Source organism: Murinocardiopsis flavida (genome assembly GCF_003014485.1).
Lineage (GTDB): Bacteria > Actinomycetota > Actinomycetes > Streptosporangiales > Streptosporangiaceae > Murinocardiopsis > Murinocardiopsis flavida.
In genome coordinates, this window is record NZ_PYGA01000006.1 from 228642 (window position 1) to 286312 (window position 57671).

The 57671-nt window shown below is 73.3% G+C and carries 51 protein-coding genes (2 of these 51 cut by a window edge); 23 read left to right on the plus strand and 28 right to left on the minus strand.

All coding sequences use genetic code 11. The annotated features are described in order from the left end of the window. The 10 genes from CLV63_RS11130 to CLV63_RS11175 all read right to left on the minus strand — a co-directional run. Positions 1 to 441: the start of a lysine N(6)-hydroxylase/L-ornithine N(5)-oxygenase family protein gene (locus CLV63_RS11130; RefSeq protein ID WP_106582875.1), read on the minus strand. It extends 867 nt beyond the left edge of the window; the window shows 441 of its 1308 coding nt (coding positions 1–441); the start codon lies at positions 439 to 441; its stop codon lies beyond the left edge, outside the window. 45 nt (positions 442 to 486) lie between these two features. Further along, entirely contained in the window at positions 487 to 1152 is a 666-nt protein-coding gene (locus CLV63_RS11135; protein WP_106582876.1) for an isochorismatase family protein, read from the minus strand. A gap of 35 nt (positions 1153 to 1187) precedes the next feature. Then, the gene (locus CLV63_RS11140) at positions 1188 to 2822 is read right to left on the minus strand and encodes a (2,3-dihydroxybenzoyl)adenylate synthase (protein ID WP_106582960.1); all 1635 of its coding nucleotides are present in this window, start codon (positions 2820 to 2822) and stop codon (positions 1188 to 1190) included. 38 nt (positions 2823 to 2860) lie between these two features. After that, positions 2861 to 4036, minus strand: a complete 1176-nt coding sequence (locus CLV63_RS11145; protein ID WP_211301258.1) for an isochorismate synthase — start codon at positions 4034 to 4036, stop codon at positions 2861 to 2863. 80 nt (positions 4037 to 4116) lie between these two features. Then, positions 4117 to 4893, minus strand: coding sequence for a 2,3-dihydro-2,3-dihydroxybenzoate dehydrogenase (locus CLV63_RS11150; RefSeq protein WP_245928727.1), 777 nt, complete (start codon positions 4891 to 4893; stop codon positions 4117 to 4119). Between the two features lie 696 nt (positions 4894 to 5589). Next, positions 5590 to 6891 carry an AI-2E family transporter gene (locus CLV63_RS11155; RefSeq protein ID WP_394339757.1) on the minus strand — a complete coding sequence of 434 codons (1302 nt, stop codon included), beginning with the start codon at positions 6889 to 6891 and terminating at the stop codon, positions 5590 to 5592. A 171-nt stretch (positions 6892 to 7062) separates the two neighbouring features. Further along, positions 7063 to 7821 carry a TIGR03943 family putative permease subunit gene (locus CLV63_RS11160; RefSeq protein WP_106582879.1) on the minus strand — a complete coding sequence of 253 codons (759 nt, stop codon included), beginning with the start codon at positions 7819 to 7821 and terminating at the stop codon, positions 7063 to 7065. Beyond that, positions 7818 to 8924: a permease gene (locus CLV63_RS11165; RefSeq protein WP_106582880.1), complete on the minus strand. Its 1107-nt coding sequence runs from the start codon at positions 8922 to 8924 to the stop codon at positions 7818 to 7820. Before CLV63_RS11165 ends, CLV63_RS11160 begins: the two co-directional genes overlap by 4 nt. An 87-nt stretch (positions 8925 to 9011) precedes the next feature. Further along, complete coding sequence (locus tag CLV63_RS11170; protein ID WP_106582881.1) at positions 9012 to 9536, minus strand: GNAT family N-acetyltransferase; 525 nt, start codon at positions 9534 to 9536, stop codon at positions 9012 to 9014. 76 nt (positions 9537 to 9612) lie between these two features. Continuing rightward, positions 9613 to 10632, minus strand: a complete 1020-nt coding sequence (locus CLV63_RS11175) for an NADP-dependent oxidoreductase (protein ID WP_106582882.1) — start codon at positions 10630 to 10632, stop codon at positions 9613 to 9615. A 208-nt stretch (positions 10633 to 10840) separates the two neighbouring features. Between CLV63_RS11175 and CLV63_RS34040 the strand changes: the two genes are divergently transcribed. Then, a complete protein-coding gene (locus tag CLV63_RS34040) occupies positions 10841 to 11191 on the plus strand; it encodes a hypothetical protein (protein ID WP_211301259.1) in 351 nt (116 codons plus the stop codon). A gap of 130 nt (positions 11192 to 11321) precedes the next feature. Here the strand turns inward: CLV63_RS34040 and CLV63_RS11185 are convergent, their stop codons facing one another. The 6 genes from CLV63_RS11185 to CLV63_RS11210 form a co-directional block, all read right to left on the minus strand. Next, complete coding sequence (locus tag CLV63_RS11185; protein ID WP_106582883.1) at positions 11322 to 12881, minus strand: DEAD/DEAH box helicase; 1560 nt, start codon at positions 12879 to 12881, stop codon at positions 11322 to 11324. 278 nt (positions 12882 to 13159) lie between these two features. Next, positions 13160 to 14035 carry an enoyl-CoA hydratase/isomerase family protein gene (locus tag CLV63_RS11190; RefSeq protein ID WP_106582884.1) on the minus strand — a complete coding sequence of 292 codons (876 nt, stop codon included), beginning with the start codon at positions 14033 to 14035 and terminating at the stop codon, positions 13160 to 13162. A 160-nt stretch (positions 14036 to 14195) separates the two neighbouring features. Beyond that, positions 14196 to 14405 (minus strand): helix-turn-helix domain-containing protein, encoded by a 210-nt coding sequence (locus CLV63_RS11195; protein ID WP_106582885.1) that lies wholly within the window; start codon positions 14403 to 14405, stop codon positions 14196 to 14198. 230 nt (positions 14406 to 14635) lie between these two features. Then, positions 14636 to 16234, minus strand: coding sequence for an ABC-F family ATP-binding cassette domain-containing protein (locus tag CLV63_RS11200; RefSeq protein WP_106582886.1), 1599 nt, complete (start codon positions 16232 to 16234; stop codon positions 14636 to 14638). A 230-nt stretch (positions 16235 to 16464) separates the two neighbouring features. Beyond that, on the minus strand, positions 16465 to 17754 hold the full coding sequence (locus CLV63_RS11205) for an AI-2E family transporter (protein ID WP_245928728.1): 1290 nt from the start codon (positions 17752 to 17754) through the stop codon (positions 16465 to 16467). A 199-nt stretch (positions 17755 to 17953) separates the two neighbouring features. Next, a complete protein-coding gene (locus tag CLV63_RS11210) occupies positions 17954 to 18361 on the minus strand; it encodes a YccF domain-containing protein (RefSeq protein WP_106582888.1) in 408 nt (135 codons plus the stop codon). A gap of 237 nt (positions 18362 to 18598) precedes the next feature. On the opposite strand from CLV63_RS11210, the gene CLV63_RS11215 reads away from it, so the two are divergent. Together CLV63_RS11215 and CLV63_RS11220 are read left to right on the plus strand one after the other, a co-directional pair. Beyond that, a complete protein-coding gene (locus CLV63_RS11215) occupies positions 18599 to 19249 on the plus strand; it encodes an MBL fold metallo-hydrolase (protein WP_106582962.1) in 651 nt (216 codons plus the stop codon). A gap of 518 nt (positions 19250 to 19767) precedes the next feature. Beyond that, complete coding sequence (locus tag CLV63_RS11220) at positions 19768 to 20067, plus strand: WhiB family transcriptional regulator (RefSeq protein ID WP_281260723.1); 300 nt, start codon at positions 19768 to 19770, stop codon at positions 20065 to 20067. 518 nt (positions 20068 to 20585) lie between these two features. Here CLV63_RS11220 and CLV63_RS11225 read toward each other — a convergent pair. Both CLV63_RS11225 and CLV63_RS11230 read right to left on the minus strand, forming a co-directional pair. After that, positions 20586 to 21902, minus strand: coding sequence for a phosphoribosyltransferase family protein (locus tag CLV63_RS11225; protein ID WP_106582889.1), 1317 nt, complete (start codon positions 21900 to 21902; stop codon positions 20586 to 20588). 111 nt (positions 21903 to 22013) lie between these two features. Continuing rightward, positions 22014 to 22580 (minus strand): GNAT family N-acetyltransferase, encoded by a 567-nt coding sequence (locus tag CLV63_RS11230; RefSeq protein ID WP_106582890.1) that lies wholly within the window; start codon positions 22578 to 22580, stop codon positions 22014 to 22016. A gap of 173 nt (positions 22581 to 22753) precedes the next feature. On the opposite strand from CLV63_RS11230, the gene CLV63_RS11235 reads away from it, so the two are divergent. Continuing rightward, complete coding sequence (locus CLV63_RS11235) at positions 22754 to 23968, plus strand: MFS transporter (RefSeq protein WP_106582891.1); 1215 nt, start codon at positions 22754 to 22756, stop codon at positions 23966 to 23968. 11 nt (positions 23969 to 23979) lie between these two features. Here CLV63_RS11235 and CLV63_RS11240 read toward each other — a convergent pair whose 3' ends face one another. Continuing rightward, positions 23980 to 24720: an HNH endonuclease family protein gene (locus tag CLV63_RS11240; protein ID WP_245928729.1), complete on the minus strand. Its 741-nt coding sequence runs from the start codon at positions 24718 to 24720 to the stop codon at positions 23980 to 23982. A gap of 197 nt (positions 24721 to 24917) precedes the next feature. Next, positions 24918 to 26405 (minus strand): YihY/virulence factor BrkB family protein, encoded by a 1488-nt coding sequence (locus CLV63_RS34045; protein WP_245928730.1) that lies wholly within the window; start codon positions 26403 to 26405, stop codon positions 24918 to 24920. A 460-nt stretch (positions 26406 to 26865) separates the two neighbouring features. Here CLV63_RS34045 and CLV63_RS11250 point away from each other — a divergent pair, with 460 nt between their 5' ends. Genes CLV63_RS11250 through CLV63_RS11265 form a run of 4 tightly spaced genes read left to right on the plus strand, consistent with a single transcriptional unit; the run spans position 26866 to position 30260 of the window. Further along, positions 26866 to 28551, plus strand: coding sequence for a nitrite/sulfite reductase (locus CLV63_RS11250; protein WP_106582893.1), 1686 nt, complete (start codon positions 26866 to 26868; stop codon positions 28549 to 28551). Positions 28552 to 28597: 46 nt separating this feature from the next. Further along, positions 28598 to 28816, plus strand: coding sequence for a hypothetical protein (locus tag CLV63_RS11255; protein ID WP_106582894.1), 219 nt, complete (start codon positions 28598 to 28600; stop codon positions 28814 to 28816). Continuing rightward, positions 28813 to 29505: a phosphoadenylyl-sulfate reductase gene (locus tag CLV63_RS11260; RefSeq protein ID WP_106582895.1), complete on the plus strand. Its 693-nt coding sequence runs from the start codon at positions 28813 to 28815 to the stop codon at positions 29503 to 29505. The genes CLV63_RS11255 and CLV63_RS11260 overlap by 4 nt, the downstream gene beginning before the upstream one ends. Further along, on the plus strand, positions 29487 to 30260 hold the full coding sequence (locus tag CLV63_RS11265) for a sirohydrochlorin chelatase (protein ID WP_211301260.1): 774 nt from the start codon (positions 29487 to 29489) through the stop codon (positions 30258 to 30260). The genes CLV63_RS11260 and CLV63_RS11265 overlap by 19 nt, the downstream gene beginning before the upstream one ends. Before the next feature lie 182 nt (positions 30261 to 30442). Here the strand turns inward: CLV63_RS11265 and CLV63_RS11270 are convergent, their stop codons facing one another. Next, the gene (locus CLV63_RS11270) at positions 30443 to 30784 is read right to left on the minus strand and encodes a DUF488 domain-containing protein (protein ID WP_106582897.1); all 342 of its coding nucleotides are present in this window, start codon (positions 30782 to 30784) and stop codon (positions 30443 to 30445) included. Positions 30785 to 30972: 188 nt separating this feature from the next. Here CLV63_RS11270 and CLV63_RS11275 point away from each other — a divergent pair, with 188 nt between their 5' ends. From CLV63_RS11275 to pssA, 8 genes are all read left to right on the plus strand, one after another. Beyond that, positions 30973 to 32601 (plus strand): acyl-CoA dehydrogenase family protein, encoded by a 1629-nt coding sequence (locus tag CLV63_RS11275; protein WP_106582898.1) that lies wholly within the window; start codon positions 30973 to 30975, stop codon positions 32599 to 32601. 205 nt (positions 32602 to 32806) lie between these two features. Further along, the gene (gene glgX / locus CLV63_RS11280) at positions 32807 to 34945 is read left to right on the plus strand and encodes a glycogen debranching protein GlgX (RefSeq protein ID WP_106582899.1); all 2139 of its coding nucleotides are present in this window, start codon (positions 32807 to 32809) and stop codon (positions 34943 to 34945) included. Positions 34946 to 35113: 168 nt separating this feature from the next. Further along, on the plus strand, positions 35114 to 36013 hold the full coding sequence (locus CLV63_RS11285) for an MHYT domain-containing protein (protein ID WP_106582900.1): 900 nt from the start codon (positions 35114 to 35116) through the stop codon (positions 36011 to 36013). A 10-nt stretch (positions 36014 to 36023) separates the two neighbouring features. Further along, positions 36024 to 36776 carry a pyrimidine reductase family protein gene (locus CLV63_RS11290; RefSeq protein ID WP_106582901.1) on the plus strand — a complete coding sequence of 251 codons (753 nt, stop codon included), beginning with the start codon at positions 36024 to 36026 and terminating at the stop codon, positions 36774 to 36776. 191 nt (positions 36777 to 36967) lie between these two features. Then, a complete protein-coding gene (locus CLV63_RS11295) occupies positions 36968 to 37732 on the plus strand; it encodes a GntR family transcriptional regulator (RefSeq protein WP_106582902.1) in 765 nt (254 codons plus the stop codon). Positions 37733 to 37857: 125 nt separating this feature from the next. Then, on the plus strand, positions 37858 to 38283 hold the full coding sequence (gene msrB, locus CLV63_RS11300) for a peptide-methionine (R)-S-oxide reductase MsrB (RefSeq protein WP_106582965.1): 426 nt from the start codon (positions 37858 to 37860) through the stop codon (positions 38281 to 38283). Positions 38284 to 38466: 183 nt separating this feature from the next. After that, entirely contained in the window at positions 38467 to 39120 is a 654-nt protein-coding gene (locus tag CLV63_RS11305; protein WP_106582903.1) for a phosphatidylserine decarboxylase, read from the plus strand. Then, positions 39107 to 39946 carry a CDP-diacylglycerol--serine O-phosphatidyltransferase gene (pssA, locus tag CLV63_RS11310; RefSeq protein ID WP_394339758.1) on the plus strand — a complete coding sequence of 280 codons (840 nt, stop codon included), beginning with the start codon at positions 39107 to 39109 and terminating at the stop codon, positions 39944 to 39946. Before CLV63_RS11305 ends, pssA begins: the two co-directional genes overlap by 14 nt. 91 nt (positions 39947 to 40037) lie before the next feature. On the opposite strand, the gene CLV63_RS11315 is transcribed toward pssA, so the two are convergent. The 3 genes from CLV63_RS11315 to hemG all read right to left on the minus strand — a co-directional run bounded on the left by CLV63_RS11315 (position 40038) and on the right by hemG (position 43343). Next, complete coding sequence (locus tag CLV63_RS11315) at positions 40038 to 40739, minus strand: DedA family protein (protein ID WP_106582904.1); 702 nt, start codon at positions 40737 to 40739, stop codon at positions 40038 to 40040. A 249-nt stretch (positions 40740 to 40988) separates the two neighbouring features. Further along, positions 40989 to 41627: a hydrogen peroxide-dependent heme synthase gene (gene hemQ, locus CLV63_RS11320; protein WP_106582967.1), complete on the minus strand. Its 639-nt coding sequence runs from the start codon at positions 41625 to 41627 to the stop codon at positions 40989 to 40991. Positions 41628 to 41900: 273 nt separating this feature from the next. Continuing rightward, positions 41901 to 43343, minus strand: a complete 1443-nt coding sequence (hemG, locus tag CLV63_RS11325; protein ID WP_106582905.1) for a protoporphyrinogen oxidase — start codon at positions 43341 to 43343, stop codon at positions 41901 to 41903. Between the two features lie 179 nt (positions 43344 to 43522). On the opposite strand from hemG, the gene CLV63_RS11330 reads away from it, so the two are divergent. After that, the gene (locus CLV63_RS11330) at positions 43523 to 44638 is read left to right on the plus strand and encodes a DUF4349 domain-containing protein (protein ID WP_106582906.1); all 1116 of its coding nucleotides are present in this window, start codon (positions 43523 to 43525) and stop codon (positions 44636 to 44638) included. Between the two features lie 108 nt (positions 44639 to 44746). Here CLV63_RS11330 and hemE read toward each other — a convergent pair whose 3' ends face one another. Further along, positions 44747 to 45772 carry a uroporphyrinogen decarboxylase gene (gene hemE, locus CLV63_RS11335; RefSeq protein ID WP_106582968.1) on the minus strand — a complete coding sequence of 342 codons (1026 nt, stop codon included), beginning with the start codon at positions 45770 to 45772 and terminating at the stop codon, positions 44747 to 44749. Positions 45773 to 46009: 237 nt separating this feature from the next. Here hemE and CLV63_RS11340 point away from each other — a divergent pair, with 237 nt between their 5' ends. The 3 genes from CLV63_RS11340 to CLV63_RS11350 all read left to right on the plus strand — a co-directional run bounded on the left by CLV63_RS11340 (position 46010) and on the right by CLV63_RS11350 (position 49152). Next, entirely contained in the window at positions 46010 to 46606 is a 597-nt protein-coding gene (locus tag CLV63_RS11340; protein ID WP_106582907.1) for a DUF3000 domain-containing protein, read from the plus strand. Positions 46607 to 46757: 151 nt separating this feature from the next. After that, positions 46758 to 48038 (plus strand): ribonuclease D, encoded by a 1281-nt coding sequence (locus CLV63_RS11345; RefSeq protein WP_106582908.1) that lies wholly within the window; start codon positions 46758 to 46760, stop codon positions 48036 to 48038. A gap of 235 nt (positions 48039 to 48273) precedes the next feature. Beyond that, a complete protein-coding gene (locus tag CLV63_RS11350; RefSeq protein WP_394339759.1) occupies positions 48274 to 49152 on the plus strand; it encodes a tetratricopeptide repeat protein in 879 nt (292 codons plus the stop codon). A 35-nt stretch (positions 49153 to 49187) separates the two neighbouring features. On the opposite strand, the gene CLV63_RS11355 is transcribed toward CLV63_RS11350, so the two are convergent. Continuing rightward, a complete protein-coding gene (locus CLV63_RS11355; protein ID WP_106582910.1) occupies positions 49188 to 51089 on the minus strand; it encodes an ABC transporter ATP-binding protein in 1902 nt (633 codons plus the stop codon). A 549-nt stretch (positions 51090 to 51638) separates the two neighbouring features. On the opposite strand from CLV63_RS11355, the gene CLV63_RS11360 reads away from it, so the two are divergent. Together CLV63_RS11360 and CLV63_RS11365 are read left to right on the plus strand one after the other, a co-directional pair. Beyond that, positions 51639 to 52838, plus strand: coding sequence for a thiolase family protein (locus CLV63_RS11360; RefSeq protein ID WP_106582911.1), 1200 nt, complete (start codon positions 51639 to 51641; stop codon positions 52836 to 52838). Continuing rightward, positions 52835 to 54928, plus strand: a complete 2094-nt coding sequence (locus CLV63_RS11365; protein WP_106582912.1) for a 3-hydroxyacyl-CoA dehydrogenase NAD-binding domain-containing protein — start codon at positions 52835 to 52837, stop codon at positions 54926 to 54928. The genes CLV63_RS11360 and CLV63_RS11365 overlap by 4 nt, the downstream gene beginning before the upstream one ends. 100 nt (positions 54929 to 55028) lie before the next feature. Here CLV63_RS11365 and CLV63_RS11370 read toward each other — a convergent pair whose 3' ends face one another. Beyond that, positions 55029 to 56492, minus strand: coding sequence for a dihydrolipoyl dehydrogenase family protein (locus tag CLV63_RS11370; protein ID WP_106582913.1), 1464 nt, complete (start codon positions 56490 to 56492; stop codon positions 55029 to 55031). A 176-nt stretch (positions 56493 to 56668) separates the two neighbouring features. Between CLV63_RS11370 and CLV63_RS11375 the strand changes: the two genes are divergently transcribed. Next, entirely contained in the window at positions 56669 to 57286 is a 618-nt protein-coding gene (locus tag CLV63_RS11375) for an STM3941 family protein (RefSeq protein WP_106582914.1), read from the plus strand. A gap of 15 nt (positions 57287 to 57301) precedes the next feature. Here CLV63_RS11375 and CLV63_RS11380 read toward each other — a convergent pair whose 3' ends face one another. Further along, a protein-coding gene (locus CLV63_RS11380; RefSeq protein ID WP_106582915.1) for an MMPL family transporter crosses the window boundary here: on the minus strand, positions 57302 to 57671 show its 3' portion. Its footprint extends 1820 nt past the window's final position; 370 of the gene's 2190 nt are visible here — the last part of the coding sequence; the start codon falls outside the window, past its right edge — the gene reads right to left on this strand; its stop codon occupies positions 57302 to 57304.

The following is a 57671-nucleotide window of genomic DNA, read 5'->3' on the forward strand; positions in this document are numbered from 1 at the left end:
GAGCTGGGCGACCCGCCCGGACGGGTCGCGCACCGGCTCCACGGCGAACGCCTCGGAACCGTAGTGCACCCGGTCCGCCATTCGCCCCGCGCACCAGGCCAGGTAGTCGTGGAACTCGGCGCGCAGCGGGAACAGCGTCTTGTGGTTGATGAAGTCGTGCAGCCGCCCGGCCCCGTGCAGGAAGCTCAGGAAGCTGAAGTCGCTGGCCGGGTTGCGGGTCGTCACCAGGTCCTTGAGGAAGGACACCTGCATGGTGGCGTCGTCGAGGAGCATGCCGCGGTGCCAGCCGAACTCCTCCTGGCGCTCGTGGAACACCCCGCTCAGGGCGCCGGCCCCGGCGCCGTCGGCGTGTTCGCGCAGCGCGATGGCGAGTGCGACGTTGGACGGGCCGAAGCCGACGCCGACGAGGTCGTGGACTGGCGGTTCGGGGGTGGCGGTCACAGGTGGTTCCCTTCGTCGTCGGGTGGTGGGGCGTCGGTGCTGCGCTCAGCCGCTCCCCGACGCGGCCGGAACCGCGCCGGCGATCGCGGTGAGCACGGCCGCGCTGGTCATGGCGACCGCGCAGCGGCGCGCCGCGTACCTGACGGCGAACATGTGGTCCTCCGCGGAGAAGTCGGCCATGGCGTCGGCCACGACGAAGGGCTCGATGTCGCGCATGAACGCGTCGGCGGCGGTGAGCAGGCAGCCGATGTGCGCGTAGACCCCGGTGACGATGATCTGGTCGCGGCCGGAGCGGCGCATCCGCTCGGCCAGGTCGGTCTGCACGAACGCGCTGTATCGCCACTTGGTGACGAGGGTGTCGTCGCCGCCCGGCGCCAGCGGGGCGGCGATCGCGGTCTGCTCGGGCACGGCCGCCATGCCGGGGCCCCAGAAGTCGCGTTCCAGGCCGCGCCGGTCGGGGTCCATCCCGCCGGGCTTTGCGGTGTACACGGTGGGGATCCCGGCGTCGCGGCAGGCGCCGCGCAGCGCGGCGATGTTGGCGACCACGGGGGCGAGCGGCTGCCCGGCGGGGTCGTAGCCGCGCAGGAAGTAGTGCTGCATGTCGTGGATGAGCAGCACGGCGCGCTCAGGGTCGGGGATCCACGGCGCGCGGTTCGCGGGTAGGTCCTCCTCCCTGGGCAGGCGGTAGGAGTCGATCTGCGGCAGTGCCATCGGAGGGGTCCGTTCCGGGGTTCGTGGGGTGCTCGTCACGGTGTGTCGCGCAGGCCGCGCCTGCTGGTCTTGCCTACGGCGGTCGCGGGGAACGCGTCGGTGAACTCCACCCGGTCGGGGATCTTGTAGTCGGCCAGGCCCCGGTCCCGCAGGTACCGCCGCAGTTCGCCGGCAGCGGGCGCCGGCCCGCGGACGATCACGTAGGCGCGCGACCGCTCCCCCAGGTAGGGGTCCGGCTCGGCGACCACGGCGGCGTCGTGCACGGCCGGGTGGGCGAGGAGGTGGTTCTCGACCTCCTCGGCGGCGATCTTCTCGCCGCCCCGGTTGATCTGGTCCTTGGCGCGCCCCTCCACGACCAGGTGCCCGGTGGGGGTGCGGCGCACCAGGTCGCCGGTGCGGTAGAAGCCGTCGGCGGTGAACACCGCCGCGTTGTGCTCCGGGGCGTTGTAGTAGCCGCGGATCGTGTAGGGCCCGCGCGTCAGCAGGTGGCCGACCGCGCCCGGCGGCACGTCGCGGTCGGCGGAGTCGACCACCCGCACCTCGTCGTCGGGCGAGATGGGGCGGCCCTGGGTCGTCGCGACCGTCTCGTCGTCGTCCTCGGGGCGGGTGTAGTTGACCAGCCCCTCGGCCATCCCGAAGACCTGCTGGAGGCGGCAGCCCAGCACGGGGCCGACCCGCCGCGCCGCCTCCGCGGCGAACTTCGCGCCGCCCACCTGGAGCAGCCGCAGCGAGGAGAGGTCACGGTGCGCCTGGGCGCCGGACTCGACCGCGTCCAGCCACAGCAGCGCCACCGGCGGCACGGCCGCCGTGACGGTGACCCGCTCGGCCTCCACGAGGCCCAGGCAGGTGGCGGGGGACGGATCGGGGGCGAGGACGACGGCGCCGCCGGTGTGCAGCACGCCGAGGAACCCCGGTGAGCTCATCGGGAAGTTGTGCAGCACCGGGAGCGCGCCGAGGTACACGTCGTCCGGTGTCAGCTCGCAGATCTCCGCGCTGGCGCGCACCGAGTACAGGTAGTCGTCATGGGTGCGCGGGATGAGCTTGGGCAGGCCGGTGGTGCCGCCGGAGAGCTGGAGGAACGCGGTGCCGCCCGGGTCGGGGGCGATTCCGGGCGGCGCGATGCCGGGCGCCGCGGCGCGCACCGCGTCGAGCCCGGTGGCGCCGGGCGCCGCACCAGTCGGCCCCCCGACCAGGACGTGTGCCAGTCCGGGTGTCTCCTCGCGCACCCGCACCGCCATGGCGGGGTAGTCGAAGGACCGCCGGTCCGATTCGGCGGGCGCACCGGGGACCACCAGCGCCACCGCCCCGCTGGCCGCGCACAGGTGCCCGATCTCCGCGGCGCGGTGCGCCGGCAGCGCGTACACCGGCAGGGCGCCCAGCCGGAACAGGGCGAACACCACCTCGAAGACCTCGGCGGTGTTGGGCAGTTGCACGACCACGCGGTCTCCCGCGGCGATCCCGAGGCCCGCGAACCCGGCGGCGAGCCGTTCGGCGCGCCGGTGCAGTTCCGTGTAGGTCCAGCGCTGCCCACCTCCGATGACGGCGGTGCGCGGGCCGAACCGGCGGGCCCGCTCGGCGAGGAACCCGCTGAAGACCTCCCCGTTCCAGTACCCGGCGGCGCGGTACCGCGCCGCGTCATTCTCCGGCCAGGGGGTGAGTCCGGAATGCATCGGGAGGGTGCCTTTCTTCACTGGTTCCGCCGGACCGTTCACGCGGTCTGGTCGACGCCGACGGCCATGAGCAGGGTGCGCAGCTTCGCCGAGGTCTCGGCGAGTTCGGCGTCGGGATCGGACCCGGCGACGATGCCGCCGCCCGCGAACACGTCCAGCGCGTCGCCCTCGACGTCGGCGCAGCGAATCGCGATCACCCACGCGCCGTCGCCGTCGGCCCGTGTGTAGCCGACCGCGCCGGTGTAGAAGCCGCGGTCGAAGGGTTCGATGGCGTCGATGGCGGCCCTCGCGCCGTCCGTGGGGGTCCCGCAGACCGCCGGTGTGGGGTGCAGCGCGCGGGCCAGCAGGTGCGAGGGCGTCCCCGGGTCGGCCAGCTCGCCGGTCACCACGGTCGACAGGTGCCACATGGCGGCGGTGCGGTGCAGCTCCGGTTCGGCGGGGACGTCCAGCCGGGCGCAGTAGGGGCGCAGCGACTCGGCGACCGCCTCGACGACCACGGCGTGCTCGCGGCGGTCCTTCTCGGAGCGGAGCAGTTCGACGGCGCGCCGCTGGTCCGTGGTGGGGTCGGCGCTGCGCCGGGCGGACCCGGCCAGCGGGTTGGCGCGCACGGAGCCGCCCTGCTTGGCGACGAGCAGTTCGGGGCTGGCGCCGATGAGGGTGCGCGGCGCCGTCCCGCGCGAAGGGAGGTCGAGCGCGAAGGTGTGCCCGGAGGGGTCGCGCCGGGCCAGGTTGCGCAGGATCTGCGCGACGTCGACGGGGCGCTCGCCGCTGAGCCGGACCATGCGGGCCAGCACGACCTTGCGCAGCGCCGCCGCATCGGCGGGGGCCGCGTCGGCTGCGAGGAGGTCCAGCGCGCGCCGCACCGCGCGCACGTGCTCGGCCGGTTCGGGGACCGGGTCGATCCGCCAGGGCCCCGGGAGGGAGCGCAGCGGCGGCGGTGGCGCACCGGCGAGGGCGGGGGCGCTGCGCACCGTCTCGGGGACCACCAGGTGGGGTGGTGCCGACGTGTCGAACGGCAGGGCGCCGAGCAGGACCGGGTTGGTGCCACCGGTCGCGGCGAGGACGGTGTCGATGTCCTCGGCCTTGTCGGCGCGGGCGATGACCCCCTCGCCGAGGAGCGTCTCCGCGCCGGTGGCGAGGAAGGCGCCGCCGGGGCGGTAGGCGTCGAGGAGTTCCGCCGCTGTGGCGGTCCGCACCGCACGCTGGGTCTGCAACGGTGGTCCTTCCGTGGAGTGCACTGGTCTGGTCGGATCGGTGGGGTTTCGGCGCCGCCGGGCCACTGCGGCTCCGGGGGTCAGGCCCGCAGGGTCGCGCCGCCGTCGACGTAGAGGTCGTGCATCGTGATGTGCCGGGCCTCGGGCGAGGCCAGGAACCGCACGGCGGCGGCGACGTCCTCGGGGTCGGCGATGCGGCCGAGGGGGATGCCGGTGCGGTACTCCTCGGGGGTCCCCGCGACAGCGCGGGCCGCAGCGGAGCCCATGCCCCGCTGCATCGGTGTGTCGGTGGAGCCGGGCGAGACCACATTGCAGCGGATCCCGTGGGGGGCGAGCTCCAGGCCGAGGGACTTGGTGAACAGGGCGGCGGCGGCCTTGGACGCGCCGTAGGCCGCCATACCGGAGCGGGGGATGCCCGCGGCGTTGGAGGCGACGGTGATGATGGTCCCGGCTCCGCGCTCCCGCATGCGGCGGGCGGCGGCCCGGCCGACGTGGAACACGCCGTTGGCGTTCACCGCGAACACCTCGGCCCAGTCCGCGTCCGTGCAGTCGGCAACGGGGCCGGTGCGCAGCACGCCGGCGACGCTGACCGCCGTGCCGACGGGGCCGATGTCGCGTTCGACCTGGTCGAAGAGGTCCTCGACGGCGTCGGGGTCGCGCACGTCGCAGACGTAGGCGGTGGCGGCGCCGCCCTGGCGGTGCACGGCCTCGGCCGCTGCCGCCGCCCGGTCGGGAACGCGGTCGGCGCAGGCGATCTCGGCGCCCTCGGCGGCGAGGGCCAGTGCGACGGCCCGGCCGATCCCCTGCCCGGCGCCGGTGACCAGCGCCACCGCGCGTCCGATCCCGTTCTGGGACACCGCTCCCCCTGACATGGATAAGGGCAAGACATGAATAAGGGCAAGCACGCCTTACTAAGGCAATGCTTGCCTAACAAACTGTCCGTCAGTCTGGAACGACGCCGCGTGCTGTGTCAACCCGCGAATACCCCCTTTGCAGGACGAAACCCCCGGCCGATCAGGGCCGACACACGTCCCGACCTGCCCAAACAAGCATAGGCTTGCCTAACCTAATTTCTCCCTGGCCGGAGGCGGTCGGGCCAAGGCCGAGGGCGGCCGGACCACGGCCGTGTGAAAAACCGCACCGAGGACAGCGGGCGTCCGGCATCCTCGCCGATCTTGCGGACCGCGTCCCCTCAACCGCGGGTGAAGCTTCGGCCTTCGTGGGGTCGGACCGTCCGCAGGGCGGCCGGGCCGCCGCGCCGCGCGCGGGTGACCTGTGGCAACAAGCAGCAACGACAGCGGGCGGACGGCCGGGCCCAGCGGCATCGAACCGGGTGCGCCGTGGGAAACAGCAGCACCAAAGGCGCGAGGGACAGCCCCCCGCCGCCGTTGGTGCTGCTTCTGACCGCAGACCACCCGCACACCGCCCGGCCACAAGGCCGCCCAGCAGACCTCCGGCCCAACGAAGGCCGGAAGTCCACCCGCGGTTGAGAGAACCGCTTCGTCAGGATCAGCGGGGTTGTGGCCAGCGGGGTCAGGATCACCGCGTCGGGGTCAGCCCTCTTCCAGGCGGGGGAACACGACCCGTTTGAGGATCAGCGTGATGGCGGCGGCCGTGGGGATGGCGATCAGGGCCCCGACCAGCCCGAGCAGCGCCCCGCCGAGCAGCGCCGCCGTGATGGTGGCCGTGGGGGCGACGTCGACCGAGCGCTGCATGATGCGCGGCGAGATGACGTAGCTCTCGATCTGCTGGTACACGAGGAAGAACGCCAGCGAGATCAGGCCGAGCCACCAGTCGCCGACCCCCACCACCAGCGACGCGACGAGTGCGCCGATGGTCGTGCCGACCAGCGGGATCAGCGCGGTCACCGCGACGATGAGGCCGAGGGTCAGGGCGTATTGCGATCCGATGATGAGCAGGAAGACGTAGGCGACGACGCCGCCGACGAGGGCGATGACGAGCTGGCCGCCGATGTAGGAGCCGATGCGCTGGAGGATCTCGTCGCCCAGTTCGCGGACCCCCGCGCGGCGCGAGCGCGGGACCAGCCGGTAGGACATCTCGGTGATCGCCGGCAGCGACGACAGGAAGAACAGGGTCAGGATCAGCACCGTGAACGTGGCGAACAGCGAGTTGACGACCACGGCGCCGACGCCGATGATCCCGCCGAACACCTGCTCGCCGAACTTGGCGTTGAGCACCAGGTCCTGGAACTTCTCCAGCACCTTGAACCGGCGGTCGAGATCGGCGAGGAACGGGTTCGTGCGCAGCTCGTTGATGTAGTACGGCACGTCGGCGACGAACTCGCTGATCTGCTCGGTCAGCGGCGGCACCAGTGTCCACACGAACGCCGCGACGAACGCGACCAGGGCGAAGCAGACGATCAGGATGGCGGCCCAGCGCGGAATCCAGCGGTTCAGCGACACGATCGTGGGGTTCAGCCCCACCGCGAGGAACAGCGCGACCAGGATGTAGATGAGGATCGACGCCGCCCCGACCAGCGCGTCGACCAGCAGCCAGGCGACCAGCACGCCGAGCGCGCCGGTGAACCCGATCTTGAAGAAGTTCAGCCGGGCCAGCTCGCCGCGCGGCTCGCCGACGTGCCTGCGCGCCGCGAGCATCACGGAGTCGGGCGTGCTCTCGGCGACCCCGGGGCCAGGGGACGCGGCGCCCTCCCCCGGTTGCGCGGCGTCGCCCTCGGCCGCCGTCGCGCCGGTGCCGCCGCCGGATTCCGGGGACGCCGGGTGTTCCGGGTCGTCCGGCGCCGGGTGCTCCTGAGGCTCTGGGGGCTGCTGAGATTCCGGGGGTTCCTGGGGCGCAGCCCCGCCGCCGTCGCCACGTGCGTCGTCGTCTGCCACCGCGCCGCTCCCCACCCCGAACGATCGGATCGCCAGGGCACAACCTAGCGGACGGGGCGGCCCGGGGCACTGCCATTGCGCCGCGATCCGCGGCCGGTCCCTGCCATCGGGAGGACCCCGGGGCGTCCCCGGGGTGTCCCGCGCGACAGCGGCGCCGACCGCGCCCGCCGATCACTCGTAGGGGTCGGGCGGGTTCTCGACGTCCTTCATCTCCGTCACCGTGAACCGGTGATCGCGCACGTCCTGGAGTTCGCCCTTCGGCTCCTGCCAGGTGCCGCGCACCGTCCACCAGGTGTCCTTCGCCGGCTCCTTCTCACCGGTGATGAGGACCCGGTTGACGATCGCGTCAGCGGCGCAGCACGCCATCTGCAAGCGCGCCAGGTACCAGCCCTTGCCGTCGGGGTGCGGCACCACGAACCCGGTGAGTTCGACCTCGCGCCCCGACAGGGCGCGATCCTGGTCGGTCCAGGCCCGCATGACGAACTCCTGCAACTCCATCGTGCGGGGGCCGTCGCCGTTGGTGCCGAGGTCGGCGAACCCGCCCTCCTCGGCCTCCTTGGGCGCCTCGGCGGCGGCCCCGTTGCTCGCCGAGTACGCGCCCAGCGGGGGCGGGGCGATGACGAACACGGCGACGACGGGGAGCAGCAGCAGCCAGGCGACACCGGGTCCGCGGCCGTGATCGTGGCCGTGCCCGGCGTGGGCGTAGTCGTCGTAGGCGTGGTCCTCCGGTGCGTCGCCTCCCTGCGACGCCACGCGGACATCGGCGGCGATCGACACGACGCCGAGCACGACCAGCACCACGCCCGCGCCGATCAGGAACGGGCGGAACACCTCCTGCACGTAGTTCAGGTACAGGTCGGTCGCCAGTGTCGCGCTCAGCGACGCGGCGCCCAGCAGGACGAGCACGAGTCCCTGCGCGATGCGGTTCACAGCAGCAGCCCTCCGATGGCGAAGCTGAAGACCAGGGTGGCGATGAGGACCAGCGGCACGAAGCGGCGCACGAACGTCCAGCCGAACGTCCCGGCCTGCAACGCGATGAGCTTCAGGTCGACCATGGGCCCCACCACCAGGAACGCGAGTTTCGCCGTGTTGGAGAACTCGCTGAGGCTGGCCGCGACGAACGCGTCGGCCTCGGAGCAGATCGACAGCAGGATCGCCAGCAGGGCGAGCACCAGGACGGAGACGACGGGCATGTCGGCCACCGCGATGACCCAGTCGCGCGGCACGATGACGTTGAGGGTCGCCGCCGCCAGCCCGCCGACGACCAGGAACCCTCCGGCGTGCATGAGGTCGTGCCGCATGGAGTCGGCGAACACCTGCCACTTCGTGGCGCCGGGGTCGTGGTGCACCCGCTGCGGGCGCATCCAGTCGGTACGGCCGAAGCGCGCCCAGAGCCAGCCCACCACCACCGCCGCGCCCAGCGACGCGACGAACCGGGCCGCCACCATCTCGGGCTGGCCGGGAAACGCCACGGCCGTGGCGACCAGCACGATGGGGTTGATCGCCGGGGCGGAGAGCAGGAAGGTCAGCGCGGCTGCCGGCGCGACCCCGCGCCGGATCAGCCCGTTGGCGACCGGCACCGACGCGCACTCGCAACCGGGCAGGACGGCGCCGGCGGCGCCGGCGACGGGGACGGCCGCAGCGGCGTTCTTCGGGATCACCCGCTGCCAGAACGAGGCCGGGACGAACGCGGTCAGCGCCGCCGACAGCGCGACGCCGAACACCAGGAACGGCATCGCCTGGAGGCTGATGGCCGTGAAGATGGTCGCCCAGGCCAGGAACGCCTCGTTGGTGAGGCGGTCGGACAGCCACGCCTCGCCGACACCGAGCAGCACGATGAACACGGCGAACAGCCACACGGTCGCCGTGCGCCGCGGGCCGGACGGACGGCCCCAGTCGGCGGGCGGCAGGGATTCGTCGCGGCCGTCGAACCCGTCGGCCAGGGAGTCGCCCAGCGATGCGGGTACGGGTTCCGCTGACCTCTCAGGCACGGGTGTCCTCTGGTGCAGGGGATGTTCGGAAGGTCGCGCCATAGTAACCGACAACGGTTATCAACGCCGAATTCGCGCCACGGCCCCGCCGGTCCGGGGCCGCGCCGCGGGCCCCGGACCGGCGGCACCTCACAGGTCGTCGGCGAGCAAGTCCATCAGCAGTCCGTCGCGCCACCGGCCCTGCGGGTCGCGCCAGTACCGCCGCAGCACGCCGACCCGCCGGAACCCGACCTTCTCATAGGCGCGGACGGCGGCCGTGTTGTCGAGCGCCGGGTCGATGACGATCCGGTGGTGGCCCCGCTCGGTGACCAGCCAGTCGACCAGCAGCCGCAACGCCGCGACCCCCATCCCGCGGCCCCGCAGTGCCGGGTCGAGGAACACGTCGATACCGGCGTGCCGGTAGTCCGGGTCGTCCTCCTCGTAGAACTGCACCATCCCGCGCACCTCGCCGGCGGCGAGCAGGACATAGCGCCAGGAGTCGGTGGACGCCGCCGTGAAGTCCTCGGTGCCCCACCACATGGCGACGTCGGGCAGCCGCACGATCCGGTCGAGCGCCGCGGCGTCGTCGGGTGTCCACCGCCGCAGCGTGAAGTCCGCGCCGGTCAGCGCCGCGACGGGCGCGCTGCCACCGGGATCGGAATCGGAATTGGCCATGCGCGCCAGCCTACGGCGCGGGGCCGCCGCGGCGGCGCGGCAGCGGTGCCGCGGCGCGCCGCGGCACCGGCGCGCGCTACTCGCCGCCGTCGAGCCGCACCACCATCTTGCCCGTGTTGCCACCGCGCAGCATCGAGATGAACGCCTCCGGGGCGTTGTCCAACCCGTCGACGACGGTTTCGCGGAACTCCACCTTGCCCGCCGCGACCAGCGGCGCGACGTCGCGGTAGAACTCCCCGGCGAGGTGCATCTCGTCGCTGACGATGAACCCCTGGAGGCCCAGCCGCTTGGTGACCAGGTAGCCCATGTTGCGCGGGCCCGATGGTGCCTCGGTGGCGTTGTAGCCGGAGATCGCACCGCAGATCGCGAACCGCGCGAAGTCGTTGGCGACCCCGATCGCGGCCTCCAGGTGCTCGCCGCCCACGTTGTCGAAGTAGACGTCGATGCCGTTGGGCGCCGCCGCAGCCAGCTGCTCGGCGACCGGGCCGTCCTTGTAGTTGAAGGCCGCGTCGAAGCCGAGTTCGCCGGTGACGTAGGCGACCTTCTCCGCCGAGCCCGCGCTGCCGATGACGCGCTCCGCGCCGCGCAGCCGGGCGAGCTGGCCGACGATGCCGCCGACCGCCCCGGCCGCGCCGGACACGAACACGGTGTCGCCCTGGACCATCCGCGCCTTGTGCACCAGCCCCACGTAGGCGGTGATGCCGGGCATCCCCAGCACACCGAGGTAGGCCGAGGCGGGGACGGAGTCCGTGACGTTGACCGGGCGCACCTCCGCCGTGGTCAGCAGCGCGTGCTCCCGCCAGCCCTCCTGGTGCAGGACGACGGTGCCCTTGGGGAAGTCCTCGTCGCCCGAGGCGTGCACCACGCCGACCGCCGCGCCCACCATGGGGGCGTTCAGCTCGTAGGGGTCGGTGTAGGTGCGCACGCCCGTCATCTTGCCGCGCATGTAGGGGTCGACCGACAGAGCGATGTTGCGGACCAGCAGCTCCCCGTGTCCCGGGTCGGGCAGGTCGCGCTCGGCGATCGTGAAGTCGTCGAGCCGCGGCTCGCCCTTCGGCCAGGCGACCAGGTGCACTTCGCGGGTGGTCACGGGCATGGAGTCCTCTTTTCTGACGGTGGCCGGCCGGTGGTCCGCCGCTGCGCGGCCCGGCTCCGGCACTGTCCGGTCCGGCGGTGCACGGCGAACCGGGGGTACCGCACCAGGCTGCCCGCTCACAGGGCGTTGACACCGGAGGACATGCTGCGGCCGCGGCAACGTTTCACCCGTTCCGGGCCGGGAAGTCGCGGGGAAAGGAGGTGACGGCGTGACCAACACGAGCAGACCGGCCGTTTCCGGCGACGCACCCGACTCCACCGCCATGGCGGAGAAGCCCGACCACTGGGGCAGCCCGAGGTCGTGGCTGTGCATCAGCACCATGATCGCGGGCTTCACCGGCGCCGGGGTGGCCCTCACGCTGGGGCCCGCCTGGACGTGGGTGGCGATCGGCGCGGCCGTGTTCGTCCTCGGCGGTGTCGCGGCGGTGGTGCTGCGCGTCAACCGGGACAACGTGATCGACGACGCCCACATCCGCACCGTGCACGCGAACCGCGACCCGGCGGCGCCGCCGGCCGACGACGGCCGCGCGCACGGCGCCACGGCCGCGGGACGCCACTGACACCGCGCCGCCGCCGCGCAGCGGCACCCTGAGCGCGGCGCTGACGGCAACCCACCGACGCCGTGCACAGCGAAGCGGCCCCCGACCGGATCACTCCGGTCGGGGGCCGCTTCGTCAATCGCGTGGTGCCTTAGCCGCGGCGGGCGTCGGTGGGACGGCGGTCCGCACGGTGGAAGGACGAGCGCCCGGAGCCGCGGCGGTCGTCGCCGCCACCGCGGTAGGGGCGGCGCTCCCCGTCGAACCGGCGCTCGTCGCCACCGCGGAACGGGCGGCGCTCGCCCACCCCGCGCGGGGCCTCGCGGCGGTCGCCGGAGTCGCGGCGGTCATCGCTCCGGAACGGACGGCGGTCGCCGTCGAACCGGCGCTCACCACCGGAGTCGCGGCGGTCGTCGCCCCGGAACGGGCGGCGCTCCCCCTCGAACCGGCGGCCGCCGCCCTCGCGGCGGTCGCCCGACGGGCGGCCGTAACCGCCCTGGCGGGGTCCGCCCCGGCTCGGGCCGCCACGGCCGTTGCGCCCGTTGCGGCCGCCGCGGCGCTCAGGCTCCGGCGGCTCGATCCACGGCTCCCACGACGGCTCCTTGGCCCCGGTGACCTGGGACAGCAGCTCGTCGCCCGGGTTCACCAGGTGCTGCTTGGCGTCGACCCCGGCGTCCATGAGCAGCTTGCGCGCGGTGCGGCGCTGGTTGGGCGCCACAATGGACACGACCCGGCCGGACTCCCCCGCCCGCGCGGTGCGCCCGCCGCGGTGCAGGTAGTCCTTGTGGCCGGTGGGCAGGTCGACGTTGACGACCAGGTCGATACCGTCGACGTGGATGCCGCGGGCGGCGACGTCGGTGGCGACCAGGGTCTGGATCTTGCCTTCCTTGAACTTCGCCAGGGTGCGCGTGCGCACGCTCTGCGTCTTGCCGCCGTGCAGCGACGCGGAGGGGACACCGGCGTCGGCGAGCTGCTCGCTGATCATGTCGGCGCGGTGCTTGCTGCGCACGAACAGCAGCGTGCGGCCGTCGCGCGCCGCGATCTGGGTGACGATGGTGCTCTTGTCGCGGGGCAGCACCTTCAGCAGGTGGTGCTCCATGGTGGCGACCTGGGAGACGGGCGGGTCGACCGAGTGGGTGACCGGCTCGTTCAGGTAGCGCCGCACCAGCTTGTCGACGTCGCCGTCGAGCGTCGCGGAGAACAGCATGGTCTGGCCGTCCAGGCTCACCTGGTCGAGCAGCTCGCTGACCTGCGGCATGAAGCCCATGTCGCACATCTGGTCGGCTTCGTCGAGCACCGAGATCTGGACGTCGTCCAGCTCGCAGGCACCCTGCTCGATCAGGTCGCTGAGGCGGCCGGGGGTTGCGACCAGCACCTCGACACCGCGGCGCAGCTCGTTGATCTGGCGGGTGTAGGAGCTGCCGCCGACGACGTCGCCGACGCGGGCGCCGATGGCGTTCGCGTAGGGGCGCAGTGCGTCGCGGACCTGGTGGGCGAGTTCGCGGGTGGGCACGAGCACGAGGCCGCGCGGACGGCGCGACGCGGCGCGGCGTTCACTGGCGCGCATGAGCAGGGGAAGACCGAACGCGATGGTCTTGCCCGACCCGGTGCGGCCGCATCCGAGGATGTCGCGGCCCGCGACGGCGTCGGGAATGGCGGCGACCTGAATCGGGAAGGGCTCGGTGAGCCCGTTCGCGGCGAGGGCGTCGAGCATCTCCGCGGGGAGACCAAGATCACCGAAAGCCGGGCAGGCGGCATTGTCCGTCAAGTGACGTAAACCTTCCTCATCGATCGGCGGCGTTTCGAGGAAGGCTTCGAGACGGCATGGGTCAGCCTGCGAAGTATCACACAAACGCGCCGGAAAAACGCGACACGAGGCACGGGAGACGGCCTCGGCGCCAAGCGGCCCGGCGCGCCCGGATGCGCGCAGCAGGAATCGACCGCCTTTGGCAGCGTACTGGAACCTTTGGCACAACCGGTAAGCGGCCCCGATTATTCCGGCCCCGGCACCCCCTGCGACGCCGCGCCGCGCTCGCCGGGGCCGCCCTCGACCGCGGCACCGGCGAGCGCGTTGAACCGGTCGATCTGCGCCGCCCGCTCGGCTCCTGCCTGCTGTTCCAGGGTGTTGCCCTGCGCCTGGGAGAGGAGCGCCTTCACCGCGGACGCGGTGTCGGCGGGCACCGCGAGCAGGGCCGCGGTGAGGTCGGACACAGCGGCGTCGAGTTCGGCGCCCGGCACCACGACCTCGGCGAGGCGCAACTCGCGGGCCTCCGCCGCGGACACGGTGCGCGCCGTCAGGCACAGTTCGAGGGCGCGCGGCAGGCCGACGAGGTCGACCAGCGGCTTGGTACCCGTGAGGTCGGGGACCAGGCCGAACGCGGCCTCCTTCATGCAGAACGCGGCGTCCTCGGCGACGACCCTGAGGTCGCAGGCGAGCGCGAGCTGGAACCCGGCCCCGATGGCGTGCCCGCGCACGGCGGCGACGCTGACGATGTCGGGGCGCCGCAGCCAGGTGAACCCCGCCTGGAACTCGGCGATGACGGCGTCGAAGGCGGCCCGCTGCTCGGGCCCGGCGCCGACGAGGGAATGCAGGGAGCGCTCGCCCTCGACCCCCGCGGGGGAGAACATGGCGAGGTCGATGCCCGCGGAGAACGAGGGGCCGTCGCCCGCGACCACCACGACCCGGACGGTGTCGGGCAGGGTGCGGCCGATGCGGGCCAGCTCGGTCCAGGTGCGGCCGGTCATGGCGTTGCGCCGCTCGGGGCGGGCGAGGGTGATGGTCGCAACGGCGCCGTCGATGTGGAGGCGCAGGCCCGCCGCCGCGAGGGCGCCTCCGGGGCTGCCGGCGGCCGGTGCGGTGTCCGTCACGGGTGGTCTCCTCGGCGCTGGTCGGCTCGGCGGGGCGCCCGCCGATCGTCGTGCGGTTCACCGTAACCGGTGCCGGGCGACGGTGCGGCGGCGCCGAGCGCGGCGCGTCTGGGCGGGGACGCGGTCCCCGGCGCCGCCGTGCGCTGACCTGTGGGGCTGATCAGCGAGAGCGGCGGGTGGCGCCGCCGCGACCGCGCAGGCTTACCCCCGACTCGCTGAGCAGCCGGTGCACGAACCCGTAGGAGCGTCCGGTACTGGCTGCGAGCGATCGGATGCTCTCTCCGCTCTCGTAGCGCCTCTTCAGCTCCGTGGCAAGGTCCGATCGGTCGGATCCCGTCACCCGGGTTCCCTTCCTCAGCGTCTCGGCCACGAGGTACCTCCTGTGCTATCGGCGACCGGTAGGACATTGCTGCCCATGATCAGCCATGGGGGCGACAGTGGCTACCCGAGAGAACGCGAAAAGGCCGCAGGGCGGCGCCGCCGGGGCACGCGGAGGCGTTTTGGACATCACTTAACCACCTGCCGAAACCCGCCCCTGGCTGGTCGTCTGCGCCATGCCAGGGGTAATACGCGGGCGCCGCCGCGGCGGTCGCGGCCGGATCAGGCCAGCGCGATGAGGTCGGCGAAGTCCTCGTTCCAGATGTCCTCGACGCCGTCGGGCAGCAGGATGACACGCTCGGGCTGGAGCGCGTCGACCGCCCCCTCGTCGTGGGTCACCAGCACGATGGCGCCCTGGTAGTTGCGCAGCGCGCTGAGGATCTCCTCGCGGCTCGCGGGGTCGAGGTTGTTCGTGGGCTCGTCGAGCAGCAGGACGTTCGCGCTGGAGACCACGAGGGCCGCGAGCGCGAGCCGGGTCTTCTCGCCGCCCGAGAGGACCCGCGCCGGCTTCTCGACGTCGTCGCCGGTGAACAGGAACGACCCCAGGGTGCGGCGCGCCTCGACCTCGGGGAGGTCGGGGGCCGCGCTCATCATGTTCTCCAGCACCGTGCGGTCGGTGTCGAGGGTCTCGTGCTCCTGGGCGTAGTAGCCCAGCCGCAGCCCGTACCCCTCGACGACCTTGCCGGTGTCGGGCTTCTCGACGCCGCCGAGGAGGCGCAGCAGGGTGGTCTTGCCCGCACCGTTGAGGCCGAGGATGACGACCCTGCTGCCGCGGTCGATGGCGAGGTCGACCCCCGTGAAGATCTCCAACGAGCCGTAGGACTTCGACAGGCCCTCGGCGGTGAGCGGGGTCTTGCCGCTGGGAGCGGGGGCGGGGAACCGCAGCTTGGCCACCCGGTCGGAGGCGCGGACACCCTGCACCGAGTTGAGGATGCGGTCGGCGCGGTTCAGCATCTGCTGGGCCGCCTTGGCCTTGGTGGCCTTGGCGCGGAACCGGTCGGCCTGCTTTTGCAGCGCGCCGGCCTGCTTCTCGGCGTTGGACTGCTCGCGCTTGCGGCGCCGCTCGTCGGCCTCGCGCTGGGTCTGGTACGCCCGCCAGCCCATGTTGTAGATGTCGATGACGGAGCGGTTGGCGTCGAGGAAGCAGACCTTGTTGACGACGTGCTCGACCAGTTCGGCGTCGTGGCTGATGACGATGAGGCCGCCCTGGTGCGACTTGAGGAAGTCGCGCAGCCAGATGATGGAGTCGCCGTCGAGGTGGTTGGTGGGTTCGTCGAGCAGCATGGTGTCGGCCCCGCTGAACAGGATCCGCGCCAGCTCGATCCGGCGCCGCTGGCCGCCGGAGAGCGTGCTCAGCGGCTGCCCGAGGACCCGGTCGGGCAGGCCCAGGCTGGAGGCGATCGAGGCGGCCTCTGCCTCGGCGGCGTAGCCGCCGAGGATGTGCAGCCGCTCCTCGGCGCGCGCGTAGGCGCGGACCCCCTGGTCGCGAAGCTTGGGCTGATCGCTCGCCATCTTCTGCTCGGCGGCGCGCATGCGGTTCAGGACGTCGTCGATGCCGCGCGCGGACAGCACCCGGTCGCGGGCGATGACCTCCAGATCGCCCGTGCGGGGGTCCTGCGGCAGGTAGCCGATGGTGCCGCTGGTGGTGACGGTGCCCGCCGACGGGGTCCCCTCGCCCGCCAGGACCTTGGTCAGCGTGGTCTTCCCCGCGCCGTTGCGGCCGACCAGCCCGATGCGGTCGCCGGCGGCGACCCGCAGGGTGGTCGGCTCCAGCAGCAGGCGCGGGCCGACGCGGAGTTCGATGTCAGAGGCGAGGAGCATCAGGAACGACTTTCTGGCGAGGTGCGTGTGCGAGGACGGCGAGGAGGGCCCGCGGCCCGGCTGCGGAGACTCCGGCGGGCCGTGCGGGCATGGTCGGGGTCAATCCGAGATCACACGCACGGCACCAAGGCTATCCGCTGACCGGCCCGCGGCAGAACATGTTTTCGCGCACACCGCGGTCGGCGCCGCCCCGGGGCGGCGCCGACCGGCGCTGCTCGTCGCCGTTCCCGCTACTCGTCGCCGTTCTTCGCGGGCCCGCTCCTGGCGGCACCGTTGCCCTTCGGCCGGGCGGCCCCCGCGTCGTCCTGCCGCTCCTTCGGCGCGCCGGTGTCGGCGGCGACCGCCGCCGGCGGGGCCCCCGGTGTGGCGCCGGCGCGCGCCGGCACGGGCGCCGGATCCGGCGCGATCGCGGGCGGCGGCGCCTGGGACACCACCGACTCCGCGGCGGCGAACGGCCGCTGCCGCAGCAGCGCGGCGAGCACGGCGGCGACGGGGGTCGCGAGGAACGCCCCCGCGATGCCGCCCACGATCGACCCGATCGCGATCGCCAGCAGGACCACCGCCGAAGGCAGGTCCAGCGCCTTGCCGTAGACCCGCGGCGCGAACAGGTGGCTCTCCAGCTGCTGCACGACGATCGTCGCCACGATGACGATGAGCGCCACCTTCCAGTCCTCGGCGACGAACGCGACCAGCGCCGACAGCACACCGCTCAGGAAGGCGCCGATGACCGGGAGGAACGCCCCGATGAACGTGAGCAGGATCAGGGGCAGCGCCAGCGCCGGATCGAGGACGAACACCAGGACCAGGCCGATGAAGACCGCGTCGAACAGGCCGACCAGGGCGATCCCGCGCACGTAGCGCCCCATGACGTCGTAGGCGACGTCGCCCGCGAACTTCACCGCGTACCGGGTGGGCTGCGGGAACAGCTCGCGCACCCACTGCATGAGCCGGTCGCCCGAGTGCACGAAGTAGACGGTGAGGACCAGCACCAGGATCAGGCCGACGAGGATCTCGCCCGCGGCGACCGCACCGGCCCAGGCGCCGCTGACGACCCTGCCGCTGTCGGCCTGCAACTCCGACTGCGCCTGCTCGATGAACTGGTTGACCAGCGCCTGGTCGAGACCGATGGAGGTGGCGTAGCCCTGCAACAGCACGATCGCCTCGGTGACGCTCTCGACGAGCCCGTTGAACCCGGACACCGCGGGCGACACGATCATGGTGATGAGCCCGCCGAACACCACCAGCGCGCCGACCATGACGATGGTGGTGGCCAGCCCCCTGCTCAGCCCCTTGCCGCGCAGCCACGAGGCCGACGGCAGCAGCAGCGCCGTGAGGAAGATCGCGAGGATGACGGGCAGCGCGACCACGCGGATGTAGAGGATGCCCCACAGCAGCAGGACGACGACCACGCCGATGACGAGCACCCGCCAGGCGGTGTCGCTGACCCTGCGCAGCATGTCGTCATCGGGGACGTCCGGGGGCGGCGCCGCCGCAACCGGTTCCGGCTCGGGTTTCTGCACCGGTCGCCGCTTCCGCAGGAACGACCATGAACTCGGTCGCATTACACGCACTCAGGTCCTCTCATCGCGGGCCGAAACATCTCCCGGGCCGTCGCTAGACCGCTGTTCTGCCCGGTGGATCGACACCCATTCATACTCGATCGCGCGGCGGGATTCAGGGGAGGCGGCACCCCTACCCCGGGCCGCCGCCCGCCGCCGCTCAGATCGCCCACGCACTCCGGTATCCGCCGGTGTGGACGATCTCGTTGCCGAACGGCGCGAGCGCCACCGGGATCATCTTCAGCGACGCCCACGCCAGCGGGATGCCGACGATCGTGATGGCGAGACCCGCCGCGGTGACGATATGGCCGAGGGTCAGCCACCACCCCGCGACGATGATCCAGATGACGTTGCCGACCGTGCTGCCGCCGCCGGCGCCGGACTTGCGCACGAGGTCCCTGCCGAAGGGCCACAGCGCGTAGTTGGCCATCCGGAACGACGCGACACCGAACGGGATGGTCACGATGAGCACGCAGCAGATGATTCCCGCGAGGGCGTAGCCGACGGCCAGCCAGAACCCGGCGACGACGAGCCAGATGATGTTGAGGATGAAACGCAGCAGAGCCACGGATTGCCTTTCGTACCAGTCGGCGGATTCGCCCGCCCAGCGTCGCAGCTCCTGCGGCCGGCGAGGGCCTGTCACCTCTCTACGACGCGTCTTTTCCGGCCCGTGTTCCGCTCCGCGACCCGCACCGGTCCCCCACCCGCCCCCTAAGGGATCCGTGCCCGCGGTCGCCGCCGGGGTTAGGGTCGGAGGCGGACCACGCGAACACCAGGCACCGACGTGCCCGACAAGGACGGCCCCGTGCGCATCACCAAACTCGGACACGCCTGCGTGCGCCTTGAGCAGGACGGCGCCACCCTCGTCATCGACCCCGGCGGGTTCACCGAGCCCGGGGCGGCCGAAGGCGCCGACGCCGTCGCGGTCACCCACGAGCACGCCGACCATCTCGACCTCGACCAGTTGCGGGCGGCCGCGCGGGCAAACCCGGACCTGGCGGTCTACACCAACGCCGACATCGCCGCCCGGCTCGCAGCGACCGACGACCTCGGCGCCCGGATCGTCACCGTCGCGCACGGCGACACACCGCGCATCGCAGGCTTCGACGTCCACGTCTACGGGGCGCGGCACGCCGTCATCCACGACGACATTCCGGTCATAGCGAACGTGGGATTCCGGGTCGTCGGAACCGACGGCGCACTGTTCCACCCGGGCGACGCCCTGACCGTCCCGGAAGACCCCGTCGACACCCTGCTGCTGCCCGTGCAGGCGCCGTGGTCGAAGATCGCGGAAGTCGCCGACTACACGCGCGCCGTGCGGCCGCGCAGCACGATCGCGATCCACGACGCACTGCTCAGCGAGCTCGGGGCAGGGGTCTACCAGCGGAATCTCAACGCTCTCCTGCCCGACTCCGGCTACGAGCGGCTGCACCCCGGACAGAGCCGGGAATTCTGACCTTCCTTTAACCTTCGCGGCCGCGGCACCCGCGAACTGGGGGTTCGCAGGCACGGCCCGCGCCACGGCGCCCACAGGCCCCGGGATGTGACCCGTGCATCAGCACGAACCCCTAGTCACAGCCCCAAAACCGACATACGCTGTTCCACATCCGGCACATGCGTCGGATCTTGCGATTCCGCACAAAAATCCGACAGAGTTCCCGGCTTCGGCCGGGCTCAATCAGATTTCGATAACGGTTGAGCGAGTAATTTTCCCACCCCCGTGCGCGATCGGGAGTGGGGATGGCATGATTGCGTAGCGGCTCGCAGGGAGCATGTCACCGCACCCGCAGCCCGACTCGTGAGCACCCGCCCTTATTCGGCGGCTCCGCTGTGGCTTCGCCCACACCAAGGAACACCGAACCGTCGCACGGCGTTCGCGTCGTGCGGGGTGCCTCGTGTCGCATGATCCACGACTTTTGGCGTGACCCTGCTTTCCAATAGCTTACTAGCGATTTCAGTAGAGGTGGTTCAAGCATGTCTCAGGTACGTCGGCAGGCCGCACTGCGCCCCCGCCCGAGCTGGGGGTGGCAGGACGCCGCCGGGTGCCGGGGCGAGGACCTCGTGCTCTTCTTCGGCCCGGACGGCGAACGCCAGCCCGAGCGGGAGATCCGCGAGCGCAAGGCCAAGGAGATCTGCACAGCATGCCCTGTGCGCACGGAATGTCTCGACTACGCCATTTCGCGCCCCGAGAAGTACGGGACGTGGGGCGGACTGAACGAAGACGAGCGCGCCTCCGAGCGCCGGCGCCGCATGCGCCGCGCCAACGCCGCCTGAACCCGGCCGCGCGTTCGGGCACTCGACCACGGCACTCCTCGAATCCCGACCAGCCCCCGCAGCACCCAGCGGAACCCTCCCGCTCAACCGTGGCGCCCCGGCCTATGACAGGCCGAGGGCGCCGCGGTTTTGTTGGGTCGTCGCGGTTCCGGGGCGCTTTAGGCCGATGTCTTCCCTCGTCGCGTGGCGCTCCCTCGTACCTCGGTCGCACCCCGCTCCTCAGTCCAGACACCGGCGCGCCCCTCCACCGCGACTCCCGGAAACACCCCCTGGGGATGAGCTTCAAAACCCCCTCGGGTGACCGGCCTGCTTGTCCGGGCCCTGTGGTTCCGGCGGCACACCCTCGGGATGAGGCACAAACCCCCTGGGGATGAGCTTCAAAACCCCCTGGAGCAGGGGCGTGCGCCGCTGACCTGAGCGAAGAGGGGTAGTTGCAAACCCCCTCGGGTGCGGTCTCGTGGGTGTGGCCCCATCCCCTCGGGTTGCGCGGCGCTCCGTGGTTGCTTCGGGTTGTCGGGTCATTGGCGGTTTCGGCGGTGGGACTCGAACCACTCGGCGGCGGCTGTGCCCGCTGCGCGCCAGGCGTCGCCGCCCTCCGGCTCGTGCTCGGCGTGCGCGGCGACGCGCAGCTCGAATGGGCCGCCGAGGCGGCCCAGCGCCCACTCGGTGAGCTCGCGGACGAGGGGGTCGTTGCCCTCCACCAGCACCAGGACGGGAGCGCGGACCGCTGCGAGCCGGTTCTCGGCGAGATCGATCCGGCCGCCCTGCGCCACGACCGCGGCGACGTCGTCCGGGTGCCGCGCGGCCGCCACCAGCGCCGCGGCGGCGCCGGTACCCGAGCCGACCAGCCCGACCGGCCTGTCGGCCACAGCGGACGCCCGGCGCAGCCATCGCACCGCCGCGCCCAGCCGGTCCCCGAGCTCGTCCGGGCCGATACCGCCCGACGTGCCGTTCGCCCGCCGCCACTCCGACTCGGTGAACAGGTCCAGCAGCAGGGTGGCGTAGCCCGCCCGCCGCACGATGGCGGCCGCGGCGCGCTGCCGGGGGTCGTGCCGCCCGTGGCCGAGCGCGAACACCACGGCGCCGTGCAGGGACGGGGGCACGCTGAGGTCGCCGTCGAGGTGGACGTCGCCGCCCGCGCGGATGCGCACGCCCCGCTCGGAGTCGGACTCCGCTGCGGGCACCCGCTGCTCCGCCAGCACAGCGGTCACGTACTCGTCGGTGAGCTGGGTGAAGTCGCGGTACCACTCCCCCACCGCGTGGAAGTTCTCCGGGACGGTGAGGACCACCAGGTGGTCGGCTTCGGAGCGCAGCGCCCGGACCGCTCCCGGCGCGCCCACCGGCACGGCGAGGATCAGGCGGTTGGGCCGCTGCCGGCGCACCATGCGCAGCGCCGCGCGGGCGGTGCCGCCGGTGGCCGCGCCGTCGTCGACGACGATGACGTCGCGGCCCGTGAGGCGGGGCGACGGGTGCGACCCGCGGTAGGTCGCCAGCCGCCGGGCGAGCTCCGCGCGTTCGGCGCGGACGATGCCCGCGAGTTCGGCCCGGGACGTGCGCAGCCGCGCCAGCGCGTCGTCGTCGAAACTGACGTGGCCGTCCTCGGCGATGGCGCCCACACCGACCTCGGGCCGGTCGGGCAGGCCGATCTTGCGCACCATGAGGATGTCGAGCGGCACGCGCAGCCGCCGCGCCAGTTCGGCCCCCACCGGCACCCCGCCGCGGGGCAGGGCGACCACGATGGGGTCGGCCGCGGCGAAAGGGCGCGCCCGTTCAGCGAGCCGGCGCCCTGCCTCGGCCCTGTCGGCGAACGGAAGCGATACGGGAAGCGGATTCACGGCGACCTACCGCGTTCTTAGGGAAAGTGCCTTGGCCATACCCGTTCGGGGTCGGCGGCCAACCCCGGGACCGCGGCCATTCTCCCCGCCCGGCGCCGGGCGGCACCGGTGTCAGCTCACCGACTTGCGGAACTCGTCCTCGAGAACGGCCATGACCAGGGCGTCGTAACGGCGTCCCGCCCAGAGCAGGGTTTCGCGCAGCCGCCCCTCGACGGTGAAGCCGCACGCCCGGTAGGCGCTGATGGCGCGCATGTTGAACGAGTAGACCTCCAGCCACACGCGGTGCAACCCGAGGTTGTCGAAGGCGTGCGCCAGGACCAGCCGGGTGGCCTCCTTGCCGATGCCGTACCCGGTGAACTCGATGGACGCGAGGGAGATGCGGTATTCGGCGGTCTCGTTGTCGGGGTCGATGTCGACCAGCGCCAGCTCGCCGACGTAGCGCCCGCCGGGTTCCTCGGTGATGGCGAGGTCGAGCCGGTCGGTGCGGCCCTCCAGTCCGGCGCACCACTCCTCGACCTCGTCGGCGCCCGGCTTGCTGTGGGCGCCCCGCAGCCGCGCGACCTCGGCGTTGGCGATGGTGGCGTGGACGCCGTCGGCGTGCTCCTCAGTGAGGGGGACGAGTCGGACGTTCTCGCCGGTGAGGGTGGGCCGCTTCCGCAGGGCGTTGATGTCGATCATCCGTCGGTGGCTCCGGTCGTCCGTGTCAGGCCCTGCTGCCGGCGCGGGGAACGGCAGCCCATCCGTCCTGTCTATGCGGCGATGCGGGCCCCTGGCAAGCGGGGCCTGCGGCGGGACTCGTAGCATCGTCGGGTGCCCGCGCCAGGCGGCGCGCGACGAGCGATGGAGGCCGCGTGAGCGCGAACCCGCAGACCGCCGCGACCACGGACCCGGTGGCGCGGCGCGCACGTGCCGCAGTCGCGGCGCTGTTCCTCGCCAACGGCTTCACTGTGACCAACATCGTGCCGTGGTGGCCCGTCCTCAAGGACACCCTGCACCTGTCCAATACCGCCGTGGGGACCGCTATTGCGGCGATGCCGTTCGGGGCGCTCGCTCTCGGGATGCTCGCGGGCCCGCTCATCGCGCGCTTCGGCAGCGCGCGCGTCTCGGTCGTCACCGGGCTGCTGGCGGCGTTGACGCTGCCGCTGGTGTCCCTTGCACCGGGCTGGTGGGCGCTCGCGATGGCGATGTTCGTCCTGGGCACCATGGACACCTGGATGGACTCCGCGATGAACGCCCACGGCCTGCGCGTGCAGCGCCGCTACGGGCGCACGATCATCAACACCTTCCACGCGGTGTGGAGCATCGGCGCGGTCGCGGGCGGACTCACGGGCACCGCGATGTCGGCCCTCGGCGTCCCGATGGCGGCCCACCTCGCGGGCGTGACGGTGCTGCTGATCGCCGTGACGCTGGGCAGCTACCGGTTCCTGCTCACCGGCCCGGAGCACGCCGAGCGCTCCGAGGAGAGCCACACGCCGACCGCGCGGGAGGTCCGCCGGCTCATCGGCAAGGCGGCGGGGACGCTCGTCGCCCTCAGCGCGCTGCTGATGATGGCCGGCGCGATCGAGGACTCCGCCGCCGCGTGGGGCGCCGTGTACATGCGCGACCAGTTCGCGGCCCCGGCGGTGCTGGTCGGGCTGCCGTTCGTGGTGTGCCAGGCGATGATGACGATCGGCCGGCTGTTCGGCGACCGGCTGACCGACCGGTTCGGCGCTGTCACGGTGACCCGCGCCGGGATGGTGATCGCCGCAGTGGGGCTGGGCTTCGCGCTGCTGGTGCCGCATCCGCTGACGACCATCGCGGGGTTCGGCCTTTCGGGGCTGGGGGTGGCGGTGCTGTTCCCGCTGGCGCTGGCCGCCGCTGGGGAGATCCCCGGCGTCCGCAGCGGCGACGGCGTCGCGATCACCGCGTGGCTGGGGCGGGTGGGCTTCCTCGCGTTCCCGCCGCTGATCGGGCTGATCGCCGACGCGAGTTCGCTGCGCATGGGCCTGTGGGCGATCCCGGTCGCGGCGGTCCTGGCGTTCGTCCTCGCGCGGCCGCTGCGCCGCGCGGCGCGCGAGCACGCCTGAGCGGCGCCCGCTCAGGCTCCGGGGCAGGCGGCGAGCATGCCGGTCAGGGCGTCGCGGTCGCTCTTTCCGACCGGGAGGCCGTACTCGTCGAGCACCCGGATGTAGACGACCGCGTAGCGGCAGCGGCCGCCGTCGAAGGGCATCCATTCGCCGGGGCCGGAGTCGCCCTTGGACATGTTCGCCGGGCCGTCGGAGGCGAGGAGGTTCGCCGGGTCGTTGGCGAAGGTGACGCGGCGGTCGCGGTCCCAGTCGTCGGCGCCCATCTGCCAGGCGAGCGACAGGGGGACGACGTGGTCGATCTGCACGGTGCGCGGGCTGCTCCGGTCGAACGCGATGCGCTTGCCGGTGTAGGGGTCGTCGAGGAACCCGCTCCGGACGGCGCAGTCCCTGCCGATGTCCGTCTCGACGAGGTCGCGGGTGAGGATGTCGTTGCGGGTGGAGCACCCGTTGTCGTCGGTGTCGACCCAGCCGGAGCCGAACTCGTCGCGGTCGTACTTCTCGGTGCGGTCCGCCCGGCCGGACGGTACCGACCGCAGGGCGGCCCGCGCGGCGTCGGCCTCGGCGGCGGTGACCCGGTCGCCGCCCGCGGCGGAGGGCGCGGGGTCGGGCCCGCCGGAGGCCGGCGGGGTTTCGGGGCCGCCGCTGAGCAGGACCGCGGCGGCCACCGCCGTCGCGGCGGTGGCGACGGCCGCGGCGGCGATGCCGCGGTTCCGGACCCGGCGGCCGGTCGGCTTGCGGGGGGATCGGTTCACGGTGCACACCCGGGTGGTGCGGGGAGGTGGGTCACGGGTCGCAGCGCGGGCGGGGCGCTGATACGCGGGGGCCGTACAAGGGAGGTCGTCTAGGACGATACGCCGCATTCCGGCACGAGGCGTACGGCCTGCCGCTCCGGGCTGGGTGCCAGGGGGCCGAAACGGTCCACGGCTGCCGTGTCGAGTGGCGTGCGGTGCTACCGGGCGGGGGTCTGCGCGCCGCCGTGGTCGCCGTGCGGGTCGGCGCCCCTGCCGTTGTCGGGCGGCGCCGCGGGCTCGGCCGCGCCGCCGCCGTCGCCCGGGTCGGGTGCGGGGGGCCGCTGCGATCCGGCCTGCCCGTCGAGGCGGCCCGCCGCTTCGGCACCGCTGCGGACGCCGTCGCCGCTCGGCCGGGGCGGCGCGGGGGGCTCCTGTGCGGGGAGCGGGGTCCGGCGGGCGGGCGGCTCGGCCGCGCCGTCGGGGCGGGGCGGGGCGGCGCCGTCGCCGGGCTCCGCGCGGCCGTCCCCGTCGCGCTGCGCCCGCGTCCCCGCCTGCTCCGCCGGTGCCGTCTCGCGGGGTGCCGTCTCCCCCGGCTCCTGCGGCGCTGCCGGCTCCTCCTCCGGATCCCGTGTCCCGGTCGCCTCGGCCTCGTGGGGTTCCGTGGCCGGGGGCGCGTCCTCGTCGTCGCCCTGATCGCCGGGGTCCGCGTCGGCCGCGGTGACGTTTTGCAGGGCCCGCTCGTGGCGCTCGACGACGCGGCGGGAGCGGGCGTGGCGCCGCGCCGCGATGGCGGCGCGCGCCGACGCGGTCTCGGGGGTCGGCCACATGGCGTCGATCTCGGCGTTCAGCGAGCTGCCGATGAGCACGGCCAGCGCCATGACGTACAGCCACGCCAGGATGATGATCGGCGCCGCGAGCGAGCCGTAGACCGTGACCTCGCCGAACGAGGCGTCGAGGTAGACGCGCAGGCCGACCGAGCCGAACATCAGGATGAGCACGGCCACGAGCGCGCCGGGCAGGTGCCGCCACAGCGGCGTGTGCACGGGGACGCTGAGCGCGTAGAGCACCACGATGCACGCGAGGGAGAGCAGCCCCACGATCGGCCAGTAGCTGAGGTGCATGTAGGGGGCCGTCATGGGGAGCAGCCGTTCGAGCAGGTCGGGCCCTGCGACGACCACGGGCAGGACGACCAGGCCGAACAGCAGCCCGCCGAGGTAGGCGACGAACGCGAGCGCCCGGTGCCAGATGAAGCCGCGCAGGTCCTCCAGCCCGTAGGAGATCGTGATCGCCTCGATGAACACGCTCATCGCGCGCGAGCCCGACCAGAGCGACACCAGGAAGGACACCGAGAGGAGGCCGCCTTGGGCGCCGCGGATGAAGTCGTCCACGAGGGGGGTCACCAGGGTGTCGACCGTGTTGGACGTGAGGGCCTTCGCGGCGAGGTCGAGGATCCAGGCGCGGATGTCGAGGACGGTGCGGGCGCCGAGGACCGAGCGCAGGTGGCCGAGGGTGCCGACGAGCCCGAGGAGCAGCGCGGGCAGCGACAGCAGGGCGAAGAACGCGGATTCGGCCGCCAGGCCGAGGACGCGGGTGCGGTACGCGGACATGGTGGTGCGCACGATGAGGGTCGCGGCGGCCCCCGGGATGCGGTGGCGGGTCCGCCATTGCCGCGCGGCCTCGATCAGCCGTTCCAGGAGGGTACCCACATCGTCCACGGTAAACGCAGGGTGCGCGCCGCCGGGAGGGGCTCGCGGTCGGTGCCGATTAGATGGCAAAACGTGATCGATATACCTACTATTGTGGTAGGTTATATATGTTATACGTGATGCGCTTCACCCGCGCTCCCGCCCGCACGCACCTGGACAAAGCTCCGGCGCGCATGCCATCGTCAAAGACATGTTCGCTGCCCTCGACCCGATGCTCTGCGCGCGCCTGCACGTAGATCTTCTTCGGGTCCGCAGCGCCATCTGTCGCAACGTAGGTTGACCCCGCTGCCGCATGCCCTCTTTCAGCCCTGCATTCAGGGCCGCGCGGCGCCGACGTTCGCTCTCACTCCCGTTCTGACCAACCACGGTTCCCGCCACGACGACGTGCGGAACTCGGGGTCGGTGCGGCGTGGGGACCCGTCGGCGGGCGCGTCCCGCGATCCGCTCGGAGGACCCCGCGATGCCTCCCGCATCCGCAACGACCGATCCCAAGAAGACCCGCCCCCGCAAGGGCGAAGGCCAGTGGGCTCTCGGCTACCGCGAGCCGCTGAACAAGAACGAGGAGAACAAGAAGAACGACGACGGGCTCAATTGCGCCCAGCGCATCATCGACGTCTACTCCAAGGCCGGTTTCGACTCCATCGACCCCGCCGACCTCCGCGGGCGTTTCCGCTGGTACGGCCTTTACACCCAGCGCGCCCCCGGTATCGACGGCGGTAAGACCGCCGTCCTCGAACCCGAGGAGCTGGACGACCGCTACTTCATGCTGCGCATCCGCATCGACGGCGGCCAGCTCAGCGTCGCCCAGCTGCGCGCCGTCGCCGAGATCTCCACGGAGTACGGCCGCGACACCGCCGACATCACCGACCGCCAGAACGTCCAGCTGCACTGGGTGCGCATCGAGGACGTCCCCGCCATCTGGGAGAAGCTGGAGTCGGTGGGGCTGTCCACCACCGAGGCGTGCGGCGACACCCCGCGGGTCATCCTCGGCTGCCCGCTCGCCGGCATCGACGTCGACGAGGTCCTCGACGCGAGCGAGCAGATCCAGCAGGTCTACGACGACCACATCGGGTCCCCGCTGTTCTCCAACCTGCCGCGCAAGTTCAAGAGCTCCATCGCGGGCTGCTCGGTGTACTGCGTCAACCACGAGATCAACGACGTCGCGTTCGTCGGCGTGACCGGCCCCGACGGCACGCCGGGCTACGACCTGTTCGTCGGCGGCGGGCTCTCCACCAACCCGATGTTCGCCAAGCGGCTGGGCACCTTCGTCCGCCCGGACCAGCTCAGCGACGTGTGGGCGGGGGTCTGCGGGATCTTCCGCGACTACGGCTACCGCCGGCTGCGGCACCGGGCCCGCATCAAGTTCCTGATCAAGGACTGGGGCCCGGCGAAGTTCCGCGAGGTGCTGGAGAAGGACTACCTCGACTACGCGCTCCCCGACGGGCCGGCCCCCGACCTCGACCCGGGCCTGCGCCGCGACCACATCGGCGTGCACCGCCAGCGCGACGGCCGCAACTACGTCGGGTTCGCCCCGAAGGTCGGCCGGGTGTCAGGGAGCACGCTGTCGCGCATCGCCGACATCGCCGAGGCGCACGGGTCGGACCGCATCCGCACCACCGCCGACCAGAAGCTCGTGGTGCTCGACATCACCGACGACCTGGTCGAGCCGATCACCGCGCAGCTGGAGGACGCGGGGCTGGCGGTGCGGCCCAGCGTGTTCCGCCGCCAGACCATGGCCTGCACCGGCATCGAGTTCTGCAAGCTCGCGATCGTCGAGACCAAGGCGCGCGGCGAGCGGCTCATCGAGGAGCTGGAGCAGCGGCTGCCCGACTTCCCCGAGCCCGTCAGCATCAACATCAACGGCTGCCCCAACTCCTGCGCCCGCATCCAGGTCGCCGACATCGGGCTGAAGGGCCAGCTCGTCACCGACGACGACGGCAACCACGTCGAAGGCTTCCAGGTGCACCTGGGCGGCGCCATGGGCCACAACGCGGCGTTCGGCCGCAAGGTCCGTGGCCTGAAGACCACCTCCGAGGGGCTGCCCGACTACATCGAGCGGGTCCTGCGGCGCTTCCAGGAGCAGAAGGCCGACGGCGAGGCGTTCGCGCAGTGGGTCGTCCGCGCAGAGGACGGTGACCTGTCATGAGACCGGGACGCAGCGGGACCGTCCGGACCGGGGCGGGGGTGCCGGCATGAGCGCCAGAGCAGCCCCGTTCTACTGCCCGTTCTGCGGCGACGAGGACCTCGAACCGCACGAGGGCGACGGTGCGGGCGGCGAAGGCTACGCGTGGGCGTGCGGCGCCTGCGCGCGGGTGTTCAAGGTGAAGTTCGTCGGCCTGCGCGCGGCCTCCCTCGCCGCAGTCGACAGTGCTACAGAATCGACCGCCACACGGACGGGTGAGGACGCGTGAGCATCACACTTGACGGGGCCGCGCTGGCGGCCCGGGCAGCGGACGACCTGGAGGAGGCGACCGCCCAGGAGATCATCGCCTGGGCGGCCGAGACCTTCGGCGACCGGCTGTGCATGACCTCCTCGATGGCCGACGCGCTCATGGTCGACCTGGTCTCCGCCGTGGTCCCCGGCCTGGACGTGATCTTCCTCGACACCGGGTACCACTTCGCCGAGACCATCGGCACCCGCGACGCCGTCGCGGCGTCCTACGACATCAACCTGATCAACGTGGTCCCGCGCCGCACCGTTGACGAGCAGGACAGCGAACTCGGCCCGCGGCTGCACGGCCGCGACCCCGGCATCTGCTGCCACCTGCGCAAGGTGGAGCCGTTGCAGCGGGCGCTGGAGCCCTACGACGCCTGGCTGAGCGGGCTGCGCCGCGACGAGTCCGCGACCCGCCGCACCACCGGCGTCGTCGAGTGGAACCCCCGCAAGAAGATGGTCAAGGTCAACCCGATCGCCCGCTGGACCCGCGCCGACGTGGACGCCTACATCGACGCCCACAACGTCCTCGTGAACCCGTTGCAGTTCGACGGCTACCCCTCGATCGGCTGCGCGCCCTGCACCCGCAGGGTCGAACCGGGCGCCGACCCGCGCAGCGGGCGCTGGGCCGGTACCGGCAAGACCGAATGCGGAATCCACCTGTGAGCGGGCACGGCGCGCCGGTCCCGCTGGTGGCGGTCGCGCACGGCAGCCGCGACGAGCGGTCGGCGCAGGCGGTCGAGGCGCTGTTCGCGCGGGTGCGGCGGCTGCGCCCGGACGTGGACGTCCGGGTGGCCTACCTGGACCACGTGTCGCCCTCCCCCGCTGCGGCGCTCGCCGACCTGGCGGGGCGCGGGGCCGGCGAGGTGGTGGTGCTCCCCGCGCTGCTGACCGCGGCGTTCCACAGCAAGACCGACCTGCCCGCGGCCCTCGCGCAGGTCCGAGCCGACTACCCGTGGCTGAAGGTCCGCTACGGCGACACGCTCGGGCCGCACCCGCTGCTGCTCGACGCGGTGGAGCGGCGCCTCGCCCAGGCGGGCGCCGCGGCGGCGCCCGACACCGGGCTGGTGCTGGTGTCGGCGGGGTCCAGCGACCCCGAGGCGAACGGCGTCATCGCGTCCATGGCCGACGCGCTGGCGGCCCGGGCGCCGTGGCACAGCGTGGTGCCCGCCTACGCCTCGGCCGCGGCCCCCGCACCAGGGCGCGCGGTCGCCGCCCTGCGCGACCGGGGCGCGGCGCGGGTGGCGGTCGCCGGGTACCTGCTCGCGCCGGGGTTCTTCGCCGACCGGGTCGCCGACCAGGCGTTCGCGGAAGGCGCCGCGGCGGTGTCGGCGCCGCTGGGCGACGCCCCGGAACTCGCCCGCGTCGCCCTGCAACGCTACGAGGAGGCCCTGCGCACCGCCCCGGTCACCGTCCCCTGACCCCGGATCCAGGCGACCCTGGGCACAGTGGGTGGCTGCCGCCGGGTGCTTCGCATCCGCGACGGCAGCCCACCCTCTCCGCGCAGGCCACCAGGCGTGCGGCACCACCCACCCCCTCCGGCAAGGTCGCCGGGCGCGTGTGAACACCCTCGCGCCCGTTGGGTCGACGGGGTGGTGCGTCGTCAGGCGAGGTAGTCGCGCAGGACGATCGCCTGGTTGTGCTCGGTGTCGCGCGCGGCGTAGAGCAGGGTGATGTGGTCGTGGTCGCGGGCGAGGTCGCGCAGCTCCTTCGCGCCGCCGTTGCCGTCGAGTTCGGCGCGGTAGCGGCGGGCGAACTCCGCGAAGCGTTCGGGACGGTGGCCGAACCACGTCCGCAGCGGATCCGAGGGCGCGACGTCGCGCAGCCACTCGTCGACGGCCGCCTTCTCCTTCGACAGCCCGCGCGGCCACAGCCGGTCGACCAGCACCCGGTGGCCGTCGCTCTTCTCGGGGTCGTCGTACACCCGTTTGACATCAATGCCCATGCAGCGGCTCCTACCCAGCGTGACGGCGTTGGCACCTCCCGATAGCGGCGCAGTGCCCCGACCGGCCCGCCCGGCGCCAGGCCGCCCGCCCGCGTCCCCGCCCCACTGGGGTCGCCGCCGCGCCGCTACGCTTGCCGGAACCCGGAACCGAACCGGGTTCGGTCCGTTGTCGCGTCAGGGAGCCGTCCATGCCCGCCACCCACGAAGTGCTCAACCAGCCGCCGCCGCTGGAGGACTTCGCCGCAGGAGACGACCCCGCGCTGCTCGACGGCCTGGAACGCGAAGGCGGCGGGTGGGCCGCCGACGACGTGCGGACCCTCGGCCGGCTGGCCGGCAGCGCCCAGGCGCGGAGCTGGGCGGAGCAGGCGAACGCCAACCCGCCGGTGCTGCGCACCCACGACCGCTACGGCAACCGCGTGGACGAGGTCGACTTCCACCCCGCCTGGCACGTGCTGCTCGACACCGCCGTCAGCAACGGCGTGCACGCTGCGCCGTGGGCCGACGCCCGGCCCGGCGCGCACGTGGCGCGCGCCGCGAAGTTCTTCGTGTGGTCGCAGACCGAGGCCGGGCACGGCTGCCCCGTCTCCATGACCTACGCCGCGGTCCCGGCGCTGCGGCACTCCCCCGGCCTCGCGGCCCGGTTCGAGCCGCTGCTCACCGCCGCCGCCTACGACTTCGGGCCGCGGCCGCCGGAGTCGAAGCGGGGGCTGCTGGCGGGGATGTCGATGACGGAGAAGCAGGGCGGCTCCGATGTTCGCGCCAACACCACGCGCGCCGTCCCCACCGACGCGGGCGAGTACCTGCTGACCGGGCACAAGTGGTTCACCTCCGCACCCATGGGCGACGTGTTCCTCACCCTGGCCCAGGCCCCCGAGGGGCTCACGTGCTTCCTCGTGCCGCGCGTCCTCGACGACGGCGGCCGCAACGCCCTGACGATCCAGCGGCTGAAGGACAAGCTCGGCAACCGATCCAACGCCTCGGCCGAGCTGGAGTACGACCGGGCGGTCGGGTGGGTGGTCGGCGAGCCCGGCCGCGGCGTCCACACCATCATCGACATGGTCGGCGCCACCCGGCTCGACTGCGTCACCGGCTCCGCTGCGGGCGCGCGGGCCGGGCTGGTGCAGGCGCTGCATCACGCGCGGCACCGCTCCGCGTTCGGCCACCCCCTCATCGAGCAGCCCCTCATGCGCAACGTCCTCGCCGACCTGGCGCTGGAGTCCGAGGCCGCGACGGCGCTCGCGCTGCGCCTCGCCGGGGCCGCCGACCGCGCCGCCCGCGGCGACGGCGCCGAAGCGGCGTTCCGCCGGATCGCCGTCGCCGCCGGCAAGTTCTGGGTGACCAAGCGGCTGCCCGCGCACGCGGCCGAGGCGCTGGAATGCCTGGGCGGCAACGGATTCATCGAGGAGTCGGGGATGCCGCGCCTGTTCAGGGAGTCGCCGCTCAACTCCATCTGGGAGGGGTCCGGCAACGTCGCGGCGCTCGACGTGCTGCGCGCCGTCGCCAAGGAGCCCGAGTGCGCCGAGGCGCTGTTCGCCGAGATCGCCCTCGCCGAAGGCGCCGACCCGCGCGTGGACGCCGCCGCGGCGCGGCTGCGCGCGGAGCTCGCCGACCCCGAGGACGCGGAGTTCCGCGCCCGCTCGCTGGTGGCGCTCATGGCGCTGACCCTCCAGGCGTCGCTGCTGGTCCGGTTCGCGCCCGAAGCGGTCGCCGACGCGTTCGCGGCGTCGCGGCTCGGCGGCGGGGGCCCGGTGTTCGGCTCGCTGCCGCGCGGCACCGGCACCGCGGCGATCCTGGAGCGCGCCATGCCGCGGACCTGAGGCGGGCCGCGGGGGCCGGGCGCGTCCGAAAACGACGCTCCCTGGTGGCGCGCGCCGCGATGCGGGGCACGATCGCGTGTCGATCGCCAGGTCGGGGCATATTCCATGGAATATGGCGGAACAACCAATCCGGCACGAACGACCCGACGGCCCGGCAGCGGACCCGTTCCCTGGACCGGCCCGTCCCGGGAGACAGGCGGCGCGCATGCGAGAAGTGTGGCCCGGGGCCTCCTACCCCCTCGGCGCGACCTACGACGGATCCGGGACGAACTTCTCCCTCTTCTCCGAGGCCGCCGAACGCGTCGAGCTGTGCCTCTTCGACGATTCGGGCGCCGAAACCCGCATACCGCTCACCGAGAACGACGGGTTCGTGTGGCACTGCCTGCTCCCCGGTGTGGGGCCGGGGCAGCGCTACGGGTACCGGGTGCACGGCCCCTACGACCCGGCGAACGGGCTGCGCTGCAATCCGGCGAAGCTGCTCGTCGACCCCTACGCCAAGGCCGTCGACGGCGACCTCGTCTGGCACGAGTCGCTGTTCGGCCACGACTTCGGCGACCCCTCGGCGCTGAACTCCGGCGACAGCGCCCCCTACGTCCCCAAGTGCGTCGTGGTGAGCCCGTTCTTCGACTGGGGCAACGAGAACCGGCCCGACGTCCCCTACCACGAGACCGTCATCTACGAGGCGCACGTGCGCGGCCTGACGATGCGCCACCCCGCGGTGCCCGAGCACCAGCGCGGCACCTACGCCGGGCTGGCCCACCCGGCCGTGGTCGAGTACCTGGCGTCGCTGGGGGTCACCGCGGTGGAGCTGATGCCGGTGCACCACCACGTGCCCGAGCACGCGCTGGTGGCGCGCGGGCTGACCAACTACTGGGGCTACAACACGCTGGCGTTCCTCGCCCCGCACGGCGGGTACGCGGCGAACCCCGCCGGCGGTCGGCAGGTCCAGGAGTTCAAGTCGATGGTGCGCTCCCTGCACGAGGCGGGGATCGAGGTCATCCTGGACGTGGTGTACAACCACACCGCCGAGGGCGACCACCTCGGGCCCACGCTGTCGTGGCGCGGCATCGACAACCTCACCTACTACCGGGTGCGCGACGACGACCGGCGCTACCACCTCGACTACACGGGCTGCGGCAACAGCCTCAACGTGCGCCACCCCCATTCGCTGCAACTGATCATGGACTCGCTGCGGTACTGGGTGCTGGAGATGCACGTCGACGGGTTCCGCTTCGACCTCGCCTCGGCGCTGGCGCGCGAGTTCCACGACGTCGACCGGCTCAGCACCTTCTTCGACATCGTCCAGCAGGACCCGGTGATCTCCCAGGTCAAGCTGATCGCCGAGCCGTGGGACGTGGGCCCCGGCGGCTACCAGGTCGGCAACTTCCCGCCGCTGTGGACCGAGTGGAACGGCAAGTACCGCGACACCGTCCGCGACTTCTGGCGCGGCGTCCCGGTCCTGCCCGAACTGGCCTCCCGCCTGTCGGGCTCCAGCGACCTCTACCAGGACGACGGGCGCCGCCCCGGAGCCTCCATCAACTTCGTCACCTGCCACGACGGATTCACAATGGCCGACCTGGTCGCCTACGAGCACAAGCACAACGACGCCAACGGGGAGGACAACCGCGACGGCACCGACGACAACCGGTCCTGCAACCACGGCGCCGAAGGGCCCACCGACGACGCCGCCGTCCTCGCGCTGCGCCGCCGCCAGATGCGCAACCTCCTGGCGACCCTCTACTGCTCGCAGGGCGTGGTGATGCTCTCGCACGGCGACGAGATCGCCCGCACCCAGCACGGCAACAACAACGCCTACTGCCAGGACAACGAGACCTCCTGGGTGGACTTCGACCGGATGGCGCACGAGGGCGACCTGCTGGAGTTCGTGCGCCGCCTGGCCCGGCTGCGCAGCGAGCACCCGGTGTTCCGCCGCCGCCGCTTCTTCAACGGGCACGTGCGCGGCGCGGAGCTGCGCGACATCGCGTGGCTGCGCCCCGACGGCGCGCGGATGGCCGACGACGACTGGGGCGACGGCGCCCGGGCGCTCGCGGTGTTCCTCAACGGCGACGCCATCACCGAGCCCGACCCCCGCGGGCGGCCGGTCCGCGACGACTCGTTCCTGCTGCTGCTCAACGCCTGCCACACGGCCATGGACTTCACCCTGCCCGGGCCGGACTACGGCGCCGAGTGGGAGGCCGTGATCGACACCGCCGACACCGACGTGGCGGGCCGGCCGCGCGTCGGCGGTACCGACACGGTCCGGCTGACCGACCGCGCCCTGCTGCTGCTGCGCCGCGCGCCGCGCCTGCCGCAGAACGGCGCGATCGACGGGTGGCCGTCCTGACCTGCAGCCCTGTCGATTACTCCGGGCAAATCGCATCAAATGCGGTGAAAGCAAAATGTAAGTAATGAAATCGCAACCACCGCAGGGCGCGTTCCCCGGCGGATCCGGTCGCGCGGGCGCGTTGACTGTCCTCGTCGGCCGCGAGGGGCGGCCGCCAGGGGGGACGCCATGACGGAGATCGACCACTTCACCTACGGCCTGTGGACGCCGGGCCTCGCCTACGCCGTGTCGTTCATCGGCTCGCTGCTGGGGCTCGGCGGCGCCGCCCAGGCACTGACATCGCACGGCCCGAACCGGGTCGGCTGGCTCGCCATGGGCGCCGTCTCCCTGGGCGGCACCGGGATCTGGGCGATGCACTTCATCGCGATGCTCGGCTTCTCGGTGCGGGGCGCGCCCCTGCGCTACGACGTCCTGCTGACGGTCGCCAGCGCGGTGCTCGCCATCGCGGTCGTCGCCGTGGGGCTCACGCTCGTCACGCGCGCGCCGCGCAGCGTCCTCGCGCTGGTGAGCGGCGGGGCGGTCACCGGAGCGGGCGTCGCCGCCATGCACTACACCGGCATGGCGTCGATGCGGGTCGCGGTGCCGCTGCACCACGACCCGCGCTACGCCGCGGCGGCGATCGCGATCGCCGTGGTCGCGTCCACCGCGGCCCTGTGGGCGGCGACCCGGGTCAGCGGCGGGCTCGCCACCACGGGGGCGTCCCTGGTGATGGCGGCGGCGGTGTGCGCGATGCACTACACCGGCATGGCGGGCATGAGCGTCGGCGGCGGCGACCACGGCATGGCCCACGGCACGCCCGAGACCCCGTCGGGCGCCTCGATCATGGACTTCTTCCTCCCGCTGTACGCGGTGGTCGGGCTCGTCACCCTCGTCTTCGCGGTGATCCTGGTGTCGGTCCGCGCCGACCGCGCCGACCGGGACGACTCCCGCCCGGCCGCGGCGCCGCGCGCCGACGCCGCCCCGGCCGGCGGCGCGGCGTCGGTGTTCACCCCGCCCCCGAAGCGCGGCGGCGCGGACCCCGGCACGCACCCGCGCACCGGGCAGCGCCGCCCCGGCGGCCCCGCATAGGGTCAAGACCATGGACAACGCCGACCGCCCGCTCTTCCGCCGCCTGCTGCCCGGCGCCGGTACCGACGTCGACCTCGCCGCGGCCTACGCCTACCCGCCGTCCCGCGACCGGCCGTTCGTCCGCGCGAACATGGTCGCCGCGGTCGACGGCGGCGCGTGGGGGCCCTCCGGGCGCACCAGGGAGCTGTCCTCGGCCCCCGACCGCGCCGTCATGGGGGTGCTGCGCGCGCTCTGCGACGTCGTCCTCGCCGGGGCGGCGACCGCGCGGATCGAGGGCTACCGGCCCGTGCGCGAGCGCGAGGTGTGGCGCGAACTGCGCGAGGGCCGCCCCGCGACCCCGCCCGTCGCCGTGGTGACCCGCACCCTCGACGTCCACCCCGACCTGCTGGCCGGCGCGCCCCCGCACGCCCGGACGATCGTGCTCACCACCGAGTCCGCGCCGGCCGACCGCCGCAAGGCCGCCGCGGAGCACGCCGACGTGGTGGTCGCCGGCGAGGACAGCGTGCGGCCCGAGGCGATCGTGCACGCCCTGGGAGAGCGCGGGCTCGGCCGCGTCCTCACCGAGGGCGGCCCGCACCTGCTGGCTGAGCTCGCATCGGCCGACCTGCTCGACGAACTGTGCCTCACCCTCAGCCCGCACCTCAGCGGCCCCGGAGCCTCGCGCATCGTCGCGGGCGACTCCCCCGCGCATGCGCGCGACCTGCGGCTCGACCAGCTCCTGGAGTCGTCGGGGGCACTGTTCCTGCGCTACACACGCGGCTGATCCCGGCCCCCGCGCCCACCAGGGCACAATTCAGACGGCCGATTCGGGCCTGCGCAATCAGTGCATAAAACAACCCTCTTGCGGACATACCCCGTGTACGGGTCGCAGGCGACCGGGGCCGGGCGCCCGAATCCCCCGGGCCGACCCTCGGCGACCCGTGCGACCGCTCACCGGGCGAGAGGAAGAACGCAGTGCCCACCTCCGAAGACGGGCAGGGGTCAACACCGGTCTACCGGACCATCGCCGCGGCGCTCCGCGCGGCGATCGCGTCGGGCGACCTGGCCGACGGCGACCGGATTCCCGGTGAGAACGCCCTGATGAAACGGTACGGCGTGGCCCGCGCCACCGCCCGCCAGGCGCTCTCGATGCTGATCAACGAAGGGATCGTGACCGCGGTGCGCGGGTCGGGCGTGTACGTGCGGTCCTTCAAGCCGCTGCGCCGCCACGGCCCGAACCGCCTCTCCCGCGAACTGTGGGGCGCCGGCCGCGCCATCTGGCAGGCCGACACCGCCGACCGCGGCTACACCACCGACCGGATCCGGATCGCGACCGCCGACCCGCCCGGCCACGTGGCGCGCGCCCTCGCCCTCGCCGACAGCGACCGCGTGCTGCTGCGGAGCCGCCGCTACTCCCTCGACGGGCGCCCGGTGCAGCTGGCGACGTCGTTCCTGCCCGCGGCGATCGCGGCGGGCACCCGCATCGCCGAGGACGACACCGGGCCCGGCGGCATCTACGCCCGGCTGGCCGAAATGGGTCACCCGCCCGCCCACTTCACCGAGGAGATCCGGGTCCGCATGCCCGCGCCGGAGGAGGCCGAGGCGCTGGACCTCGGGCCGGGCGTGCCGGTGCTCGCCGTGGTCCGCACCGCGCTGACCGCGGACCACGACCCGGTGGAGGTCAACGAGATGACCCTCGACGGGTCGGCCTACGTCCTCCAGTACGACTTCGACGCCTGAAGCGCCGCCTGCCGCGGCGGCGGGGCGGCCGCGGCCCCGCTCCTGCGCCCCCGCCGCCGCCCCGGCACCACCGCCCACCGGGGCGGCCGCGCGGCTTTGCCCGATACCGGGTAGCGTCCGTGTACATGAGCGACGAGACATCCGGGCGGGTCCGCAAGTCCGACGAGGAGTGGCGGTCGCTGCTGAACCCGAAGGAGTTCGCCGTACTCCGCGCGTCCGCGACCGAGCCGGCGTGGACCGGCGAGTACGTGTCGACCACCGCCGCAGGGGTGTACCGTTGCCGGGCCTGCGGTGCGGAGCTGTTCCGCTCCACTGAGAAGTTCGAATCGCACTGCGGGTGGCCGAGTTTCTTCGACCCCGCGGCGTCCTCAGCGGTCACCCTGCACGAAGACGCCACGCTCGGCACGGTCCGCACCGAGGTGCGGTGCGCGGCATGCGAATCCCACCTGGGGCATGTGTTCCGCGGGGAGGGCCACCCCACTCCCACGGACGAGCGGTACTGCATCAATTCGATCGCCCTCACCCTGGAGGCTGACGACCCAGTGTCATAGCATCCTCGTTCATCGGCCCGGCCCTCGCCGGACCGCCCGTCCTGCCGCGACCTCGCCGGACGGGGCCGCCTTCGCGCGGAAACCATGTGAACATGGATCGCGGGCCTCCTCCCCGGGTCCCGTGCCGTACCGGCTCCACCGGCTTCTACCGGCCTTTACCGGCTTTTGAACTGAAAGCTCCCAATGACCGACGACAACTATTCCGTCGACCACCACCGCCCGCGCGTCCGCATGGCGCGCGGCTCGGCGCCGTGGCTGCTGCCCGCGTGCGCACTCGCGGGCGCCGCCGTCATCGCGGCCCGCGGCTCGCGCACCCGCGCGGCCCTGGCGGCACCGGCGGTCGGCCTGGCCGCGGGCATGGCATGGTTCTTCCGCGACCCCGAGCGCGGACCCGCCACCGGCCGGTTCATCTCCGCGGCCGACGGCGTCGTGCAGTCCGTCGAGGCCCAGCCCGACGGCACGACCCGCGTCGCCGTATTCATGAACCCGCTCAACGTGCACGTGAACCGCGCCCCTATCGCGGGCATCGTGACCGGCATCGAGCACCGCCCCGGGGGCTTTCGACCTGCTTTCGACAAGGACAGCGAGCGTAATGAACGCGTCATCTGGACCTTTGAAACCGAGATCGGTGAGGTCACGGTCATCCAAATCGCCGGGGCGATGGTCCGGCGGATCGTCCCGTATTTCGCTCAAGGGCAGAAAGTGGAGCAGGGCGAGAGGATCGGTCTCATCCGGTTCGGATCACGCGTCGACGTCTACCTGCCGGCCGGAGTCACCCCGGCGGTGGAGGTCGGTCAGAAGGTTCGTGCCGGGGAAACCCGCCTTGACAGCGACTGACCAAGTGGTCGCCGGCACCGCGCCCGCCGGTGCCGTCGGCGGGGAACCCGCGCCGCGCATGCGGCTCGTCCTCGCCGACTACCTCACACTCGGCAACGCCCTGTGCGGGTTCATGGCGGTGTGGCACCTCGCCGCCGCCCAGGTCGGCCAGATCGCCGCGGGCATCTCCGGCCCGCTGGGCCGCAGCGAACTCGCCGTCGCGGTCATCCTGCTGCTCCTCGCCGCGGCGTTCGACCTGTTCGACGGCCGGGTGGCGCGCAAGCTCGGCGGCAGCGGCATGGGCGCCGAGCTCGACAACCTCGCCGACGTCATCAGCTTCGGCTTCGCGCCCGCGTTCTTCGTCGTCACCTGGGGCACCCTCGGCCCCGAGGACCGCAGCGTGCTCCCCCTCGTCGCCGCGGCCGCCGTCCTCCTCGCGGTCGTGGTGCGCCTGGCGCGCTTCTCCTGCCAGACCCCGGCGAACGACAACTTCACCGGCATGCCGTGCCCGTTCGGCGCGATGGCTGTCATCACCGTCGTGCTGCTCGACCCCCCGCTCTACGTCGGCATCGGCGCCGTGCTGCTCATCGCCTGGCTGATGGTCAGCCAGGTCGAGTACCCCAAGCCGCGCGGCCGCACCGCCTACATGGTGCTCGCCTGGATCATGGTCAGCGTGGCGTGCCTGGCCGGGTGGGCCATGGACGCCCCCATGGCCGACGCGCTGCTGTACGCCGGCGCGGTGCCGGTGCTGCTGCTGATCCTGCTCGTCCCGTTCTACGTGCTGGCGACCCGCCAGCAGCACCGCCGGGACGAGGAGGAGGCGCTCCGGGCCGTCGGCGAGAGCTGACACCGGACGCGCCGCGGCGCCGCTCAGGCGGCGCGAAAAGGCCGGAGGGGGCCCATCCGATGGATGGGGCCCCCTCCGGCCTTTCGTCGTCTCAGCGTGCGACTGGGCGCTCCTGGCGGTTGGCGAGGATCTTGCGCACCCGCACCACCACGAACCACAGCATCAGCAGGCCGATGATGGCGACCACGACGTAGCTGAGGATGCCGCTCCACTCCTCCAGCACCGGCTTGATCACGGGGCCGAAGCCGTAGCCCAGGCCGATCCACAGGCCGTTCCACGCGGCGCTGCCGACCGTCGTGTAGAACGAGAAGCGCCAGAAGTTCATCCGCTCGATGCCGGCGGGGATCGACACGAAACTGCGCACGATCGGCACGCAGCGCCCGACCAGCACCGCGAGCCCGCCCCAGCGGGTGAAGAAGCGCTCGGCCTTGTAGAAGTCCTCGACCTCCAGCAGCGGGGTCTTCTCGACCAGCCACTTGGTGCGGTCGCGGCCCAGCAGCGCGCCGATGGCGTAGAAGCCCCACGCGCCGACCAGGGCGCCGAGGGTGGCCGCCACGATGGCGAGCCAGACGTTCATCTCCCCCTCGTAGGCGAGGAATCCCGCGCCCGGCAGCACCGCCTCACTGGGCATGGGCGGGAAGAAGGTCTCGATGAGCAGCGCGAGACCCACGCCGACCTCGCCGAGGTCGGTCATGAGGGTCAGCACCCAGCCGATGAACCCCTCGTAGCCCGCGGACGGGTCCACGGCGGGATCGGCGGCGGCGAGCGTAACGGACCAGTCGGGCGATCCCATTTCGGATGCAACTCCATGCGCGTGAGAGGGGCGGGGCGGCCGCGGGGTCGGGCAGCGGCGCCGTCATGAGGGCGAAGGCGGGCCTTCGGGATGCGCGAGAGGGGCCACGGTGGAACCGGCGGCCCACACGGGCGGCACGCCGACCGGGGTCTCGGATCTCGCGGATTGGCCTTCTTTATAGCAGAGTCGCCCCCGCGGGACGGCTGTCCCGCGGGCCCCGCCCAGCGCTCGCCCCGCGCCGGACCCGCGTCAGAACGGCAGCGCGTCCACCAGTTCCGCGACGCTCTTGCGGCGCCCGGTGTAGAACGGCACCTCCAGCCGCGTGTGCCGGCGCGCCTCGGCCGCGCGCAGGTGGCGCATGAGGTCCACGATGCGGTGCATCTCGTCGGCCTCGAAGGCGAGCATCCACTCGTAGTCGCTGAGGGCGAAGGTGGACACCGTGTTGGCGCGGACGTCGGGGTAGGGCGCCGCCATGCGGCCGTGCTCGGCGAGCATGGTGCGCCGCTCGTCGTCGGGCAGCAGGTACCACTCCAGGGACCGCACGAACGGGTACACGCAGATGTTCGCGCGCGGCTCCTCCCCCGAGAGGAAGGCGGGGACGTGCCCGCGGTTGAACTCGGCGGGGCGGTGCAGGCCCACGACCGACCACACCGGGCGCGACGCGCGGCCGAGCGCGGTGCGCCGGAACGAGGCGTACATGTCCTGCACGGCCTCCGGTGAGTCGGCGATCCACCAGAACATGAAGTCGGCGTCGGCGCGGAAGCCCTGGACGTCGTAGACGCCGCGGGTGGTGACCCCGTCGGCGCCGTCGATCAGCGCGGTCAGCTCGGCGGCCGACGCGGAGCGGTCCAGCCCGGTCAGGTCGCCGGCCTGGAAGACCGACCACATGGTGTAGCGGATCAGGCTGTTGAGCTCCTCGGCCCCCGGTGCTGCGTGGTCGTGGGCTGTGGTCACGGGTGACTCCCTTGTCTGGCCATCTTGATCTGGCCATGTCGGTTGGTGCCGGTGGTGGTCGGTCGCGGCCGGCCATGCGTGTCATGGCCGGTCGCACCTTGTCGTGGACTGTCGTGCTCGAACGCGGCCGGTCGCGGCGACGCCGCGCCGGTGCGTGGCGGCCGTGTGCCGGGTGGGCGGCGCGCGTGCGCCGCCCGGCCGCAGGTGTCACGCCGCCTGGTGCGCGGGCCCGGCGAGCTCCGCCGCCACCTCCGCGGCCGCGCCCTCTCCCGCGGCGATGCAGGCGGGAATGCCCACACCGTCGTAGGCGGCCCCCGCGAGGGCGAGGCCGGGCAGGGGGGCGACGGCGGAGCGGGCGCGGCCGATGCGGTCGGCGTGGCCCACCGTGTACTGGGGCAGCCCGCCGCCCCACCGGGTGACCCTGCGGTCGACCGGTGGACCGGCGACGCCGGTGATGGCGGAGAGGTCGGCCGCTGCCAGCGCCGCGAGTTCGCCGTCGCCGCGCTGGAGCACGGCCGCCTCGCCCGCGCGCCCGATGGAGCAGCGGACCAGGACCAGTTCCTCGCCGGGGTGCGCGGCCCGCAGCTCCTCGGCCAGCCAGGGCCACTTGACGCTGCTGAAGGTCGCGGCCTTGATGGCGCGGCCCTCGCCCGCGGGGACGAGGAAGCCGCTGCCCGCCGGCGGCTCGGGGAACGCCGCGGCACGGTAGGCGAGGGTGACGATGGCCATTCCGGCGTAGTCGATCTCGGCCAGGGCGCGCGCCGCCCCGGGCGCCTCCGCGCGCAGCAGCCGCGACGCCGCGGGGCCCGGCGCGGCGAGGACCACGCCGTCGGCGTCGACGGTCGCGGGGTGGCAGGCCGATCCGGTGGTCAGCGTCCAGCCGCCGCCGGGGCGGCGGTCGAGGCCGCGCACCGTCGTCCCGGTGCGGACGAGGCCGGACCGCGCGGCGAGGGCGTCGGCGAGAGCGTCGACGAGTGTGCTCAGCCCGCCGCGCAGGCCCGCGAAGACCGGCGCCGGCGGGCCGGCGGGGGCCGCGGCGCGGGCCCTGCCCGCCGCGGCCAGCAGCGACCGCTCCGCGCGCGCCATCGACGCGATCTGCGGCAGGGTGGAGTCGAGGGACAGGCGGTCGGCGCGCCCGGCGTACACCCCGCCGAGCAGCGGTTCGACCATGCGGTCCACGACCTCGGCGCCGAGCCGGATTCCGATGTAGGCCGCGACCGGCACGTCGCCGCGCACCGGTGTGCGGGGCCAGACAAGGTCGCGGGCCGCGCGCAGCACCCCGGCCGGCGACACGATCCCGCTGCGGGCCAGCTCCAGCAGGTCGCCGGGGACGCCCATGACGTGGTTGCGCGGCAGCGTGCGCAGCGCGCCCCTGCTGTAGATGCGCGCGCCCACCGGCGCCGGGTGCACCACGCGGTCGTCCAGGCCCAGTTCGCTGAACAGGTCGAGCGCCTCGGGCCGCCGCGCGAGGACCGACTCGGCACCGGAGTCGACGGCGACCCCCGCGACCGGCGAGCCGGCGATCTTCCCGCCGAGGCGCGGCGCGGACTCCAGCACGGTCACCTCGTGGCCGGATCCGGCCAGCCGGTGCGCGGCCGTGAGCCCGGACACACCGCCGCCGACCACCACCACGTGCGGTTTCGTCTGCATGGATCCCAGCTTGGCAGACGGTTCGGGGTAGCACGTTCCGGCCCCGCGTTGCCGTGCGGGGGCCGGAAGCGGCGCACGACCCCCGACGTCACCGGCCCGCCGCCGCAGCGGGCGGCCGCGTGACCCAGACGTTACCGGCGGCCTGCAACGCCGGACACCGGGGAGCGCGTCACAGCCGCATGGACACCAATCGCACCCCCAGACCGCCCGGCCGCCGTGCGCGCGCGGCGGCGCTCGTCCTCACCCCGATCCTCGCCGTCCTGCTGCTCGCCGGCTGCGGGGCCGACCCGCAGGCGTCCAGCGACATCGCGCCGGCGCCGCAGGAGAACAGCGACGGCGGCGCCGGCCGCGGCGCCCCCGAGGCCGGACCCGACGCCGGACCCGAGGCGGCCGACCAGCAGGCGGACAAGGGCTCCGGATCCGGCGCCGAGAGCGGATCCGGGGGCGGCGCCGCCGGGGACGCCGAGATCGCCGACCGCGAGGTCGTGCACACCGCCGACCTCTCCGTCGAGGTGAAGAACGTGGCCGCCGCCGTGGACGACGCCAAGGCGTGGGTCGACGACGCCGACGGCTACGTCGCCGGGCAGACCCTCAACAGCGAATCGGCCGGCGTCCCCCGCGGCAGCGTCACCCTCAAGGTGCCCGAGAAGCGCTACGAGGACGCCCTGGACGCCATGGGCGACCTCGGCCGCCAGGTGGACCTCCAGAGCCAGGTCGACGACGTCACAGAGCAGGTCGCCGACGTCGACAGCAGGGTGACCTCGGCGAAGGCCACCCTCAAGCGGCTGCGCGGGCTCCTCGACGACGCCGAGTCGGTCCCCGACGTGCTCGCCGTCGAGACCGAGATCAACACCCGCACGTCGGAGCTGGAGTCCCTCCAGGCGCGCCAGGAGTCGCTCAAGAGCCAGACCACCTACGCCACCATCAACCTGGAGCTGATGCCGCCGGACTCCTTCGTCCCCGACCGCGAACCCGACGACAGCATCGGCTTCCTCGGCGGGCTGCGCCAGGGGTGGGCCGCACTGGTCGACGTCGGGCAGGGCGCGCTCGTGGTGATCGGCACCCTGCTGCCGTTCGCCGCGGTCCTCGCGCTGCTGGCGGCGCCGCCCGCACTGTGGTGGCGGCGCAGGCGCGCCCGCGCAGCGCGGAACCCCGCCGCCGCGAAGCCCGCCGTGCGGGCCGGCGCCGCTGCGCCGCGCAAGGGCGACGCCCCGGCCGATGCGCCCGCCGAGTCCCCCGAGACGTCCGACTCCCCCGGTGACGCCGCGTCGGACGGCCCGGACGGCAGGGCCTGACTCGGCGCCGCGCCGAACGACAGTGGGGGCCGCCCGCCGTTCCGGCGGGCGGCCCCCATTGCGCTGACGTGCCCCGGCCCCCGCAGCCTTCCTGCCGCGGCGGCGCGCCTAGCGCCGGGTCTCTTCGTGGACGAACTCGGTGAGGCGCGTGAGCATGTCGGGGTCGGTGTTGGGCAGCACACCGTGCCCGAGGTTGAAGATGTGGCCCTCGGCGGCCCGGCCGCGGTCGAGCACGCTGCGGGCGCGCTCCTCGACCGCCTCCCACGGGGCGAACAGGGTCGCGGGGTCGAGGTTGCCCTGGAGCGCCGTGCCCGGCTGGACCCGCTGGGCCGCCTTGTCGAGCGGCACCCGCCAGTCGACGCCGACGACATCGGCGCCGGCCTCGCTGAGCAGGCTGAGCAGCTCACCGGTGCCGACACCGAAGTGGATGCGCGGCACCTCGCGGTCGGCGAGGGCCGCGAAGATCGACGCGGAGTACGGCAGCACGTTGTCGCGGTAGTCCTCGGCGCTCAGCGCGCCCGCCCAGGAGTCGAACAGCTGCACCGCGCTGGCGCCGGCGTCGATCTGGACCTTGAGGAAGCCGAGGGTGATGGCCGACAGGCGCCGCATCAGCTCGGCCCAGGTCTCGGGCTCGCCGTACATGAGCGCCTTGGTGCGCTCGTGGTTCTTGGACGGCCCGCCCTCGATGAGGTACGACGCGAGGGTGAACGGGCCGCCGGCGAAGCCGATGAGCGGCCGGCCGTCGAGCTCCTCGACCAGGCGCCCCACGGCCTCGGACACGAAGCCGACGTCGTCGGGTTCGATGTCGCGCAGCCGTTTCACACCGCTGTCGTCGCGGATGGGCTCGGCGACGACCGGGCCGACACCCGTGCGGATGTCGAGGTCGATGCCGATGGCCTTCAGCGGCACCACGATGTCGCTGAAGTAGATGGCGGCGTCGACGTCGTGCCGGCGCACCGGCTGCATCGTGATCTCGACGATCATGTCGGGGCGCGCGCACGCCTCGAGCATCGGGACGTCGGCGCGGACGCGTCGGTATTCGGGCAGGGAGCGGCCCGCCTGGCGCATGAACCAGACCGGAGTGTGGTCCACCGGGAGCCGGCGGCAGGCGCGGAGGAATGGAGAGTCGTGCAGCGTCACATTCCGATCGTGCCATGCCCGGAGGGGGCGGCGCGCCCGGTAGGGGTGTCGGCGGTGCGCGGCGGCGACATCCCAAGATCATCACAAAACGCCGACACGCCGGAAAAGCTCCCCGGCGCGGGCCCGCCGGCGTGCCACGGTCGGTGGTGTTCGACCGCCGCGTGCCATCCCCCGCAGCAAGGTGGCACCGACGGCACTGTCCAGCAGACGATTAAGGCTGACCTCACCATCATGCCCCCTCTCGGTAGGGTCGACGACGCCCCGCCCGCCTTTCAGCGCGCGGTCGAGAGCCTGCGGTCCCAGGCCGTACGGCCTGAGGTCGTGGTCGAAGACATCCCAGCGCCGCAGCGCCTTGCCCCGCACTCGGTCGCCATGACGGCGACGGTCCACGCGCCCGACCGCGGCGGCGCGGACGACGACGACGCTGCCTTCGGCCGGCTGATCGTGCTGTACGACCCCGACGACACCCGCGACTGGCCGGGACCGTTCCGGGTGGTCGCCTACGTGAGCGCCGACCTGGAACCGGAGATCTCGATCGACCCGCTGCTCGGCCGGGTGGCGTGGAGCTGGCTGACCGACGCGCTGGCCGACCGCGGCGCGGGGCACCACACGCTGAGCGGGACCGTCACCCGCGCGACGACCGAGGGCTTCGCCGCGAAGTCGGAACAGCCCACGACCACGGAGTTGGAGCTCCGCGCCTCTTGGACCCCCACCGGGGACGACCTGGCCGCGCACATGGCCGTGTGGGTGGACCTGCTCGCGTCCGCCGGCGGGCTGCCGCCGGTGGACGTCACCGACATCAGCCGCCGTTCGCGCTCCGAGAGCTGAGCCGCGGGGCGGGCCCGCCGCCGCGGAACATCCCGCCGGTGCCGGCGCCCCGATGCTCTCGGGCGGCTGCCGCTCTGTCGCGGCGCAGGTCAGGCCGGTATCGGGTGACCCCGTCGGCAGGACGGCCGACAGGACCGCATAACGTGGTGGTGTGGCGAACGTGCTGAACCCAAGAACCGGCGACTCCGATCCCGCACCGACGCAGGACACCGCCGACGATGCCGAGCAGGCACCCCTGCTGCGGGAACCCCGCGACGGCGTGCCGCCCGTCGTCGCCGATCCCGCCGCCCTCGCCGAGGCGGTCGACGCGTTCGCCGCGGGTTCCGGCCCCGTGGCCGTCGACGCCGAGCGCGCCTCCGGCTACCGCTACGGGCAGCGCGCCTACCTCGTGCAACTGCGGCGCGACGGCGCCGGGTCCGCGCTCATCGACCCCATCGCCTGCCCGGACCTCGGGTCCCTCTCCGCCGTGCTCGACGGCGCCGAGATGGTGCTGCACGCCGCCCACCAGGACCTGCCGTGCCTCAGCGAGGTGCATCTGCGCCCCGCCACGCTGTTCGACACCGAGCTCGCCGGGCGGCTGCTCGGCTACCAGCGGGTCGGCCTCGGTTCGATGGTCGAGCGGGTCCTCGGCGTGCGGCTCGCCAAGGAGCACTCGGCCGTCGACTGGTCGGTGCGGCCGCTGCCGCACGACTGGCTGAGCTACGCGGCGCTCGACGTCGAGATCCTCGTCGAGCTGCGCGACCGCCTCGAATCCGAGCTGGCCGAGGCCGGGAAGCTGGAGTGGGCGCGCGAGGAGTTCGCCGGCGTCCTCGCCGCCCCGCCGAAGGAGCCGCGGACCGACCCGTGGCGGCGCACCTCGGGGATCCACCGGGTGCGCAACCAGCGGGCGCTCGGCGTGGTCAGGGAGCTGTGGAACGAGCGCGACCGCATCGCCAGGGAGCGCGACATCTCCCCCGGCCGGGTGCTGCCCGACGCCGCGATCGTCGACGCCGCGCTCGCCATGCCGCGCAGCCAGGCCGACCTCGTCGCCATCAAGCAGTTCGGGGTCCGGCTGGCCCGCCGCTACGTGCCCACGTGGCTGAAGTCGGTCGACCGCGCGCGCGAGCTCAGCTCGGCCGAGCTGCCGCAGCCGAGCGCGCCCGGCGACGGCCCGCCGCCCGCCAACCGGTGGGCCGACCGCGATCCCGCCGCGGCCAAGCGCCTCGACGCCGCGCGCTCGGCGGTCGGCGGTGTCGCCGAACGGGTGGTCATGCCCACCGAGAACCTCCTGCAACCCGACACCGTGCGCCGGTTGGCGTGGTCGCCGCCGAGCCCCGTCTCGGCCGACACCGTCGCCGCGCACCTCCGGGAGCACCACGCCCGCGAATGGCAGGTCGGCCTGACGGCCGAGATCCTCGCCGAGGCGCTGCGCGGCGCGGCGGGCGCGAAATAACGGACTGCAATCCGGACATTGGGCGACATATAACCCAATCAGCGCCACAGGTGACGCAATTCACCCATGGCCGGACCGTGTCGGCGGCTGTACGCCACCCCGAACCCGGACTAAGTTATCCAATTGTGTTGTTGTTGCGGCGATGCCGTGCACCCCGCCCCTCCGCTCCGCGGCCGGGGGCGGTCGCGCGGCCGCGGCAACCGGTTCGGCGGAACGGTCGGGAAGGGTGAGTACGGTGTCGGTCTGGCGGTCCCTGCTGCGGAAGAGCGGGTTCCCGACCTCCCCCATCGACACCCGGCTCGTCGCGGAGCGCGCGCAGACGTCCGGCGACACCCCGGGTGAGCGCGCCGCCCGGCTCGAACAGACCCTGCACGAGTACGTCGACACCCTCGGCACCGCCCACCCGCGCAGCATCGCGGCCCGCAACAACCTCGCGAGCAAGTACGCGCAGATCGGCCGCAGGTCCTCCGCCGTCGCCCAGTTCGAGCAGGCGCTCGCCGACGCCGTCCCCGCGCTCGGCGAGGAGCACCCGCAGACCGACGTCATCCGCGAGAACCTCGCGCTGAGCTACGAGGACACCGGGCGCTACGCCGACGCCGCGTCGCTCTGGGAGGTGCTGCTCACCCAGCGCCAGAACCGGCTCGGCGCGGGCGCCGACGAGACCGTCGCCGCGCGCACCCGGCTCGCCGACTGCTACCGCCGCACGGGCAGCTCCGACGCCGCCATCGTGCACTACGAGCGCGCCATCGAGGACGCCACCGGCGCCACCCCGCAGAGCCTCGACAAGCTGCGCCTCGGCCTCGCCAAGGCCCTCGGGGCCGCCGGCCGGCACGACGACGCGGCGCCGCAGCTGCGCATGGTCCTGGCGCAGCGCACCCGGCGGCTGGGCAGCAAGCACCACGACACACTCGCCGTGCTGCACCGGCTCGCCCTCGCCTACCGCAAGGCGGGCCGCGACCTCGAAGCCGTCGAGCACCTCCGCACCGCCTACCGCCGCTGCCTGAGCGCCGCCGGCGACCCGGAGGTCCGGCTGCTCACCATGCGGGTCCGCCGCGACCTCGCCGGCGCCCTGCGCGCCATCGGCAGCGAGAAGGAGGCCGCGGCGCTGTTCTGAGCCCCGCTCAGGCGGGCCCGCTCAGGCGGGCCGACTCAGGCGTCGGCGGTCAGGAACTGCGATGCGGCGAGGTCGCTGTACAGCTCGTCGGCCGCCACCAGCTCGGCGTGGGTACCCACCGCGCGCACGGCTCCGGCGTCCAGGACGACGATCCGGTCGGCTCTGACCACCGTCGACAGCCGGTGCGCCACGACCATGACGCTGGTCTCGCGCGCCGCGTCGAGCATGACCTGCTTGAGCGCCGCCTCGTTGGCGGCGTCGAGCTGCGAGGTCGCCTCGTCCATCAGGAGCAGCCGGGGCCGCCGGAGCAGGGCGCGCGCGATGGCGACCCGCTGCCGCTCGCCGCCGGAGATCGTGGTCCCGCGGTGCCCGACCAGGCTGTCGACGCCGTCGGGGAGCCGCTCCGTGAGGTCGCCCAGCCGGGCCCGGCGCACCACCTCTGCGATCGCGTCGTCGTCGGCGTCCGGCGCGCCCAGCAGCAGGTTCTCGCGCAGGGTGCCGTCGAGAACGGGGGCGTCCTGTTCGACGTAGGCGATGGCGGACCGCAGCGCCGCGAGCGGCCAGTCGCGCACGTCGGCGCCGTCGACCAGCACGCGGCCGGACGTGGCGTCGTAGAAGCGCTCCAGCAGCGAGAACACGGTGGTCTTGCCGGCACCCGACGGGCCGACGAGCGCGGTCAGGCCGCCCGCAGGCGCCTCGAAGGTGACGCCGCGGTGCACCGGCGGCAGGTCGGGTGTGTAGCGAAACCCGACGCCGTCGAACGCCACCGACACCGGGCCGCCGCCGCGCGGCGCGGCGCCGTTGCCTGCGACGGCCCTCCGGGCGGCCGCGGCGGCGCCCGACCCGTCCGCGTCCCTGTCCCCGTTCTCGCCCCCGTGCGCTTCCTTGCCCTCGTGGGCGTCGGTGTCCGCGTCGGTGTCCGCGTCCTCGGTGTGTTCGCGCCGCAGGGTGCCGACCTCGTCGATGCGGTGGATGGCGGCGAGCCCGCCCTGGACCTCGGTCGCCGCCTGCACGAGGCCGCTGATCGGCTCGATGAGGTAGAAGAGCAGCAGCAGGAACGCGATCAGCGACGAGATCTCCAGCGAATCCGCCGCCACCCGCGCCCCGCCCACGCCGAGCACGGTGAGGAACGCGAGGTTCACGGCGAGCCCCGCGACCGAGCCCGACAGGGCGGTCCACCCGGCGACGTCCACGCCCTTGCGCCAGGCCGTCAGCGCCGCGGCGTCGAGCCTGCGGGTCTCGGCCGCCTCGGCGCCGTTGGCCTTGACGGTGCGGAACGCGCCGAAGGCCCGCTCCAGCAGCGACCCCATTTCGCCGATCGCGGCCTGGCCGGCGATGGTCGCGCGGTTGATCCGCGGCATGACCACGCCCATCACGACGGCGAGGCCGAGCAGCACGGCGATCGTGACGCCGAACAGCACGAGGTCCATGACCGCCATGAGCACGAGGCCGCCGAGGAGCAGCAGCGACGCGCTGACGGCCTGGCTGATGCTGCTGGTCGCGACGGAGCGGAGCAGGGTGGTGTCGGCCGTGACCCGCGAGACGAGGTCGCCGGGCTTCAACCGGTCGACCTCGGCCACGCGCAGCCGCAGCAGCCGCGCGACGAGCTGGGAGCGTGCCGCCAGCACGATGCTCTGCGCCGTGCGTTCCAGCACGTACATCCCGATGGCAGTGAGCACGGCCCCGCCGACGACCAGGGCGCCCAGGAGCAGGAGGGGGCGGGTCAGGGACGCGCCGTCGGACAGCGCGTCGATGACGAGCTTGGCGACCAGAGGCTGGGCGAGCCCGGTGAGGCCGCCGGCGAAGGTGAGCACCCCGCCGAAGACGAGGACGCCGGTGTGCGGGCGGGCGTATTCGAGCAGGCGCCGCAAGGGAGCCTTGGCGTGCTCCTCGGCGGGCGGTGTCGGCTGTTCTGCCGCCGTGACCGATGCCGTCAACGGTGTCACCTCGTTCGTGGTCGGTGTTCCTGCCCGGTGTTCCCGGCCGGTGTTCCCGGCCGGTGTTCCCGGCCGGTGTTCCTGATCGCTGTTTCCGGCCGGTGCCGCCGCGCGTGCGGCGGCACCGGCCGGGGCCGCGGGTCCGGGCGGCCCTGCTTGCGGACCGCCGTCCGAAGGTCAATACACGTTGACCCATACCGGTTCGTTTTGTCAATATAAATTGACGCCTCCGGCGGCCCCGGCGCGCCGCCGCGGTCGCCTCCAGTTTCGGCCACCGTCCTGACAAAGCCCCGACACACCGCTGACATCCCGCGCCCGCGCGGGCGCTCGACCCCGCCCCCTCCGGCGCGGCGGCCCCCGCGGGCCGGGCGCGGGGGCCGCGGTGCCGACGTGCGTCCCGGGGCCCGCGAACCGGGGCGGTACCGGCTCGCATCCTTAGTTACTCGTGAGTAGTATGGAGGCGTCCGGACCACCCGGTGCCCGCCGATCCCACCGTCCCGGCACCGGCCCACCGGGCCCCACATCCGCTGGAGCTAAGGAGAGGCGATCGTGCCGCGAACCGCCCGCGATGTCGTGTTCGTCGATGGGGCAAGAACCCCGTTCGGCAAATCCGGCAAGGGCCTCTATGCCGAGACCCGCGCCGATGACCTGGTCGTCCGGGTCATCCGGGAACTCATCCGGCGCAATCCGGGCCTCCCGCCCGAACGCATCGACGAGGTGGCCATCGCCGCCACCACCCAGATCGGCGACCAGGGCCTGACCATCGGGCGCAGCGCCGCTCTCCTCGCAGGGCTGCCCCGCAGCGTCCCCGGCTTCGCCATCGACCGGATGTGCGCCGGCGCGCTCACCGCCGTCACCACCACCGCCGCCGGGATCTCCTTCGGCGCCTACGACGTCGTCATCGCGGGCGGCGTCGAGCACATGGGCCGCCACCCCATGGGCGAGGGCGTCGACCCCAACCCGCGCTTCCTCTCCGAGAAGCTGGTCGACCCCGAAGCGCTCGTCATGGGCAACACCGCCGAGAACCTGCACGACCGCTTCCCCTCCCTCACCAAGGAGCGCGCCGACGCCTACGCGGTGCGCAGCCAGGAGAAGACCGCCAAGGCCTACGCCGACGGCAAGATCCAGCAGGACCTCGTGGAGACCCTGGTCCGCTCCGCCGAACTCGGCTTCGGCCTCGCCAGCGCCGACGAGCCCCCGCGGCCCGACACCTCCATGGCGACCCTCGCCGGGCTGAAGACCCCGTTCCGCGCCCACGGCCGGGTCACCCCCGGCAACGCCGCCGGGCTCAACGACGGCGCCACCGGCGCCATCATGGCCGCCGAGGACACCGCGGCCGAACTGGGCCTCGACGCCAGGATGCGGCTGGTCGACTTCTCCTTCGCGGGGGTCGAGCCCGAGGTCATGGGCGTCGGACCCGTCCCGGCCACGGAGCGGCTGCTCGCCCGCCAGGGCATGGGCATCGACGACATCGGCCTGATCGAGATCAACGAGGCGTTCGCTGTCCAGGTCCTCGCGTTCCTGGAGCACTTCGGCATCGCCGACGACGACTCCCGCGTCAACCCGTGGGGCGGCGCCATCGCCGTCGGGCACCCGCTGGCGTCCTCGGGCGTGCGGCTCATGATGCAGCTCGCGCGGCAGTTCGCCGAGCGGCCCGACGTCCGCTACGGCCTCACCACGATGTGCGTCGGCATGGGCATGGGCGGGACCGTGCTGTGGGAGAACGTCAACTACAAGGGGGACAAGTGAGCAGCCCGATCACGGCAGCGCGGGAGCTCTTCGGCGACGAGGTCGTCACCCGCGCCATCAGCCGCGACGTCGAACTCCCCTACGGCGCCGGCACGGCCGTCCTCATCACCCTCGACAACGGCCACGACCACACCAAGCCCAACACCTTCGGCCCCAGCGGACTGCTCGCCCTGGGCGAGGCGATCGACGCCGCAACGGCGCGCGACGACATCGCGGCGATCGCCATCACCGGCAAGCCGTTCATCTTCGCCGTCGGCGCCGACCTCAACGGCGTCCCCCGGATCGAGGACCGCGACCAGGCGCTCGCCATCGGCAGGCTCGGGCACGACGTGTTCCGCAAGCTCGGCGAGTCCGACATCCCCACCTTCGCGCTCGTCAACGGCGCGGCCATGGGCGGCGGCGTGGAACTGGCGCTGCACTGCCGCTACCGCACGGTCTCCACCGGGGTCCCGGCGTTCGCGCTGCCCGAGGCGTTCCTCGGCCTCGTGCCCGGGTGGGGCGGCACCTACCTGCTGCCGCACCTCATCGGCGCCGAGCAGGCGCTCAAGCTCATCATCGACAACCCCTTGGCGCAGAACCGCATGATCAAGGGGCCCAAGGTCCGCGAGATGGGCATCGCCGACGCCTCCTTCGAACCGGCCGACTTCGTCGAGGAGTCGCTGCGCTGGGCCGCGAAGGTCGTCAAGGGCGACATCGAGGTGCGGCGCCCCGAGGTCGACCGCGGCGATGCGTGGGACCGCGCCGTCGACACCGCGCGGTTCGTCCTCGAGGGCAAGCTGCACGGCGCGGCGCCCGCCCCGGTGCGGGCGCTCGACCTGGTCGCCGCCGCCAAGAACCGCACCCGCGACGAAGGCTTCGCCGCCGAGGACGAGGCGCTCGCCGACCTCATCATGAGCGACGAGCTCAAGGCCGGCCTCTACGCCTTCGACCTGAACCAGAAGCGCGCCAAGCGCCCCGCCGGCGCGCCCGACAAGTCCCTCGCCCGCAAGGTCACCAAGGTCGGCGTCGTCGGCGCCGGGCTGATGGCCGGCCAGCTCGCGCTGCTGTTCGCCCGCCGCCTCAACGTCCCGGTCGTCATGACCGACCTCGACGCCGAGCGCCTCGACAAGGGCGTCGGCTACGTCCACGGCGAGATCGACACCCTGCTCGCCAAGGGCCGCGTCACCCCCGACAAGGCGAACCGGCTCAAGGGCCTGGTCACGGGGTCGCTGACCAAGGAGGCGTTCGCCGACGCCGACTTCGTCATCGAGGCGGTCTTCGAGGAGATGAAGATCAAGCAGCAGGTGTTCGCCGAGGTCGAGGCGTACGTCTCCGCCGAGGCGGTCCTCGCGACGAACACCTCCTCGCTGTCGGTCTCGGAGATGGCGGGCGGGCTGAAGCACCCCGAGCGGGTCGTCGGCTTCCACTTCTTCAACCCGGTCGCGGTCCTGCCGCTGCTGGAGATCATCCGCGGCGAGCAGACCGACGACGCCGCGCTCGCGACGGCGTTCGCGGTCTCCAAGGGCCTGAAGAAGACCTCGGTGCTGGTGAAGGACGCCCCGGCGTTCGTCGTGAACCGGCTGCTCACCCTGTTCATGGGCGAGGTGCTCGCCGCCGTCGAGGAGGGCACCGAGCCCGAGACGGCCGACCGCGCCGTGGCCCCCCTCGGGCTGCCCATGCCGCCGCTGCTCCTGCTCCAGCTCGTCGGGCCGGCCGTGGCGCTGCACGTGTCGGAGACCCTGCACGCCGCGTTCCCCGACCGGTTCGCGGTGTCCGAGCAGCACCGGAAGCTGGTCGAGGCGGGCAAGACCGCGATCTACGGGCCCGACTTCACGATCGACCCCGAGGTCAAGGCGCTGTTCACCGGCGGCGACCGGCCGTCGGAGGAGGCCGCGATCCTCGACCGGGCGCTGCGCGCACTGGCCCGCGAGATCCGGCTGATGCTCGACGAAGGCGTCGTCGCCGAGGCGGCCGACATCGACCTGTGCCTCATCACCGGCGCCGGCTGGCCGTTCCACCTGGGCGGGATCACGCCCTACCTCGACCGCACCGGCATCGCCGAACAGGTCAACGGGTCCCGCTTCCACCCGAACGGCCCCAAGGCGGTCTGACCGCCCCCGCACCACCACGCGGCCCGCAATCCCCACCCGGGATCGCGGGCCGCGTGTCCCGCCCCTGCCGAACCGCGCTCCAGCGCGGCGGCCCTCGCCCCTACGACCCGCGGGATTCCAGGAGGCGGAGCCAGATCTCGCTGACCGTGGGGTAGGACGGCACCGCGTGCCACAGGGTCTCCATGGGCACCTTGCCGACCACGGCGATCGTCGCGGCGTGCACCAGTTCGGCGGTCTCGGGGCCGACGAAGGTGGCGCCCACCAGGACGTCGGTCGCGCGGTCGATGACCAGCTTCGCGCGGCCCTTGTAGTCGTCGCGCAGCAGCGCGGAGCCCGCCAGCGCGGCGAGGTCCAGTTCGACGGTCTCGACGTCGGTGCCCGCCTCGCGCGCCGCCGCCTCGGTCAGGCCGACCGACGCCACCTGCGGGTCGGTGAACGCCACCTGCGGCACCTGGGCGTGGTCGGCCGACGCGCGGAACCTCGGGCCGTCGACGGCGCGCCCCTCGGCGCGGGCCGCGATCACCGAGCCGCACACCCGGGCCTGGTACTTGCCCATGTGGGTGAGCAGCGCGCGGCCGTTCACGTCGCCCACGGCGTACAGCCACTCCCCCGCGACCCCGCGCACACCGAGGTGGTCCTCGACGTCGACGTAGCCGCCCTCCGCAAGGCCCACCGCGCCAAGCCCCAGATCCCCGGTACTCGGGGTGCGGCCGGCCGCCACGACCAGTTCGTCGGCGGTGATCCCGGTACCCGCGGCCGTGACGTGCACGGCGCCGCCGTGCACCCGGCCTTCGCCGGTGTCCTTCGGGTCGTCGCGGCGCACCGACTCCAGTGAGGTCCCGGTCAGGACCCGCACCCCCAGCTCGGCGAACCGGTCGGCGACCAGGCGCCCCGCGAACGGCTCGCTCTTCGACAGCAGGCCCGGCCCGCGTTCGAGGACCGTGACCTCCTCGGCGCCCAGCCCGCGCAGCCACAGTGCCGACTCGCAGGCCACCACGCCGCCGCCCAGGACGACGACGCGGCGCGGCACCTCGTGCAGGTTCGTGACGTCGCGCGAGGTCCAGGGCAGGGCGGCGCGCAGACCGTCCACGGGAGGGACCGCCGCTGTGGTGCCGGTGGCGATGACCACGGCGTGGCGGGCGCGCAGCACTCGTACGGAGCCGTCGGGCCCGGTCACCTCCACGGCCCGTTCGCCGACCAGGCGGCCGTGTCCGCGCAGCACGTCGATCCCGATGCCCTTGGCCCAGGCCACCTGCGACGCGTCGTCGTGGTTGCTGGTGAACCCGTCGCGGCGCGCCAGGACCTCGGCGACGTCGACCTCGCGGCCGGCGACGATGCCGCGCACGCCGGGCATCGCGCGGGCCGCGCCGAGCAGTTCGATGGGGCGCAGCAGCGCCTTGCTCGGCATGCACGCCCAGTAGGAGCATTCGCCGCCCACCAGCTCGTGCTCGACGATCACGGCCGAGCGCCCGGTGCCCTGGATCGCGTACTGCGCCGCGTTCTCCCCTGGCGGGCCGCCGCCGATGACCACCACGTCCCAGATGCCGTCGCCCTCGGCTGCCATGTGCCCCGCCCTTCGCGCTGTCGGTGAACCGCCGCCCGGCACCGGTGTCCGGAGCCGCCGGCTCCGCCCTACTCTTTCGCACGCGCACCCGCTGGTTCCAGTGTCCGGGCCGACGGGTTCGCGCGAGCGCCCGCACGGTCCTGGACGCGCGCGGCGCGATCGGACATCCTAGGCGAATGTCGGAGACAACTGAGGCGTTCAGGGTCGTCAACCGGTTCCACCCCACCTGGAACGGCATCTGGCTGACCGTCGGCTGCGTGGTGTTCACCGCCGTCGGGGTCGCGCTCATCCTCCGCGGGACCACCGGCGGGATCATCATCGGCGGGATGGCGGTGCTGCTGTGCGGCGGCGGGGGGCTGCTCGCCGCCACCACGCGGCTGTCGCGCCGCCCCGTACTGGAGCTCGACTCCGACGGCGTCACCGTCGTCGTGCCGTGGCCGCAGACCCGCACCGACGACCGGCGCATGCACTGGGACGAGGTCGCGGCGATCGTGGCGCACTCCCAGATCCTGCCGTTCCGCAAACGCACCGCGCGCCACGACTACATCGCGTTCGTCCCGGCGGGGGCGCCGCGCGAGGCGCCCGAGGCCACCGAGACCGACTCGCCGCCCAGCACACCGGGTGTCGAGGTGCCGTGGCGGCTGCGGTACTCCGCGCACATCCGCCCCACCTGGAGCGCCGGCGTCGACGGGATCGTGGCGGCGGCCCGCCGGTTCCGGCCGGACCTGCCGTTCGAGGACCGCCGCGGCGAACCCGCCGCGGCACCGCAGGACGAGGACGGGAAGGGCGCCTGACCGCCCCGGCGGGGGTCAGCGCACCGGTTCGCGCACGGGTTCGGCGGGCGCCGCGGGCATCTCGTCCGACTCGGTGATGCCGATCCGGTCGTGCAGGCGGCGCAGCGGGCCGGGCAGCCACCAGTTGGCGCGGCCCAGCAGCCGCATCGTCGCCGGGACCAGCAGGGCGCGCACGAGGGTGGCGTCGACGACGACCGCCAGCGCCAGGCCGACCCCCATGACCTTGAGCGAGAGCAGCCCCGAAGTGCCCATGGCGGCCAGGACCACAACGAGCAGCACAGCGGCGCTGGTGATGATGCCGCCCGTGCGTTGCAGCCCGACGGCGACGGAATGAGCGTTGTCGCCCGTCGCCAGGTACTCCTCGCGGACCCGGCTGAGCAGGAAC

What these genes read in the sequence shown, in the direction of transcription:
- CLV63_RS11265 (WP_211301260.1), top strand. Translation starts at nt 29,487, where the DNA reads ATGCGGAATCCACCTGTGAGCGGGCACGGCGCGCCGGTCCCGCTGGTG.
- msrB (WP_106582965.1), top strand. Translation starts at nt 37,858, where the DNA reads ATGAGCGACGAGACATCCGGGCGGGTCCGCAAGTCCGACGAGGAGTGG.
- CLV63_RS11220 (WP_281260723.1), top strand. Translation starts at nt 19,768, where the DNA reads ATGTCTCAGGTACGTCGGCAGGCCGCACTGCGCCCCCGCCCGAGCTGG.
- CLV63_RS11140 (WP_106582960.1), bottom strand. Translation starts at nt 2,822, where the DNA reads ATGCATTCCGGACTCACCCCCTGGCCGGAGAATGACGCGGCGCGGTAC.
- CLV63_RS11275 (WP_106582898.1), top strand. Translation starts at nt 30,973, where the DNA reads ATGCCCGCCACCCACGAAGTGCTCAACCAGCCGCCGCCGCTGGAGGAC.
- CLV63_RS11340 (WP_106582907.1), top strand. Translation starts at nt 46,010, where the DNA reads ATGCCCCCTCTCGGTAGGGTCGACGACGCCCCGCCCGCCTTTCAGCGC.
- CLV63_RS11255 (WP_106582894.1), top strand. Translation starts at nt 28,598, where the DNA reads ATGAGCGCCAGAGCAGCCCCGTTCTACTGCCCGTTCTGCGGCGACGAG.
- glgX (WP_106582899.1), top strand. Translation starts at nt 32,807, where the DNA reads ATGCGAGAAGTGTGGCCCGGGGCCTCCTACCCCCTCGGCGCGACCTAC.
- CLV63_RS11330 (WP_106582906.1), top strand. Translation starts at nt 43,523, where the DNA reads ATGGACACCAATCGCACCCCCAGACCGCCCGGCCGCCGTGCGCGCGCG.
- CLV63_RS11200 (WP_106582886.1), bottom strand. Translation starts at nt 16,234, where the DNA reads ATGCTCCTCGCCTCTGACATCGAACTCCGCGTCGGCCCGCGCCTGCTG.
- CLV63_RS11370 (WP_106582913.1), bottom strand. Translation starts at nt 56,492, where the DNA reads ATGGCAGCCGAGGGCGACGGCATCTGGGACGTGGTGGTCATCGGCGGC.
- CLV63_RS11375 (WP_106582914.1), top strand. Translation starts at nt 56,669, where the DNA reads ATGTCGGAGACAACTGAGGCGTTCAGGGTCGTCAACCGGTTCCACCCC.
- CLV63_RS11285 (WP_106582900.1), top strand. Translation starts at nt 35,114, where the DNA reads ATGACGGAGATCGACCACTTCACCTACGGCCTGTGGACGCCGGGCCTC.
- CLV63_RS11315 (WP_106582904.1), bottom strand. Translation starts at nt 40,739, where the DNA reads ATGGGATCGCCCGACTGGTCCGTTACGCTCGCCGCCGCCGATCCCGCC.
- CLV63_RS11135 (WP_106582876.1), bottom strand. Translation starts at nt 1,152, where the DNA reads ATGGCACTGCCGCAGATCGACTCCTACCGCCTGCCCAGGGAGGAGGAC.
- CLV63_RS11175 (WP_106582882.1), bottom strand. Translation starts at nt 10,632, where the DNA reads ATGCCCGTGACCACCCGCGAAGTGCACCTGGTCGCCTGGCCGAAGGGC.
- hemG (WP_106582905.1), bottom strand. Translation starts at nt 43,343, where the DNA reads ATGCAGACGAAACCGCACGTGGTGGTGGTCGGCGGCGGTGTGTCCGGG.
- CLV63_RS11165 (WP_106582880.1), bottom strand. Translation starts at nt 8,924, where the DNA reads ATGGCGCGACCTTCCGAACATCCCCTGCACCAGAGGACACCCGTGCCT.
- CLV63_RS11250 (WP_106582893.1), top strand. Translation starts at nt 26,866, where the DNA reads ATGCCTCCCGCATCCGCAACGACCGATCCCAAGAAGACCCGCCCCCGC.
- CLV63_RS11290 (WP_106582901.1), top strand. Translation starts at nt 36,024, where the DNA reads ATGGACAACGCCGACCGCCCGCTCTTCCGCCGCCTGCTGCCCGGCGCC.
- CLV63_RS11170 (WP_106582881.1), bottom strand. Translation starts at nt 9,536, where the DNA reads ATGGCCAATTCCGATTCCGATCCCGGTGGCAGCGCGCCCGTCGCGGCG.
- CLV63_RS11230 (WP_106582890.1), bottom strand. Translation starts at nt 22,580, where the DNA reads ATGATCGACATCAACGCCCTGCGGAAGCGGCCCACCCTCACCGGCGAG.
- CLV63_RS11185 (WP_106582883.1), bottom strand. Translation starts at nt 12,881, where the DNA reads ATGCTCGACGCCCTCGCCGCGAACGGGCTCACCGAGCCCTTCCCGATT.
- CLV63_RS11305 (WP_106582903.1), top strand. Translation starts at nt 38,467, where the DNA reads ATGACCGACGACAACTATTCCGTCGACCACCACCGCCCGCGCGTCCGC.
- hemQ (WP_106582967.1), bottom strand. Translation starts at nt 41,627, where the DNA reads ATGTGGTCGGTCTTCCAGGCCGGCGACCTGACCGGGCTGGACCGCTCC.
- CLV63_RS11270 (WP_106582897.1), bottom strand. Translation starts at nt 30,784, where the DNA reads ATGGGCATTGATGTCAAACGGGTGTACGACGACCCCGAGAAGAGCGAC.